Source organism: Mesorhizobium sp. P160927, from assembly GCF_057766385.1.
The window spans coordinates 7,501-63,591 of the sequence record NZ_JBYMDW010000001.1; the positions used below are offsets into that span (position 1 = coordinate 7,501).

The window sequence follows — 56,091 nt, forward strand, 5'->3', positions numbered from 1 at the left end:
GATGTGAAGATCGTGCCGGAAAATGTCTCCGTATCGCCACGCGCCAACGCGGACGACCAGGCACCGGCTTTCGCCGAGGAAATCATCCCCTTTACCAAGGACACCGACCTCACGGAGGCTTTCGCCGATTCGGGCTACACGGGCGATGATGCCACCGGCATGGCCGAAGCGATCGCCAAGTTGCTCAACGCGCCGGCGCTCAAGGCCGGAACGGTGCTGCGTGTTGGCCTCGAGGTCCACGGCGACGCCGCCAAGGTCGTGCGGACAAGCGTCTATGACAAGACCACGCATATCGTCACCATCGCGCTCGACGATCGCGGCCAGTACGTGCCGGCCCAGGAGCCCGAGCCCAATCCCGAATTGCTGACCGCGTTCGACGATTCGTCGGCACCCGTGGTTGTGCGCGGCAACCTGCCCAACGTCTATGACGGCATCTACCGCGCCGCCTATTCCTACGGCATGTCCAAGGCGATGACCCAGCGGCTGATCAAGCTCCTGGCATCTGATGTCGATTTCCAGTCCCGCCTCAATCCCTCCGACCGCCTTGAAGTGCTGTTCTCACAGCCTGATGGCGACGACCAGACCTCGGACAATTCCGAGCTTCTCTATGTCTCGGCGACCTTCGGCGGCACGACGCGCAATTTCTACCGCTTCCAGATGCAGGACGGCAGCACGGACTATTTCGACGAAGACGGCTCGAGCGCCCAGCAGTTCCTGCTGCGCAATCCGCTGCCCGCCGGAAAATTCCGCTCCGGCTTCGGCGCCCGCAAGCATCCGATCCTCGGCTATGTCCGCATGCACACAGGCGTCGACTGGGCAGCCCCGATCGGCACGCCGATCATCGCCGCCGGCAATGGCGTCATCGAGAAGGTCGGCTGGGCCGGCGGCTATGGCAAGCAGATCATCATTCGCCATGCCAATGGCTACGAGACCTCGTACAATCACCAGAGCGCCTTTGCCAAAGGTATGGAGCCGGGCATGCACGTGCGCCAGGGCCAGACCATTGGCTATCTCGGCCAGACCGGCCTCGCCACGGGCCCGCACCTGCACTACGAGTTGATCGTCAATGGCACCAAAGTCGATCCGATGCGCGTCCGTCTACCGGTCGGCAAGGTGCTGAAGGGCGACGATCTCGTCGCCTTCAAGCGCGAACGCGAGCGCATCGACGATCTGCTGAAACAGGAAGATGGCAATTCGCTGAAGGTCGCCAGCGCCAAGATCGAAGGCTGAGACTCAGCCTTCGTCCTGCCGAGGTTCGGCGCGCCGCGACCACGGTAGCGCTTCGCCCGAAATCGTCGTCCAAGCAATGACAGCGGAAAGCAGGCATAGCAGCGCCGTCACCAACGAGACGGCGGAAAAGGCTACGTCGCTGGCGGCGATCCTCGCCGTATCGAGTGCCGGCGAAAGTCCTGCTGGTGGCGGTTCGCCGAAGCCAGGCAGGCCAGGGGTGGCATTTACCTCCAGGGCATTGGCGTAGATCCAGGCAGCCAGGGACCCCATCGCCGCCACCGCGATCAAGCCGCCGATGCGTGAGACAGCGTTGTTGATGCCGGAAGCGGCGCCGGTGTCCTTGTCTTCCACCGCCGTCATGATCGCGGTGGACAATGGCGATACGACCAACGCCATGCCGAGCCCCATCAGCGCCATCAAGGGGAAGATGCCGGTCCAGAAATGGTGAAAGCCGGCATAGGCGAGGAAGGCCAGCCCGGCGAAGGCAACCGCCACGATCAGGCTGCCGCAGGCAATGGGAAAACGCGGCCCGATCCGGTCCGACAGCTTGCCGACGGGTCCCGACAGAAGCGCGATCGCCGCCGACAACGGCAGGAAGATGAAGCCTACCTCGGCGGTGCTCAGTCCCCAGCCTGCGATCAGCAGCATCGGCAGATAAAAAAGATTGGCTGACAGTGCGAAATAGAGAAAGAACGTCGCGACGTTGGCGCCGGCGAAAGCACCGATGCGAAACAGGCTGAGATCTATCATCGGCTCGCGCTGCCGCCGCTCAAACAGGATGAACACGACAAGCAGCACGGCGCCCGCGGCAATGCTTGGACCGGCCATGTGGCTCTCGCCGCTGGCGCTCATTGAAGTCAGCCCATAGGCGAGCCCCCCGAAGGCCACCGTCGCAAGCGCCCCGCCGGCAAGGTCAAGGCTGCGTTTCTCCGTCGGCGCATCGGCCGGAATCTTGGCGAGCAGCAGATAGATCGAGATCAGGCCGAGCGGCAGATTGACGGCAAAGATCGCCCGCCAGATGCCGCCGCCGAAAGCCGAGAGCACCAGGCCACCGAGCACGGGGCCGAGAGCGGTGGTCAGCGCCGACGCCGCCGCCCAGATGCCGATCGCCCTGCCGCGTTCCTTCTTGGGATAGGCCTTGGCGATAATGGCGAGACTGCCCGGCACCATGATCGCGGCGCCGATGCCCTGGAGCGCGCGAAATGCGATCAGCACGACAGCGTTCGGCGCCAGCGCACAGGCAAGCGAGGTCACGACGAACAGCGCAATGCCGGCCACGAAAGCATGGCGCAGCCCGAACCGATCGCCTGCGGCACCGCCGGCAAGGATCAGCGCCGAGAGTGTCAGCGCATAGGCATTGGAAATCCACTGCGCCTCGGCAAGGCTGGCGCCGAGGTCGACGCGGATCGCCGGCATGGCGATCGCCAGGATCGATCCGTCGATGAAGCCGAGCGCCGAGGCCAGGATCGCCGCGATCAAGACATAACGCCGCTGCGATTGCGGGCAGAACGTGCCATTCGCGACCGGAGCGGTCAGCGGAACGGCGGCGGCTCGATTGGGCGCATGCATGTCAGCCTCATTAGACCGTCGGCGCGGCGGCAACAACCGGCCAGCGGCTTGTTGTCCTTGAAACCAGCCATATTGCCAGGGATCGCATCTGCCCCGATGCAAACCGCGGCAGTCATGCTAATTCATGTCGCGCGGAAGTGACCTCGGTTTTGCGACAACGACATGCATCAGGCAAGATTTAAAAGCGCGTCGCACGGATCCGTTTCGACGAGACGCGCTTTAGGTTTTTCAGGACCCGCGGGCAGGAGAAATCGATGAAGCGTCCGCTCGAAGCATCGGTTGAGGGGCGCGGCCGTATTGTCGGTATCACCGATGGCATGTTCGCCATCGCGCTCACCCTGATCGTGCTCGAGATCAGGGTGCCGGCGCATGAGGTGGTCCACTCCGAACATGATCTGCTCGCCGCCATCGCGGCGCTCGCGCCACGCTTCCTCACCTATGCCTTGAGCTTTCTGACCCTGACCATCTTCTGGTTCGGCCAGCAGGCCCAGCATGGTCTGGTCGCCAAATCCGACAGACGGCTGGCCACGCTGAACCTCTGCTTTCTCGCCTTCATTGCGCTCTTGCCGTTCTCGACCGACCTTCTCGCCGATTTTCTGGAATTCAGGACCGCGGTGCTGGTTTACTGGCTCAACCTCTTGATGCTTGGCATCACGCTGTTCGTCAGCTGGTGGTATGCGGAGAGGAGCGGCCTTGTCGCGGAGGACGTCGACCCGGAAACGAAACGCACGGTCTACCTGCGCATCGTCAAGGCGCAGATCCTGTGGGCCGTCGGCGCCGCACTTTGCCTGATCACCCCGTTGGCGAGCGTCGGCTTCATTCTTGTGGTGCAGTTGATCTACGCGGCAACGCCGAATGTGAAGTGGGTGCGCAGGATCATTGGTTGAGAATCACGTCAGGCCGGCATCGCCCAAATATCGACATACCCTATTCGACGAACTCCACCGGGACACCCGGCGAGACCAGCTTGGCCAGTTCACGCGCGTCCCAATTGGTCAAGCGCACGCAGCCATGGCTCTCGGTCTTGCCTATCTTCGAGGGCTCCGGCGTCCCGTGAATGCCGTAAGTCGGCTTGTCCAGCGCGATCCACACCGATCCGACCGGGCCATTCGGCCCAGGCGGAATGGTCAGGATCTTGTTGTTCTCGCCCTGCTTGAAGTTGATGTTGGGATTATAGGTGTAGTTCGGATCGAGCGCGACACGCGACACGGCATGAATGCCGGTCGGGGATGGCGTGTCCGACGAGCCGATTGTGGCGGGGTAGGCCGCGACCAGCTTGCCCGACCCGTCATAGGCAAAGACTTCCTTCTTGCCTTTGTCGGCGACGATGCGGGTCACGGGGGTAGAAACCAGTTTGCCGAAATTCGCGACCTTGATGATCGTGCCGGGACGATTGAAATTGGCGTCCGGATTGAGCGCCTTGAGATAGTTCTCGTCCATGTGGAAGCGCTCGGCCAGCGCCTCGGTCACGGAGGTGAAGCCCATGCGGTCGAGTTGCGCCTTCTGGCTATAATCTTCCGGGATCGACGCGACATAGGGGCCGGCCGCATCCTCCGCGGTGATGGTGTAGTTGGCGAACGGGTCGCCACCGGATTGCGACAGTGCGGCCTGGATGCCGACCGAATCGGTCGATTTGAGGCTGCTGCCGTTGATCTGATTGTAGGCCGCCAGCGCCTTGTCGACATTCGAACCGAAGCGCCCGTCGATGACGCCAGGCGAAGCCCCGCCCCGGTCGAGCAGCACCTGCAGGGCCGCGACATCCTGGCGTGCCCCCAGCGAAAGCGCCGGATCGACTGACGTCTTGTCGCCGGCCTTCGGCGGCAATGCCGCCTGGTCGGAGGGCGCTGCTTGGTCCGTCGGGTCTGCCGGCCGGACGGGGTCTATCGACGCCTCGTTCAGCGGTTGGCGCTTTATTGTACCCGGCTTTGCCGGCTGCGGCGCATCGGGATAATTGTTGTCGTAACTGCCGTCGTCCTGCGGTGCCGGCGGATAGGCGTCGACTGAACCACTTCCGTCGGGATCGTATTCGTCGGCGGGCGGTGGAATGACCCGGCCTTCCTCTTCCAACTGTCTGCGGCGGAAGCGGGCCATGTCCTGGGGATCGTCGAGATAGTAACGATCATCGTCGGCGGGTGCGCGGCCAAGTTCACGCATCCGGCTCTCGCGGCGCAGCGCCCGCCGGTCGAGCCGTGTCTGTGGCGGCTGGATGGCGATCACCTTGCCGGTGTCCGAATCGACGATGACGCGATTGCCCCTGGCATCATAATAAATGTCGAGATTGCCGTCCTGGGCGAGCAGAATGCCGCCGCTCCCGGACGCACGGACAGGCTGGGCGGCACCGTCATGCGTCGGCGCGGCGAACGCATTGGAAAACACCAGTCCCGCGGCAAGCGCCGAAAGGGTGAAGATAGTGCGCAGCATCGTGCGAAACTCTCCGGTCCGTATGTGCCGCCGCTCGGCATTGTTCAGGTCGGCGAACCCTTCGCCAGCAAACCAGTTACCCACCATATGGTTCCAACATGAACCGGGCATGAAGATGGCGGTTTTCCGGCGCCTCGGGGAATATTGGCTAGCTTGCGCCAAGCCCCAATTCCTTGCGCGCCTGCTTCGTCAGCTTAAGGGCAACAAGGCGGTGGCTCTCGCGCAGATAGTCCTTCAGCGCACCATCATCCATGCTCTGGCTTGTCTGACGCTGGATCCACTTCATGCCGCGGGAGGCAAGATAGGGAGCGGGGCGCAGGCCGGGCTGCTCCTTGAGCACGTCATAGGCGATGTCGGAGCATTTGAAGGTGACGAAGAGCTGCTGACCCTGATCCCAGCCACCGATCGCAAACACCTTGGTCCCGACCTTCCAGACATGGGCGCCGCCCCATTGCACAACGTGGTTCGTTGCGGGCAGCGAGGCGCAGAAGCCGTTGTAATCGTCCAGCGTCATCAATCCCCGCCAATTGCATGAAAAAGCCGCGCGTCCGGTGGACGCGCGGCTTCTGAATCAGGCCGCAACCTCGGCCGCGACGATCGCCGGCTTGGAGCGGAAATTCAGCCGGTCGGACCCGGCCGTGACCTTGACCGTCGAGCCGTCCAGGATCTCGCCGAGCAGGATCTTTTCCGCCAGCGGATCCTGCAGCTCCTTCTGCATCACCCGCTTCAGCGGCCGGGCACCATAAGCGGGGTCGTAGCCCTTGGCCGCCAGCCACTCGATCGCCTCAGGATCCAGCGACAGCGTGATCTTGCGATCGGTCAGCAGGCTCTCGAGCCGCTTGAGCTGGATCTCGACGATACGGTCCATGTCCTTGCGGCGCAGCCGGTGGAACAGGATCACCTCGTCGACGCGATTGAGGAACTCCGGCCGGAACGATGCCCTGACCACGCCCATCACTTCGTCTCGTACGGCATCGACATCCTGGTCCTCGCCGAGAGCGACGAGATATTCGGCGCCCAGATTAGACGTCATGATGATCAGTGTGTTGCGGAAGTCGACGGTGCGGCCCTGCCCGTCGGTGAGCCGCCCGTCATCGAGCACCTGCAACAGCACGTTGAAGACATCCGGATGCGCCTTCTCGATCTCATCGAACAGCACGACCTGATAGGGCCGGCGCCGCACCGCTTCGGTCAGCGCACCGCCTTCCTCATAGCCGACATAGCCGGGAGGCGCGCCGATCAGCCGGGCGACGGAGTGCTTCTCCATGTATTCGGACATGTCGATGCGCGCCAGCGCCGTCTCATCGTCGAACAGGAAATTGGCCAAAGCCTTGGTCAGCTCCGTCTTGCCGACGCCGGTAGGCCCAAGGAACATGAACGAGCCGATCGGCCGGTTCGGATCCTGCAAGCCCGCACGGGCACGCCGCACTGCCTTGGAAACGGCCTGCACCGCTTCGCCCTGGCCGACGACACGCTTGCCGATCTCGTCTTCCATGCGCAACAGCTTATCACGCTCGCCCTGCAGCATCTTGTCGACCGGAATGCCGGTCCACCGCGACACGATATGGGCGACGTGGTCGGGCGTGACCACTTCCTCGACCATGCCGGCCTTGCCGTCCTGGGCTTCGGCCTCCTTCAGCTTCTTTTCCAGGTCCGGGATCTTGCCATAGGCAAGCTCGCCGGCGCGCTGGAACTCACCCTTGCGCTGGGCAATGGCAAGGTCGTTGCGCGCCTCGTCGAGCTGCTTCTTCAAGTCGGCCGCTAGCCCGAGCTTCTGCTTCTCGGCCTGCCACTTCGCGGTGATCTCTGTCGATTCCTCTTCCAGGCCGACGAGTTCCTTTTCCAGGCGGGCAAGCCGGTCCTTCGAGGCATCGTCCGTCTCTACCTTCAACGCTTCGCGTTCAATCTTGAGCTGCATGATGCGGCGGTCGATCTCGTCCAGCGCTTCGGGCTTGGAATCGACCTGCATCCTGAGCCGCGAGGCGGCTTCGTCGACGAGATCGATCGCCTTGTCCGGCAGGAAGCGGTCGGCGATGTAGCGGTTGGACAATGTCGCCGCCGCCACCAGTGCCGAATCGGAGATACGCACCTTGTGGTGCTGCTCGTACTTCTCCTTCAGGCCGCGCAGGATCGAGACCGTGTCCTCCACTGTCGGCTCGTCGACGAAGACGGGCTGGAAACGGCGGGCAAGGGCCGGATCCTTCTCGACATGCTTCCTGTATTCATCGAGCGTGGTGGCGCCGACGCAGTGCAGTTCGCCGCGCGCCAGCGCCGGCTTCAGAAGGTTCGAGGCATCCATGGCGCCATCGGCCTTGCCGGCGCCGACCAGCGTGTGCATCTCATCGATGAACAGGATGATGTTGCCACTGGCCGAAGTGACTTCCGAAAGCACGGCCTTCAGCCGCTCCTCGAATTCGCCGCGATATTTGGCACCCGCAATCAGCGCGCCCATGTCGAGCGCCATCAACTGCTTCTCCTTCAGCGATTCCGGCACGTCGCCATTGACGATGCGCAGCGCCAGGCCTTCGGCGATCGCCGTCTTGCCGACGCCCGGCTCGCCGATCAGCACCGGGTTGTTCTTGGTGCGGCGCGACAGCACCTGGATGGTGCGTCGAATCTCGTCGTCGCGGCCAATCACGGGATCGAGCTTGCCCGCGCGGGCGTCTGCGGTGAGGTCGCGGGCGTATTTCTTCAGTGCGTCATAGCCCTGTTCGGCACTCGCCGAATCGGCGGTGCGGCCCTTGCGGACGTCGTTGATGACCTGGTTCAGCGCCTGCGCGGTGACGCCGGCCTTGGCCAGGATTTCGGCGGTCTTGGCCGATTTCTCCATGGCAAGCGCCTGCAGCAGCCGCTCGACGGTGACAAAGCTGTCGCCGGCCTTCTTGGCCAGTTCTTCGGCGGTCGAGAACACCTTGGCCAGCGGCTGCGCCAGATAGAGCTGGCCATTGCCGCCCTCCACCTTGGGCATCGCCTCGAGCGCCGTCTCGACGCCGAGCTTGACATCGCGGACATTGCCGCCGGCGCGCTCGATCAACGACGCGGCCAAGCCTTCGTCATCGTCGACGAGGACTTTCAGAATGTGTTCGGGGGTGAATTGCTGGTGGTTGCGCGAGAGGGCCATGGTCTGCGCGGACTGGATAAAGCCGCGCACGCGTTCTGAGTATTTCTCAAGGTTCATATTTGTCTCCTTCCATCACCGGCCCGCTTTGCGGCACCGGATCAGATTGCGGTGACGGACCCGCTCATTCGAGCCGGATCCTGTTCAAGCCAGATATGGTGCATGGGCCCTTGCCCCTCAAGATGTCGCAATATGGCAGGTGCATAATATTCCACGTCAGCCCAAACAAAAACGGCGGAGATTTCTCTCCGCCGCTCAAGGCCTTGAATGCCGTTCGCTCAGTTGTCGATGTCGGAAACCACGGGTTCGGCACCGCCGCTGTCGGCCGGAGCCGCCGCTGTCTCGGCCGCATCCTCATTTTCGCTGCCGCTCTCGACCTGATCGGCATTGGTGCGCGGACGGCGCGGACGCCGTGGACGCCGGGCAGCACCGCTTTCGGCGGCCGCCTCATTGAGTTCGGCCTGGGCGGCCAGACCTGCCGGTGAAAAATTCTCGAACCGCGGAGCCGGCTCGACCGCCGTGACGGTCTCGGGCGGTGAAGCGGCCTCTGCCTGGACTTCCGTCTGCCCCGGGGCCTCGTTGCGCTGTTGCTGGCCGCCCTGTTCGGGTGAAGCGTAGTCGCGCTGGCCGTAGCCGCCATTGGGGCGGCGATCTCGGTGGCGTCCGCCACTGTTGTCGCGGCCGCCATTGTTGCGCCCGCTATTGTCGCGCCCGCTATTGTCGCGCCCGCTATTTTCGCGATTGTCGCGACCGTTTTCCCGGTTGAGCGCAACCTCCGCCGGCATGCCCTCGATCACCGGCTGCGGACCTGCGCCATGGTTGATTACGGGAAGTTGTGGATCGGAACCGGCATTGCCGCTGCTATTGCCCGCCCCACTGTTGCCCGCCCCACTGTTGCCGGCCCCACTGTTGCCGGCCCCACTGTTGCCGGCCCCACTGTTGGCGGCCCCACTGTTGGCGGCATTGTCGAACTCGTCGCGATCGTCATCGCCGTCCTCGTCGAACTCGTCGCGTGCCTGCTGGACGTTCTGGATCGGCATCTGCGCCTGCGCGGCGGCAATGATGCGATTGTAGTGTTCAGCGTGCTGGAGGTAGTTCTCCGCCATAACCCGGTCGCCGGAGCTGTGCGAGTCACGGGCGAGCGTGGCATATTTTTCGGCAATCTGCTGAGCCGATCCACGGATTTTCACGTCCGGGCCGTTGCTCTCGTAATTGCGCGTAAGCGGATTCGGCCCCTTGCGGTTGTTGTTATTGTTGTTGTTATTGTTATTGCCACCGCCGCCGCCATTGTTGTTGCGACCGCGCATGCGCCTGTTCTGCTGTTGTGGCCTCATTCGACTCTCTTCATCTCTGAAATTTTGAAAAACTCTTCACGAACGGAGGCGCTCATGCAGCCAGCCGTTTCTTCACCGGCGTTCGCCCGCATCGATTGCGTTGGCGCCACGTGTCATCCTGTTTCCGGTTACATCACTTGCCGGACGATTCCCGCACGAAGCTTGGGCGTCGTTTGCGCAAGAAGGCAGCTATTTCCAAGGAAAAACCGAATCGCTAAGAGCACTGCCTGCTTCGTCTCATCCGGTTAGGCGACCCTAGCCGCATTCCCCGGTATTGCCAAGCGCTTTTTTTGCACTGCGTCAAGACGTTGCCCGTTGAAAAACAAGAACCCTGTCGTTTCCGCCGAGATCGCCAAACAGCTCGCCAGCCGCGTAACCGGCTGCGCGAAATATATCGTTGACGTCGTTGCTTTGTGTGTGGCCGATCTCGACCGCAATCCTGCCTTCGGCTTCCAGAAATCTTGCCGCCTCGGCGGCGATGATTCTGTAGGGGTTCAGCCCATCCACACCGCCATCAAGGGCAAGGCGCGGGTCGAAATCGCGGACTTCGTCCTGCAGATTCCCAATCTCGTGAGTCGGTATATAGGGAGGGTTTGCGGCAATTACATGGTACCGGCCGGAAACTTTTTCGAACCAATCCGACTGAACCGCGGTGAACCGGCCGCCGAGCCCGAATTGCCCGGCATTGCGGGCCGCCGTAGCCAGAGCGCCGGCGGAGATATCGACACCGGTGGCGGTCGCGGCCGGCACGGCGCTCAGCAACGCCAGGGCGATCGCGCCCGTGCCGGTGCCGAGATCGAGGATGCGGCATGTGCCCTCCCGCGCGGCTATTGCCTTGACGAAGGGCAGCACCGCCTCGACCAGCGTTTCGGTGTCAGGTCGCGGCTCCAGCGTGTCAGGCGACAGCCGCAAGCGCAAACCGTAAAATTCGCGATACCCGAGGATGCGATGCACCGGCTCGCCGCTGGCTCGCCGTCTCAGGGCGCCATCGATCGCGGCCATGACGTCCCCGTCGATCCTGCACTCGGGGTCGGCTATCGCATGGGTGCGCGTCGTGCCGGAATAGTGCTCGACGATCAGCCGCGCATCGAGCGCGGGATCATCGATACCGGCTGCGGCAAGCCGGGTCCGCGCTTCCCGCAGCAGCGGCCCCAGCGTCGCGGGCGGATGGTCAGCCATCGATACCGATATCGGCCAGCAGCTTCGACTGATGATCGGCGATCAGCGCGTCGACGATTTCGTCGAGTTCACCCATCATCACCCGGTCGAGTTTGTAGAGCGTCAGGTTGATGCGATGGTCGGTGACCCGGCCCTGCGGAAAATTGTAGGTGCGGATGCGCTCGGAGCGGTCGCCGGAACCGACCTGCGACTTGCGCGACTCGGAACGCTCCTCATCCGCCTTGCTGCGCTCCATGTCATAGAGCCGGGCGCGCAGGATCTGCATGGCCTTGGCCCGGTTCTGGTGCTGCGACTTCTCCGCCTGCACCACCATGATGCCGGTCGGCAGATGGGTGATGCGGACTGCGGAATCGGTGGTGTTGACGTGCTGGCCGCCGGAGCCGGAGGCACGCATCGTGTCGATGCGGATGTCCTCGGCCCTGATATCGATGTCGACCTCTTCGGCTTCCGGCAGCACCGCGACGGTGGCGGCTGACGTGTGGATGCGGCCGCTGGCCTCGGTGGCCGGCACGCGCTGGACGCGATGCACCCCGGATTCGAATTTCAGATGGGCGAACACACCTTTACCGGAGATCGTGGCGATGATTTCCTTGAAGCCGCCGGCATCGCCGTCGCTGGCCGATACCGTTTCGAACCGCCAGCCGCGTTCGGCGGCGTAGCGCTCGTACATGCGAAACAGGTCGCCGGCGAAGAGTGCCGCCTCATCGCCACCGGTGCCGGCGCGGATTTCAAGAATGGCGTTCTTGTCGTCGGCGGCATCCCTAGGCAGGAGCAGGATCTGGATGTCCTTCTGCAGCACCTCGATGCGCTCCTCGACGCCGGGCAGATCGGCCTCGGCAAGCGCCCGCATCTCGGCGTCGGTGCCCTTGTCGGCGAGCATTGCTTCGAGGTCGGCCTGCTCGTGCTCGGCCGAGCGCAATTCCCTGACCTTGGCCACCATCTCCTGCAACTCGGCATATTCCGATGCCATCCTCACATAGGCATCCGGCGCCGGCCCGGCCGACATCTGCGCTTCGAGCATCTCGAAACGCTTGACGACTTGATCCATACGATCGCGGGGCAAATTGACCATGATGAGGCTGCTACAACGGGATCGAGCGGTCGTCGGCGAAGGCCTGCAGCAACGCCCGCATCGGCAGCCCTTGCGCCGGCGCCATGAGATTGTCGTCGAAGAAAGCCTTCAGCTCCTCCAGCGGCAGCTCCGTCAGCATTGCCTTGACCGGACCGATCGAGGCCGGCGACATCGAGATCGAGCGGAACCCGAGGCCGATCAGCGCCATCGCCGAGATCGGCTTGCCGGCGAGTTCACCGCACAGGGTGACCGGCGTATGATTGCGGGCGCCGGCGTCGGCGATCTGCTTGAGCACGCGCAGGAACGGCGCCGACAACGTATCGAAGCGGTTCGCCAACTGCGTGTTGCCGCGGTCGACCGCCATGACGAACTGGAACAGGTCGTTCGATCCGACCGAGACGAAGTCGACCGCCTTCATCAGTTCGTCGAGTTGGAACAGCAGCGATGGCACTTCCAGCATGGCGCCCAGCTTGAGACTGGTCGGCAGATGATGGGCGAAGCGTGAGAGATGCCGCACCTCGCGGTCGATGATTTCGCGCGCCTGGGCGATTTCGCCGAGCTCGGTCACCATCGGCAGCATCAGCTTGAGCTCGCGCCCGCCGCTGGCCTTGAGCAAGGCGCGGATCTGGGTGCGCAGCAAGCCCGGCCGATCTAGCGTCAGGCGGATTGCCCGCCAGCCGAGCGCCGGATTCTCTTCCTGGATCGCACCCTTGAAATAGGGCAGCACCTTGTCGCCACCAATGTCGATGGTGCGGAAGGTGACCGGCTTGCCGCGCGCGGCCTCGAGCACGTCGCGGTAGAGTTTTTCCTGGGCTTCGGCGCGTGGAAAGGTCGAGGCGACCATGAACTGCAGTTCCGTGCGGAAAAGGCCGATGCCGGCAGCGCCCGCCTCCGCCAACTGCGGCAGGTCGACGGCAAGCCCGGCATTCATCAGCAGGTCGACCTGGACCCCGTCCCGGGTTGTCGACGGCTTCTTGCGCAGTTCGCGGTAGACCTCCTGCCGGCGCGCCCGGAACCGCACCTTCTCGGCATAGGCGGCTTCGAGATCGGATTGCGGCCGCAGATGGATCGCGCCTTCCTCGCCGTCGACGATGATGGCATCGCCGTTTTCCGCCATGGAAACGGCGCCCTTCATCTGGCCGGCGACGGGAATGCCCATGGCGCGCGCGACGATGACGACATGGCTGGTCGCCGCGCCATCCTCCAGCACCAGCCCGCGCAGCTTGTCGCGAGGATAGTCGAGCAGTTCGGCAGCGCCCATCGAGCGGGCGACGATGATGGCGTCCTTGGGCAGCGAGGCCGCGACATCCTCGGGCCCACGTCCCATCAGCTGGCGCAACAGCCGGTTGGCGAGATCGTCGAAATCGCTCATCCGCTCGCGCAGATAAGGATCGGTCATATGCAGCATGCGGGCGCGCATGTCGCTCTGAACTTTTTCGACCGCTGCCTCGGCCGTTAGGCCGTTACGGATCGCCTCTTCCAGGCGCCGTACCCAGCCCCGGTCGTTGGCGAACATGCGGTAGGCTTCCAGCACCTGGCGATGCTCGCCCTCGAAGGCGACATCGCGGCGCTCCAGCATGTCGTCGATGGAAAGCCGCAGAGAACCAAGCGAGGCCTCGAGCCGCCGTACCTCTTCCTCGCTGTCCTCGTTGAACAAATTGGTGACGACGATACGCGGCTCGTGCAGCACGACGTGACCGAGCCCGACGCCGTCGTTGAAGGACAGGCCGGTGAAGCTGACAGGCCGGCGCAGGTCGAGTTCGAGGCCTGGCCGGGTCAGCCGCGCCAGATCGCCGGTGGCGATCATCTCGGCGATGACCATGGCCGTGGTTTCCAGCGCCTCGACCTCGTCGTCGCGGTAGTGGCGCATTGTCTTGTTCTGGACGACCAGGACGCCCAGCGTGCGCCCTGCCCTGAGCACCGGCACGCCGAGGAAGGAATTGTAGATCTCCTCCCCGGTCTCCGGGAGGTAGGCGAAGGCCGGGTGTTCTTGCGCGTTGGACAGGTTGAGCGGCCTGGCACTCGCGGCAATGGTGCCGACCAGGCCTTGCCCAAGCCGCAGCTGCGCCAGGTGGACGGCGTTCGGGTTCAGACCCTCGGTGGCGTAGAGCTCCAGCACCGAATCGGCGCGCAGCACGTAGAGCGAGCAGACTTCTGCCACCATGTTGGAGGCGATGTCGCGCACAATCCGGTCGAGCCGCTCCTGCGGCTCCAGCGGCTCCTGCATGAGCTCGCGGAGCCGTTTCAGCAAAACGCGCGGGCCAACGGCCGTGTCACGCATCGCGGCTTCTTCTCCAATAGACTTCTTGCCGAGGCAGTTTCCGCCGCGCCCGGCAAGTGCGCAACAGCTGATTCAGTCCTGCTACTGCTTATCCAGACCGTAGACGGAATGCAAAGTGCGAACCGCAAGTTCCGTATAAGGACCGTCGATCAGTATCGAAATCTTGATCTCGGATGTGGTGATGGCACGGATGTTGATCGCCTTGTCGGCCAGCGCCTTGAAGGCGGTGGCGGCGACACCCGCATGGCTCCTCATGCCGATTCCGATGACGGAAACCTTCGACATGCCGGCTTCCGACTGCACGACATCGTAGCCGATCTCGGCTTTCAGCCGGTCGAGCACGGCCAGCGCCTTGTCGACATCGCCCGACGGCACGGTGAAGGTCATGTCGGTCAGCTTGCCGTCCTCGGAAATGTTCTGGACGATCATGTCGACATTGATATTGGCCTCGGCCAACGGCCCAAAAATGCCGGCGGCGACGCCCGGCCGGTCGCCGACGCGGCGCAGCGAAATCTGGGCCTCGTCCTTGGCGTAGGCAATTCCGGTGACGACCTGCTGTTCCACGATCTCTTCCTCGTCGCAAATGAGCGTTCCCGGAGGATTGAGCAAATCCCCCATTCCGGGCGCATCGGGATCGTCGAAGGACGACCGCACGAAGGTACGCACCCTGTGCACCATGGCAAGTTCGACCGAACGCACCTGCAGAACCTTGGCGCCGAGCGAGGCCATTTCAAGCATTTCCTCGAACGATATCTTGGCCAGCCGCCGCGCTTTGGGCTCGATGCGCGGGTCGGTGGTGTAGACCCCGTCGACGTCGGTGTAGATGTCGCAGCGGTCGGCCTTGATCGCGGCGGCGATCGCCACGGCGCTTGTATCGGAGCCGCCACGTCCGAGCGTGGCGATGCGGTTGTCCGGCCCGATGCCTTGGAAACCGGCGATGACAGCCACCTGGCCTTCGCCGAAGCGCTTGACCAGGAAGGCGCCGTCGATGTCGAGGATGCGCGCCGCGCCATGCGCGTTGTCGGTCTTGATCGGAATCTGCCATCCCTGCCAGGAGCGCGCATGCACGCCCATGTTCTGCAAGGTGATGGCGAGAAGGCCAGCGGTGACCTGTTCGCCGGAAGCGACGACCGCGTCATATTCGCGCGCATCGTGCATCGGTGAGGCCTCGCGGGTCCAGCCGACCAGCTCGTTGGTCTTGCCGGCCATCGCCGAAACCACCACAGCCACCTCGTGACCGGCGTCGACCTCGCGTTTGACGTGACGTGCCACGTTGCGGATGCGAGCGATGTCGGCGACGGAGGTCCCGCCGAATTTCATCACGATACGCGCCATGGAAGCGAAATGCCTTTGACTGGAGCCGGCCCGCGGCCGAAAATGGAAGAAAGCGCCCGGCTGCCGCCGGCCACTGAATGCGCGGCCTCCATAGCCAAATGAGGAAGGTTTCGCAAGGCTGACGGCGGATTGCGTAGCAGCACGACATATTGCCTTCCGGCCCGGCGCCGCTTACCAAATGCTGCCTGCGGGAAATTGCTTTTGGTTCGGCATAACAGATGATTGCTCGGCTTCGGCGCGCCATGCGATTGCAATCGCTCCCGCTTGTCGCGGGCTTTGCGGTGCTGGCACTGATCGTTGGCACCCGTGCGGTGCTCGTTGAGAGCCAAAGGGCCAATCGTGCCGCCGCACGCGAGACAATCGAATACCAGGAACAGCTTTCCGGGCTGCTTTCATTGGCGCAGGAGGCCCAGAGTGGTCAGCGCGGCTACTTGCTGACCGGGGAAAAATCCTATCTGGAGCCTTACCGGAAGGCCGTCGAGGCAATTCCGGGACAATTGGCGCGGGTCGACAGCGCGACCGCTCCCGACGACCAGATCGCCCAGCAGATCGGCCACATCAAGGACGCGCTTTCGCAACAGCAGGCCGACCTGGCGGAAACCATAGCTCTCTACGAGCGAGGCGATGCGGCACAGGCCCTGCAACTGGTTCGCAGCGGCCATGGCAAGGCCGCCATGGACGAGATGCGGGGCAGCATGGACACAATCAGGCGTATCGGCGCAGCCGCGGTGGCCGCGCGCGACGAGCATACCGACCGGGTCGAGGCCTGGTTGCGCATCGGCTCACTGGCGGCGTTGCTGGCGATTTTCCTGCTTGCCGCCTACACCATCCGTCAATCCCGTCGCCGCTTCCACGAGGTGGTCGTCGCCCAGCAAGAGCTGATGCGCAAGAACATCGAACTCGGCAACGAGATCCAGACGCGCGAAAAGGCCGAATCCCAGATGCGCCAGATGCAGAAGATGGAGGCTGTCGGACAGCTGACAGGCGGCATCGCCCACGACTTCAACAACATGCTGGCGGTGATCCTCAGCGCCATGAACCTTGCCCAGCGCAAGCTGAAGCGGGGCGAGCATGACATCGAAAAGCTCGTCGAGGCCGCGACCGACGCGGCCAGCCGTGCCGCCGACCTGACCTCCCGCCTGCTTGCCTTCTCCCGCCTGCAGCCTCTGGCGCCGCAGGTTGTCGACATCAACGGGCTGTTGACCGGCATGTCCGATCTTCTGCGCCGCACCTTGGGTGAAGGCATCCGCATCGAGACAGTGTTAGCGGGCGGCCTATGGAAAACCCGGGCCGATCCCAGCCAGATCGAGAACGCGATCCTCAATCTGGCCGTCAATTCCCGTGACGCCATGGACAATGAGGGCAAGCTGACCATCGAGACTGTCAACAGCCACCTCGACGACGGCTATGCATCGACGCACGCCGAAGTCACGCCTGGCCAATATGTGATGATCGCGGTAACCGACACCGGCGCGGGCATGTCGCCTGAGACCATCGCCAGGGCTTTCGAACCCTTCTTCACGACCAAGCCGGTCAACAAGGGCACGGGACTTGGGCTGAGCCAGGTGTTCGGCTTCGTCAAACAATCGGGCGGCCACGTCAAGATCTACTCCGAGCCCGGCGAAGGCACGACGATCAAGGTCTACCTGCCCCGGTTTTTCGGAGCCGAGGAGCCGGCAACGCCCGTCGGGCGGGACAAGAGCACGGCCAAGGTCACCGAGACGATCCTGGTCGTCGAGGATGACGCCCGCGTGCGGGCTTCCACGACGGATATCATGCGCGAACTCGGCTACATCGTCATCCATGCGGGGAGCGGACCGGAGGCCCTTCAGAAGCTCGCCGCGACACCAGGCATCGCTTTGCTTTTCACCGACATCGTCATGCCGGTGATGAACGGCCGCAAGCTCGCCGAGGAAGCGCTCGCGCGCCAGCCCGGGCTGAAAGTGGTCTTTACCACCGGCTTCACCAGGAACGCCGTGGTCCACAACGGCGTGCTCGATCATGACGTCCACTTCCTGGCCAAGCCGTTCACCATCGAGCAGCTGGCGGCCAAGCTGCGCGACGTGCTGGACACGAAATAAGCCGGCCTTTGATCGCCCAGCCACTTTGTCAGCAGAGGAAAATGTCGCCTTGACATTCGATGCCTCACGCCCGACTTCCTAGCGCATGACCCCGAAATCGACTTCGATTTCGGAAAGGGATCATGCGCAGAATCAAAGTGCTACAGCGTCCTTTGCGCGTCCGAAGGACGCGCGGCGCAGTGTCGAGGAGACCAACCGATGCCTGAGCCCCGACGATCGACGATCGATGCCGGAGAGGTGGAACGCTTTTCCGCCCTCGCCGCCGAATGGTGGAACCCAAACGGCAAGTTTCGTCCGCTGCACAAATTCAATCCGGTCCGGCTTTCGTATATCCGCGACCAGATCGCGACGCGCTTCGGCCGCGACCCGCGGGCGGCGCGGCCGTTCGAGGGCCTGCGCATCCTCGACATCGGCTGTGGCGGTGGCCTTTTGTGCGAGCCGATGGCGCGGCTCGGTGCCGAGGTGGTCGGAGCGGACGCCTCCGAAACCAACATCGAAGTGGCGAAACTGCATGCCGCCGAGGGCAATGTCAGCGTCGACTATCGTGCCACGACGGCGGAAGATCTCGCCGAGGCCGGCGAAAAATTCGATGTCGTCCTGAATATGGAAGTGGTCGAACATGTCGCCGATATCGACCTGTTCGTCGCCAAATGCGGCGAGGTGGTCAAACCGGGCGGCATCATGTTCGTGGCCACCATCAACCGCACGCTCAAGGCGCTCGGCCTCGCCATCATCGGCGCCGAATATGTGTTGCGCTGGCTACCGCGCGGCACCCACCAATTCGGCAAGCTGGTGCGCCCGGAAGAGCTGGAAAAGGCGCTACGCGGCGCCGGTCTGACCGTCATCGACCGCACCGGCGTCACCTACAATCCGCTTGCCGACCGCTGGGCGCGGTCGAAGGACATGGACGTCAATTACATGGTGCTGGCGGAAAAGGAATCGGTCTGACAGCCAATCCTCAGCCAGCCGAGGCCGGAGCCCGGCGGTGACGCTGACGGCAGTGCGACGTGAGCCTCGAAGCCGTCAGGCTTTCTGGCTCTGCGCCTTGGTGGTGATGAACACGCCCGCGGTGATGATGACGGCGCCGACCCAGGTCAGCAGTTGATAGTGTTCACCAAGGAAGATCGTGCCGGCAAACAGCCCGACCGCTGCCGCGACATAGCCGATCTGGCTGAGATAGACCGGACCGCCAACCGCCTGCAGCCGGAAGAAGAAAGCAAACATCGCCGATGCCGAGGCCATCTGCGCCACGACGATGAGCGGCACGGCGCCAAGCTGGACGAAGGCCTTGCCTCCGAGCAAGATCAGGATGCCGACGAGCAGCATCGCCGCGGACGCCAGATGGCTGCCGACCGCGAGTTCGATCGGACCAGTTCCTTCCGGCCAGTCGATGGTGCGGTAGATGTTGCCGGCGGCAAGGCTGACCGGGATCAGCAGCCCCATCACCACCCAGAACAGATCGGCCGGCTGGCCAGCCTCGCCGCGCGTCACCGCCACCATGACGGCGCCGACGAAACCAACTGCAATGCCTGATATGCCCAGCATGTTGGGGCGCCGGACGCCGAGCAGGATCGAAAACACCAGTGTGATCACCGGCGACAGCGTGAACATGATGCCGGTGTAGCCGGCGCCCAGATGCGGAATGGCCGAAAACATCAGGAGATTGGGGACGGCATAGGACACTGCCGCGGTGACGAAGAAATAGCGCAGTTTGTGCGGGGTGAGCCGGATGCGCTGACCACGCGCCAAGAGCACGCCCAAAAGCACTCCGCCGGCGCCGAGCGAGATGACAAAGGCCCAGACCGTGGCTGGCACGCCGGCCGCAGTGGCGAGCTTGCCGAAAGGCAGCGTCAGGCCCAGCAGGCCGCCGGTGACAACCAGCAAGCCGAGCGCCGAATCCCAGAGATATTTCATGATGAACCCTATGGGTGCACAGCCTCTTGGCCGGCGTTGAATATTGAGATAAGATAATGGAAAGATTCTTAACGTCAAGATACTATGGTGAGATAGATGGACCGCGCTGGGAAAGCCATCGAGCAATGGCAGCGGGAACGGCCGGACCTGGATGTGTCGCCGATGGCCGTGATTGGGCGCTTGAATGAGGTCTCCTCGCTGATAGCACGTGATCGCCTCGCCCCGCTGTTTGCCCGTTTTGGACTGCAGGCGGGAGAGTTCGATGTGCTGGCGACGCTGCGCCGCTCCGGCTCACCGTACGCACTGACCCCGACAGCGCTCTACGAGGCCACCATGGTGACCTCCGGCGCCATGACCAACCGGCTCGACCGGTTGGAAAAGGCCGGATTGATCCTGCGTGCACCGCACCCCAACGATCGGCGCGGCATCGTCGTGCGGCTGACCGAACAGGGGCTCGCTTTGATCGACGAGGCCGTTGCGGCACATGTGGCGAACGAGCATCAGATCCTGTCCGGCCTTACACTGGCCGAACGGGAAACGCTTTCGCAACTGCTGGAAAAGTTGATCGGCAGCGTCAGCTGATCGCTCAGTTCCGGTCGTCCGGAAACACCGGGATCGGCATGAACTCGACGCCGTCCTCGGCCAGGCCCTTGGCCTCTTCAAGCGTCGCCTCGCCATAGATGCCGCGCGCATCGGTTTCGCCGAAATGGATCTTGCGCGCTTCCTCGGCGAACTTGTCGCCGACATAGTCGGCGTTTTCGCGCACCTTCTCGGCCATCGCCTTCAGCTGCGCCAGCGCCTGCTTCTGCGCCTCGCCCATGGCAAGCGCTATGGTTTCCTGCTTGCGGGCCGTGGAAACGGCCGGGGCCATCAGCGCCTTCTCGACCTTGTGCGAGCCGCAGCTGGGGCAATCGACAAAACCGCGCTTCTTCTGCGTGTCGAAATCGTCATTGCTGCGAAACCAACCCTCGAACTCATGCTCGTTTTCGCAGATCAGGGAAAAGCGGATCAAGATGCGGCGCCCCTGAGACGCGACGCCTCGCCGGCATTGATGGTGAAATCCCGCGCATTCCTGAGATTGGGGATTTTCTTGCGCGCGGCAATCGACTGCGCCGGGTCGATCTCGGCGACAATCACCGCTGGCTCGTCATGCGCGGCCTCGGCGATGATGCGACCCCACGGATCGACGATCAGCGAATGCCCATAGGTCTCGCGGCCGTCCTCGTGCAGGCCGCCTTGAGCGGCGGCGACGACATAGGCGCCGTTCTCAATGGCGCGTGCCCTGAGCAGCACATGCCAATGCGCTTCGCCGGTCTGGCGGGTGAAGGCCGCGGGCACGGTCAGCACCTCGGCGCCGGACATCGCTTCGGCACGGAACAATTGCGGAAAACGCAGGTCGTAGCAGACGGCAAAGCCTAGTTTCGCATCGTTGATCGGAATAACGACGGCTTCGGTCCCCGGCTCATAGGCGGCGGATTCGCGCCAGCTTTCGCCGTTATCGAGGTCGACGTCGAACATGTGGATCTTGTCGTAGGTGGCGAGCGTCGCGCCATCGGGTCCGAACAGGAGCGCGCGGTTGGCGAGTTTGCCGTCGGCGCGCAGTATGGCGGTCGAGCCAACGTGCAGGAAGATGCCAAGCTCACTGGCGAGCTTCCGCGCGGTTGCGACAACGATGTCCTTGTCCTGCGAGGTGAAGGAGGCGGCACGCGCTTCCTTGTCGCGGATCAGCGCGCCGGTCATCTCCGGCGTCTGGATGTAGATGGCGCCCTGGTCCGCGGCCTCGCGCACCAGCCGCTCCATATCGGCCGCATTGCGCTCGGGACTCTCGCCTGAACGCATCTGCACTGCCGCCGCCCTGAAAACACTCATTGTCATCCCCTCAGTTCGACGAGCCGTTGGCGAGCAGTTTGTCCAGTCGGCCTTCTGCCTCCAGATCATGGAGGTCGTCGCAGCCGCCGACATGCGTGTCGCCTATGAAAATCTGCGGAAAGGTCGTGCGCCCGTGAGCCCGCGACATCATCTCCTGGCGCAGTTCCGGAGAGAAGGAAGCGTCGTGCTCGGTATAGGGGACGCCTTTGCGCTCCAGCAACCGCTTGGCCGCCGTGCAGTAGCCGCACATCATGCGCGTATAGATCGTGACATCGACCATGACGAATTCCGCTCCTGTTGACGACTTATATAGTCACGGACTCGTCCGCCCGGAAGTCCCCCGGCAACACACGGGCAAAGGTCAGCACGTCGACGGCGGCCGCACCTCCCCTTTTCAGCGCCTTGGTGGCGGCACGCACGGTGGCGCCGGTGGTGTAGACATCGTCGATCAGAAGCACCCTTCGGCCGGCAATCTCGATCTCGGCCTCTGCCGGCACGCGAAAGGCGGCGCGCACGTTCTCCTCGCGCTCCTGCCGCTCCAGTCCGACCTGCTGGCGGGTGAGTTTTACACGCCGCATGGCGGAGGGCGCGAAAGGCAGCCCGCTAAGTTCGCAAACCGCGCGCGCCAGTTCCGCCGACTGGTTGAACCGCCGCCTGAAAAAACGGCGCCAATGCAGCGGCACCGGCACCACCACATGCGCGTCGGCGATCAGGTCGGCGCCCACACGGACCATCCAGCGCGCCATCCAGGGTGCGAGATCCGTACGGTCCTGGTATTTCAGCCCTTGCACCATCTGGCGGGCAACGCCGGAGTAGACGACCGCGGCCCGTGCCCGTTCGAAGGGCGGCGGATCCGCGATCGCTTCCGCCGACAGAAAACCATCGCCCATGTGATGGGTGAACGGCGTGCCCATCACCGGACACCAGGGCCGCTCCAGCAGCCGCAGCTTCGGCCAGCAGGCGCCGCACAACACACCAGGCTGCGAGACCTGCCGGCGGCAACCGGCGCAGACCGGCGGAAACAGGATGCGCGCCGGCCAGCCCAGAGCCGACCGGGCAGCAGACCCGGCCAGCTTGCTGATCTCGACGGACTTGATCTTGGGCATCGGATCGGCCACGTGATTGGTTCCTCGGCGCCACCATACCAATCACATCAAGGGGCCGACATACAAGGATCAATCCCTTGCAGCCGATAATGGACACCTCTCTGTGGCTGGCGCACAAGCGGCGCGCGCTCATCCATCCGGTTGACGGCGCCGACTTCCTCATGCGCCGTGCCGCCGACGATCTCGCCGACCGGCTGGGCGCCGTCGAGCGAAAGTTCGCCAAGGCGGCGGTGCTGTTTTGCCAGACATCGGCCGCGGCCGGCGTCCTTGCGCGGAGCGGCAAGGTGGAGGATATCGCCCGTGTCGAGACGGCCGCGGCTTTCCTGAATGGTGCCGCCGGCCTGATTGCACCGCCGGAGACCGTCCCGTTCGAGCCGCAAAGTCTTGATCTGGTGGTATCGCTTTTGTCGCTGCAGGCGATGAACGACATCCCGGGCATGTTGATCCAGATCCGCCGCGCGCTGCGGCCGGACGGACTTTTCCTCGGCGCGTTCGCAGGAGCCGGCACGCTTGCGGAACTGCGCGAAAGCCTGCTTGCCGCGGAGACAGAGCTCTACGGCGGCGTCAGCCCTCGCGTCATCCCCTTCACCGACGTACGTGATGCCGGTGCGTTGCTGCAGCGCGCCGGTTTCGCGCTGCCGGTCGCCGACGTCGAGACGGTGACGGTGCGCTATGCCAACCTGTTTGCCCTGATGGCGGATCTGCGTGCCATGGGCGAAACCAGCGCGCTGGCCGACCGCAGCCGGCGGCCGGGCACGCGCCAGCTGTTTGCCCGCGCCGCGGAAATCTACGCCGAACGTTTTTCCGACCCCGACGGTCGTATCAGGGCAAGCTTCTCGACGGTCTGGATGTCCGGCTGGGCGCCCGATGCATCGCAGCAAAAGCCGCTGAAACCCGGTTCAGCCAAGGTTTCGCTGAAGACTATACTGGAGGGGCCTGATGGGCATTGACCTTTTCGCAGGCAACCAGCCTCATTGCGCAAAGGCGTTGGCAAGCCTGCTGGAGTTGTCGCTGAACAACCAGGTCAGCGTGTTGAAGACCTGGCTGATACCCCCGATGATCGTCAGCGACAGTACGCAGATGATCAGGGCGTATTCGACGACCGTGGTGCCGTTTTCGTCCTCCAGAAAACGCAGCAGCACTGTTTTCATGGCCTCGATCCCCGTTGCGGAAACTTTACCGCGGACGTGTTAAGAAAGGTTAACGGCAAAGGCTTAACAGGCGGTGAAGCCGCCGACCGTCGGAAAGGTCCTGGCCTTGTCAGCAGTCGCCACTGCTTTTGCCATCGGAACGGATAATGCAGACGCCACCCGGATCGGCCTGCAGCACGCTGCGGCGTACCGTATAGGTGCTGCGATGGCTGATCGAACCGGTAGCCGTCATGTCCAGGCCAGGGAAACCGTCGCGGGCCGTTTGCGAACGCGTCTGGCCGTCCAGGAAAGGCGTCGCGATCAACGCCAGCGCCACGGCGGCCGATCCGAACAGCAGCGTGAGGCGCAGGACGCCCATGCCCGCTTCGGCGGCACGAAAGCCGCGCTCGGGCCGGATCGAATCCCAATCCCTGTCCAGGCTCATTCTATCGCTCCCCAGCGAAATGACGGCTGCCGCACGAAAACGGCCATGCGTCAACTTTTTCATGATGAGATAAATCTTCCATTAACGCTGGCTGATATGGACGGTGGTCCAATCGGATCCTCAAAGGAGATCGATCAGGAAGGGGATCAATGGCGTATCGGCCGGCGGCATCGGATAATCGCGCATCTGTTTGGGCCGCACCCATTTCAGCGCCTGCCCTTCCCTCGGCTGGGCGATGCCGCGGAAGCGGCGGCAGACAAAAAGCGGCATCAGCAAGTGGAAGTCGTCATAGGAATGGCTGGCGAAGGTCAGCGGCGCCAGGCATGGGATATCGGTCTCGATACCGATCTCCTCCTGCAGTTCACGGACAAGGCATTGTTCCGGCGTCTCGCCGGCCTCGACCTTGCCGCCGGGAAACTCCCACAGGCCGGCGAGTTGCTTGCCTTGCGGCCGCTGCGCCAGCAGCACGCGGCCATCGGCATCGACCAGCGCGCAAGCGGCGACCAGAAGCAGGCGCTTGCCGGCGATCGTCACATCATTCATGCCCGATTTCACCCATGACCAGGCGGCCGGCGGTAGTGATAGCGATAGACTTCCTCGAAGCCGAGCGCGCGGTAGAGCGCCAGCGCCGGCGCGTTGCCGGCCTCGACCTGCAGCCAGGCTTCCCGTGCGCCGCGCAGCCTCGCCCATTTCAGTGCTGACAGGATCAGGTTGCGGCCGTGGCCCTTGTTGCGCGCCGCCTTGTCGGTAGCGACCTCGAACAGGCCGGCGAGATCGCCGTCATGCACACAGATCAGCGTCGCCAGCGGCTCCGTCCCATCCTCGAGCGCGAACAGCCCGGCTTCAGGCTGGATGGCTCCGATGATCTCCGACAGGCCCGGCCGCAGCGACACGTCCGAGCCGCTGACCTTGAGCAATGCGCCGATGAAGCGGCTGATGTCCTTGAGCGGGATCTGGTCCATGGCGGCGTCGAGTTGCGCATCGGCCAGCGGCAGCCGCATGACCAGCGATTCGTCGAACCGGCTCCAGCCCTCCTTGTCGAGATGGCTGGCAAGATCGGGACCCGACAATGGCGACATGCGGAACGTCAGCGGCCGGCCGTACGCGTCGAAACGGCGGCTCGCGCGGCCGATGCGGTCGGCGATGTGCTGGATGTCGCCGGGATCGAGCGGATTGACCGAGTTCAGCCGCTTGGCCGGATGACCGGCGGTCAGGCGCACCACCCAGGTGCCGTCATAGTGGACGGCGGCCGCGGGCCAGGCCCGAAAGCCGGCCGCCTCGTAGCGACGCACGGTCGCGAGCATGCTTGCGGGATGACGCGAAACCAAGGCGATCAGCTCCGGTAGTCGCCATTGATGGCGACATATTCCTTGGTGAGATCGCAGGTCCACACCGTCGCCTTGCCGCGGCCGATGCCGATATCGGCGCGGATGCGGATGTCGTCGCGCTTCATATAGGCCGAGGTCTTTTCTTCCGAATAGCTGGGGTCGCGCTCACCCTCATGCGCCAGCCTGTTGTCGCCGAACCAGATCGACAGCCGATCGCGATCCGCGGGCTCGCCGGCCTTGCCGACGGCCATGACGACGCGGCCCCAATTGGCGTCCTCGCCGGCGACCGCCGTCTTGACCAGCGGCGAATTGGCGATCGACAGCGCGATGCGTTTGGCCGAGCGGGCCGACTTGGCCCCGGTGACGGTGACCTCGACCTGCTTGCGGGCGCCCTCGCCGTCGCGAACCACCTGCAACGCCAGCGACTTCAGCACCTTGCCGAGCGCCCGGCGGAACTGACCAAGGCGGGCATCCCTGGGATCGGTGATCTCGGGCGCGCCGCGCTTTGCCGCCTTGCCGGTGGCAAACAACAGCAGCGTGTCGCTGGTCGAGGTATCGCTGTCGACGGTTACAGCATTGAACGTCTTGGCCGTGCCGCGCGATAACAGGTCCTGCAGGACAGGAGCCGCGATCGGCGCGTCGGTGGCGATGAAGGACAGCATCGTCGCCATGTCGGGCGCGATCATGCCGGCGCCCTTGGAAATGCCATTGATGGTCACATCGGCGTCGCCGAGCTTGACCGTCGCCGTCGCCACTTTCGGATATGTATCCGTGGTCATGATGGCCTTCGCCGCCTCTGTCCACAGGTCCGGTTTGCCGTCGCTGACCAGCCCGGCGAGCAGATGGCTGAACTTGGTCGTGTCGAGCGGTTCGCCGATGACGCCAGTCGATGCCAGGAAAACCTCGCCTGCCGTGCAGCCCGCGGCCTTCGCCGCCGCTTCGCCCGTCAGCGCGGTGGACTCGCGGCCCTTCTGCCCGGTGAAGGCGTTGGCGTTGCCGGAATTGACGACCAGCACCCGCGCCTTGCCGGAGCCAAGGTTCTGGCGGCAGAAATCAACCGGCGCCGAGGGACATTTCGACTTGGTGAACACGCCGGCGACCGCGGTGCCGGCATCGAACACCATGGCCAGCAGGTCGGTGCGGCCCTTGTACTTTATCCCCGCTTCGGCGGTGGCGATGCGGACCCCTTCGATGGCGGGCATTTTTGGATATTTCTTCGGCGCAAGCGGGGAAATCGTCGTGGACATGCAGACCTCGGGCGGGAAAATCGCAAGGGGAAGGCCGGTTTGCCCGATACGGCGCGCCGGTGCAAGCGCGTTTTCATCGCTCCCGCGGAGGGCAAACCCGTTGAGGATTAAGCTTGCATTTCAAATCTGTTGGCGTCGCCGGGGTGCGTGGCGCTATGATCTTCCTCATGGGCAGGCTTGCAATCCTCGCTTGGGCGTTTCTGGGACTTTTGCTGCTGGGCGCCGATGCCGGGCCGGGGCGGCGCGTGGCGCTCGTCATCGGCAACGGTACTTATGCCGAGGCCGGCACGCTGGCCAATCCGGTCAACGACGCCCTCGACATCGCCGACAATCTGCGTACCATCGGCTTCGAAGTCATTGAAGGCAACGATCTTGGCAAGCGCGAGGTTGAACGCAGCATCGGCGAGTTCTCCGATGCGCTCGAAGGCGCCGGCGTCGGGCTTTTCTACTATGCCGGCCATGGCCTGCAGGTCGAAGGCCGCAACTATATCGTGCCGGTCGACGCCAGGCTGGACGTGCCGGTAAGCTGCAGCTCGAAGCGGTGCCGATCGACGAAGTCCTCGACATCATGGAACAGCAGGCCAAGGTCAGCCTGGTGTTCCTCGACGCCTGCCGCAACAACCCGTTTGCCCGCAGCTTGAGCCGCACCGCCACCACCCGCTCGGCAACGGCGCTGGCGGGACCGGCGCAGTTCGATTCGACACGCGGCTCCTTCATTGCCTTCGCGACGGCGCCGGGCGCGGTCGCCATGGACGGATCGGGGCGCAACTCACCCTTCGCCCAGGCCCCTGCTGCGCCACATCCCGAGCCCGGACAAAGCATGAACGACATGATGATAGCGGTGCGCCGCGACGTGGTCTCCCAAACCCGCGAGGCCCAGCGCCCATGGGAGCAGGGATCGCTGCTCGAACGCTTCGAGTTCGTACCGGGCGCGGGACCGGTAACGGCACCGGAACCGGCGGCCGCGCCGGCGCTTTCGACGCAGGTGGCGACGCTCGAGCGTTCGGTCGGCGACGACAAAAGCGCGATCGAGAAATTCCTGCGCGACGATTACCTGTCGCCGGACGTCAAGGACATGCGCGCCGCCGTCAAACGGCTTTATGGCCCATCGGCCACCGTCTTCGGCACGCCCTACGATGCCGAGACGCTTGTGAGAGTGAAGAGCGACTGGTTCGTGCAATGGGCCTCTTGGTCGCTTGGCCTGGAACCCGGCAGCCTGGAGGTTACCCCGCACGGCGAGAGCAGCGCTCAAGCGGTCTTTGCCATGAGCTACGACTACACGCCAAAGGACAAGTCGGCGGCGCGCGTAGCCGGCAAGGCGCGGCTGACGCTGGAATTGGTCAAGACCGAGAAGGGATCACGCATCGTGTCGGAGATGTCGCGGGCGATGTGACGACCACCGTCGGATGACGGCGCCGGCACCTCGCCAAAAAACGGGTCGTTTCGTTTCATCGCGGGATCGCTTATCATTGCCGCGAATTGAAACGGGGACGACAGGCATGGCCGAGGAGGCGGATACGGCGCGCAGATCGATCGGTGCGCGGCGCAATCCCGACAGTGCGGACGCCATTCTGGAGGCTGCCGAGGCAGTGCTGGTCGAAGGCGGCTATGCCGGCTTCTCGATCGAGGCCGTGGCGCGCCGCGCGCGCGCCGGCAAGCCGACCATCTATCGCTGGTGGCCAAGCAAGGCGGCATTGCTGCTCGAAGTCTATCAGCGCCAGAAGCGCGTCGACATTCCAGACAGCGGAAGCTTGGAAGAAGACCTCGTCGGCTTCCTGAAAAACCTGTTCGCGCATTGGCGCGACACGCCTTCGGGCAGCGTGTACAGGTCGCTGATTGCCGAGGCGCAATCGGATGAGACCGCCGGCGCGGCGCTCGCCGGCTATGCCACCGGGCGCCGGACTCACAACAGCCAGATCGTGGACCGCGCCAAGGCAAGGGGTGAGATTGCCGACGATATCGATTCAGAGGTGGTGGCCGATCTGATCGGGTCCTTCGCCTGGAAACATCTTTTGACCAACCGCCTCGATGTGGACGAAACCACGATACGAACCGCTGTTGGCTATGTCACGCGAGGCATCGTCACGCCCAAGCCCTAAAGAACGGCAAAAAAATAGGCGCGGCGAGCAATCACTCGCCGCGCCTTCGCGATTGCGTGTCCTACTTGGCGCTTTCCAGCGTGTCGACGGCCTTCTTCAGATTGGCGTCGGGGATCTCGACCTTGGCGCCGCCGCGCAGCGACTTGACCAGCGCGAAATACTTGTCGCGGATGACGGCCTGCTTGGCCTGATCCTTGACGTCGTCGAAGGCCGGCGGCTGCTTGGCGCGCTTGTCCTCGAGCTTGATGACATGCCAGCCGAACTGCGTCTGCACCGGCTCCTTGGTGTATTTGCCGACCTCGAGCGCGGAGGCCGCCTTGTCGAACTCCGGCACCATCTGGCCAGGTCCGAACCAGCCGAGATCGCCGCCATTGGACTTGCCCGAGGGATCGCTGGTGTGCTCGTTGGCGAGCTTCTGGAAATCGCCGCCGCTGTCGAGCTGCTTGATGATCGCCTCGGCCTCTTCCTTCGTCTTCACGAGGATGTGACGGGCATGCACCTCGTTGACCGGCGGCGTATTGGCGATTTCCTGGTCGTAGCGGGCGCGAACCTCGGCGTCGGTGACCTTGTCGACCACACCCTTCTCGACCATCTCGCCATGCAGCGCGCGCTGCTGCAGGAAAGCCATGCGGCGCTGGAAGTCAGGATCCTTATCGAGACCGTCGGTGACCGCCTTGGCTGCCATGACGCGGATTTCGATGGCCGCCGAAAGTGCCGCGGCGCGGCGCTGCTCGGGCGGCAACTGCGCGAACTGCTGCGATAGCTCGCCTTCGGCAAGCACCAGATCGGCCTCGGTCAAAGGCTGGCCGTTGACGGTGGCGATCACGGTATTCGGGTCGACGGGCGCCGCGGCCGGGGCGGCCGCGTCCGCCGGGGCGGCCGGAGCGGGAGCGGTCTCCTGCGCGGTGACAGGCGACAGGCAAAGAGCCGACAGGCCGAGGGCCAGGCCAAGGCTGGCAAACGACGCACGGCTGAACAACAAGGACATAAGGATGACTCCGGTGAGGGATTGTAGGGAGGGTGGCTTCCAGATCAGCCAGATTGTGGCGGAATTTGGCGCGACCGGCAGGGCCAGCGCGGCGTTGACATCAGTTGAGCCCCCTCTTATCTGTCCATCGACTTGGCGTCCAGAACCGTTTTCCGGGCGCTTTTTGTGTTTGCCCGTATTCAGGCGGTGCGTTCACGTGGATGTGATGGGGCCGGCCGGCGCCTGTCTCAAGTTTGAGAATTCTATCGAAAGGACCATTGGATGGTCAGTCTCGGCGGTCTCGCCCGTAAGGTTTTCGGTTCCTCCAACGACCGTCGGGTCAAATCGACCCGCCCCCGTGTCGAGGCGATCAACGCCATGGAAAACGAGATGCGGGCGCTCTCCGATGCCGAGCTTGCCGGCCGCACGGAAAAATTTCGCCAGGATATCGCCAACGGCGCCAGCCTCGACGATCTGCTGGTCCCGGCCTTCGCAACCGCCCGCGAGGCCGCGCGCCGCGTGCTTGGCATGCGCCCCTTCGACGTCCAGCTGATCGGCGGCATGGTGCTGCACAATGGCGGCATCGCCGAGATGCGCACCGGCGAGGGCAAGACCCTGGTCGCGACGCTGCCGGTCTATCTCAACGCGCTCGCCGGCAACGGCGTCCATGTCGTGACCGTCAACGACTATCTCGCCACCCGCGACTCCGAATGGATGGGCCGCGTCTATAAATTCCTCGGCCTCTCGGTCGGCGTTATCGTCCACGGCCTATCGGACGAGGAGCGTCGCGTCGCCTACGCCTCCGACGTCACCTACGCCACCAACAACGAACTCGGCTTCGATTATCTGCGTGACAACATGAAGTACGAGCGCGTCCAGATGGTGCAGCGCGGTCACAATTACGCGATCGTCGACGAGGTCGATTCCATTCTGGTCGACGAAGCGCGCACGCCGCTGATCATTTCCGGTCCGCTCGAGGACCGTTCGGAAATGTACAACACCATCGACACCTTCATCATCCAGCTGCAGCCGCAGGATTATGAGATCGACGAGAAGCAGAAGACCTCGATCTTTACCGAGGAAGGCACCGAGAAGCTGGAGAACATGCTGCGCGATGCCGACCTGCTCAAGGGCGAGTCGCTCTACGACGTCGAGAACGTCGCCATCGTCCACCACGTCAACAACGCGCTGAAGGCGCACCGGCTGTTCCAGCGCGACAAGGACTACATCGTGCGCAACGGCGAGATCGTCATCATCGACGAGTTCACCGGCCGCATGATGCCCGGCCGCCGCTATTCGGAAGGCCTGCACCAGGCGCTGGAAGCCAAGGAGCACGTGGCGATCCAGCCGGAGAACCAGACGCTCGCTTCCGTCACCTTCCAGAACTACTTCCGCCTCTACAAGAAGCTTTCCGGCATGACCGGCACGGCGCTGACCGAAGCCGAGGAATTCGGCAACATCTACGGTCTCGAAGTCACCGAGATCCCGACCAACCTGCCGGTCATCCGCAAGGACGAGGACGACGAGGTCTACCGGACGGTCGAGGAGAAGTACAAGGCGATCGTCAGGGAGATCCGCGAAGCCAGCGCCAAGGGTCAACCGACACTGGTCGGCACGACCTCGATCGAAAAGTCCGAGCAGTTGGCCGAGCGCCTGCGCAAGGAAGGCTTCACGGATTTCGAGGTTCTGAACGCCCGCCATCACGAGCGGGAAGCGGCAATCGTGGCCCAGGCAGGCAAGCCCGGCGCCATCACCATCGCCACCAACATGGCCGGCCGCGGTACCGACATCAAGCTCGGCGGCAATGCCGAGATGCGCATCGCCGACGAACTGGGCGACATGCCCGAAGGCCCCGAACGCGAGGCGCGCGAAAAGGAAATCAATGCCGACATCGAGCGCCTGAAGGAAAAGGCGCTGGCCGCCGGCGGCCTATACGTGCTTGCCACCGAGCGCCATGAATCGCGCCGCATCGACAATCAGCTCAGAGGCCGCTCTGGCCGCCAGGGCGACCCCGGCCGCTCGAAATTCTTCCTGTCGCTGCAGGACGATCTGATGCGCATCTTCGGCTCCGAGCGCATGGACGGCATGCTGCAGAAGCTCGGCCTCAAGGAAGACGAGGCCATCATCCATCCATGGATCAACAAGGCGCTGGAAAAGGCGCAGAAGAAGGTCGAGGCGCGCAACTTCGACATCCGCAAGAACCTGTTGAAATATGACGACGTCTCCAACGACCAGCGCAAGGTGGTGTTCGAGCAGCGCATCGAGCTGATGGACGGCGAGGGCCTTTCGGAGACCATCGGCGAGATGCGCGCGGGCGTCATCGACGAGATCGTCGCCAAGGCCATTCCCGAAAACGCCTACGCCGAACAGTGGGATGTCGCCGGCCTGAAGGCCGAGGTCGCCGAATTCCTCAATCTCGACCTGCCGATCGAGGACTGGGTGAAGGAAGAAGGCATCGCCGAGGACGACATCCGCGAGCGCATCTCTCAAGCCGCCGACGCCGCCGCACAAGAACGCGCCGACCGTTTCGGTCCCGAGGTGATGAACTATGTCGAGCGCTCCGTGGTGCTGCAGACGCTCGACCATCTGTGGCGCGAGCATATCGTCAATCTCGACCATCTGCGTTCGGTCGTCGGCTTCCGCGGCTACGCCCAGCGCGATCCGCTGCAGGAATACAAGAGCGAGGCGTTCGAGCTGTTCCAGGCGATGCTCGGCAATCTGCGCCAGGCCGTCACCGCGCAGCTGATGCGCGTCGAACTGGTCCGCCAGGCCGCCGAAGCGCCGCCGCCGGAAGCGCCCGACATGTTCGGCACGCATATTGACGGCACCACCGGCGAGAATGATTTCGAAGGTGGCGAAACGGCCCTTCTGGTACGCCAGGAAAGCACCGCCATCGTCGCTCCCGAGGATCGCGACCCAAACAACCCCGAGACCTGGGGCAAGGTCGGCCGCAACGAAGCCTGCCCCTGCGGCTCCGGCAAGAAATACAAGCACTGCCACGGGACCTTCGCGTAAAGACCGCGAGATCGGTGTTCCCGGACTTCTGATCCGGGGAGGCTTCCATATTGTCAGATCAGCCCGGAATCTCGCGCGGCGGCGGTCGCCTCGCCGCGCGAAACGGCGTCCAGCTTGCCCAGCACCGCTGAGACATGATGATCGACGGTCTTCGGTGAGATGGTTAGGTGCTCGGCGATTCTCTTGTTGGAGAAACCGCGCTCGATCAGGTGCAGAACCTCCATTTGGCGGAGCGTCAGGCCAGCGTGATTGGCGCGTGTGCTCTGCCGCGGTCCCCTGGCGATGTTATGGACGCCATTCTGCCGCATGACGGCGCGGACGTGCTGCGCCACCGGCCGGGCACCGAGCCCCTCGAATATGTCCAGGGCCAGGCGCAGCGCCGGCTCGTCGCCGTACAACAGGGCGAGCGCCCGTTCGAACGGAGCGCCCAGCCGGGCCCACAGCATCGCGGCACCACGCCAGTCGCCGGTGAGCAGCAGGCGGTAGGGCTCCGCCATGCCGGTCGTATCGCCAGGATTGCTGTCAGGTGACAAGAGCAGCCGCCAGACGGCCAACTCGGCGAACATCGCCCTCGTCGGCGACAGGCTTTCGGCCAGATCGATCAGGCGAAGTGCCTCTTCGGAGTCGCCTTGCCCTAGCCATGCCAGTTCGGCCATCGATGCCGTGTAGGGCACCAGCCGCTGCAGCTCCATTCCCTTGTCTAGGAACCGCTTCATTTCGTCCAGCACGGGCGCGGCCGGATCGCCTCGTCTTATGCGCAATTTCGCCAGCGCGACCAAGGATGGGTAACGCACCAGGGCCGTGGTCGCACTATCGTCGATGATGTCGTGAGCCATCGCGGCCGCATCGTCCCAAAGGCCGCGTCGCAAAAGCAATTGCGCCTGCACGCCCCGCATATAGTCCCGCCAGGTCGCGAGGTCATTCTCGACGCAATAGGCAATGCCCCGGTCGAGAAAGGATTGCGCCCGGACAAGGTCGAGCTGGTTCATTTCGGCGCAGGCACAATTGGTGAAGCCGCGTGCGGCGTGCTCCTGGAAGTTCTGCCCGAGCGCGATGTCAAGACTGCGGGCGAGGTGCAGCCGGCCCTTGGCCAGGTCTAGCCACTGTTCGGCGGAGCCAAGATTGTTCAGCGCATGACAGACTATCTCCGGCTTGTTCAACCGTTCGGCCAAACCGACTGCCTTGCAGCCGAGCAGCAGGGTCTCGTCGAGCTTCTCGGCCAGCATCGCCAGCTGCGAGAGATTGGAATAGGCCATGGCAAGCTCCGGACTGGCCGGCGCCTGTTCCAGCAATTCCACCGCCTGTGCCCCGAACAGGTCCGCCTGTTCTCGGTCACCCACCAGATAGGCGAAGCGCGACAGGCATCTGAGGCTGTCGCCCTCCCTGAGCGTGTCCCCCAACGCCTGCTGCAACCGCCGCGCCTGGCCCTGCGCCTCGATGGCCGTATCGATGCGGCCGATCAGATGGCATTCAAAGGCATAGCCCTCATAAAGCCTCGCCCTGTCGCCCATGGGCAGGCTGTCGGCGTGCCGTAGGGCGACTTCGTAATAGCCGGCCGCATCGCGATGCGCGCCGACCCGGGAAGCCTCGCCCGCCGCGAGCGGGGCAAGCTCGCGTACGGCTTCCAAATTCTGGGCCTCCACCGCATGGTGCACAAGTCTTGCGGTAGCCACCTCGACGTTTTCCTGCAGTGCGGAAAGCGCGCGCTGGTTGAATTCGCGCCGATGGCTCGGCGTCAGCGCCATCTCGACGGCGCGACGGGCGATCTCGTGGCGGAAGGCATAGCCATCGCCGAGATCGTCGAGCAGGCCGTTCGATACACATTCCGCCAGCTGGCCCGCGCTGGCGACACCACAGAGGCCGCGCAGCGCCCAGACATCGGCGCGGCGCGGAAACACCGACACCGCGTCGAGCATCGAGCGCCCGCCCCGCGACAGGCGCTCGGCACGCGCCAGCACAGCGTCGCGGACGCTGGCCGGCGGGATCATCTCGCTTTCGGCAGCCAGCAACTCGGTGACGAAGAAGGCGTTGCCCGCGGTGGCGCGGTAGATTGCGCTGCCGTCGCGGTTGGCTGCTTCGGCAAGCGACAACACCGCCGCTTCGGTGAGCAGCGGCACTTCGATACGCTGGACGTTGGCGGCCGGAATTTCACCGAGCACCCGACGCGCGCGCATCTGCCCTTCGCTACGGTCGGTGCGTGCCGTGAACAGCACCAGCATATGGGTGTTGGCGATGCGTCGGCCCAGGAAACGGACGAAATCCAGGGTCGCGTCGTCGGCCCAGTGCATATCCTCGATGACCAGCAGGCCCGGACGAGACTTCGCCTCGAAAACCTCGAGAGCGTCAGAAAACAAGGGCAGCCGCTGGCCTTGCCGGTCATCGATCGCCCGGGGCAGTGCCCACTGCGCGTCCCGGGCCAGATCATAGAGGGGTCCCAGCGGATCGGGAATCGACAGATCCTCGCAGGCGCTGCGGAATATGGAAACGTGCTGCCCAACACCGCTTACGAACGCCTCCACGAGTGCCGTCTTGCCGGCGCCGGCCTCACCCAGCAATGCCGCCACGCGGCCGCGACCGAGCGCCGCCGCCGCGAGCAGTTCCTCCAAATGTTCAAGTTGCGCCTGCCGCTCCAGAAGCATCGTTACTGGCCCATGAGTATCGTCGTCAAACCCATCCCCCAAGATACCCACGCTTCGGTATCCGCAGTGTGGCTCCAAGATCAAACGTCGAAAACATAGGGAATCGTCCCGCGAAATATGGGGAAAGGCTCCGATGCGCGCTTTCGAAGGCCATGGTTCTTCTCCGACCGCGCTCACTTCGAGCGTGAATCAATCGTAAAAGGAAGCCATTCCATGCCTCGCTATCTGATCGAACGGACATTCCCCGACGGACTCAACCTTCCGATGAACGACATCGGCGCAACGGCGCTTGGCGGTATCATCATGCGCAATGCCGAGAAGGGGGTCACCTGGGTGCAGTCCTTCGTCTCGCCCGACAAGAGCAAGAGTTTCTGCATCTACGACGCCCCCTCGCCTGAAGCCATCCGCAGCACGGCGCAGAAGAATTCTCTGCCGGTGGACAAGATCACCGAGGTGAGGGTCCTGGACCCCTACTTTTATCGCTGATCCGATGGACCAAGGTTGGAGCCATGAGCGTGAAATTGTCCTGGGCAATGATAGCAGTCGGTTTTCCCTGTCGTTCCTTCCCGAAACGGCGGCCGCCGTCGTGGCGTTCGACCCCGCACCCCACCGGCGCGGTCTCGCATCGCGGATTGTCTCCGCGCTGCTATCGCCATTGCGAGGCCGGCGCAGGTGCCTGCCTCCGCAAGACGATTATTTGAGACGGGACATCGGTCAGCCGGAGCACGAGATGCGGCGGGACTACTGGGAATACTGGTGGTGGCACCAATGAGACCGCGGTCCGGTTAAACGGGATGGACGAGATCGAACCCCTCCCGCACTGCCAGTCCCATGCCGCGGGCTTCTGCAACCAGGCCTGGCCTTGATGGCCGGCCTGGGCGCCTGCCGGATCATCAACAATCAATGGAGAACAAAATGAACGTCAATTTCTGGCGCCTTGCCGCACTGTTCATCACGTCGATCGCCTCCACCGCCGCATCGGCGGGGAAGAGCAATCCGCTTGCCGACGAGGTGCGGGCGGCCAACAGCCGCTTCGCCAACGTCGCGGCGGCCACCGCCGAGGGCTATGCGCCGATACCTTGCGCCAGTGGCATCACTGGCGGCGCCATGGGCATTCATTACGTCAATGGCGCCTATCTGAAGGACGATGCGATCGACGTCGCCAAGCCGGAGGCCGTGATGTACGAGCCGATGTCCGATGGCACGCTGAAGCTGGTGGCTGTCGAATACATCACCGCGAAGGGTCCGGCCTCGCTTGAAGGCCAGTTGTTCAACTTCAACAGCGCTCCCAACCGCTATGGCCTCGGCCCTTTCTACGAACTTCATGTCTGGGCCTGGAAGCAAAACCCGACCGGCGCCTTCGCCGACATGAACCCGAACGTCTCGTGTGACGCCATGAAAAAGGCCGACTGACGGCACCCGGCCTGCCGGTCCAGGTCCCGGCAGGCCTTTCGCGCGCACCGCGAGGAGAGATCATGCCCGAAATCGATGTCGTCCTGGCGAGGCCGCGCACCCAAACTTCGCGCCTGATGGCCGTTGCCGCTTGGCTTGTGCACGGGCGGCACCTACGGCATGGCCGGCGTCGCCTTGAGACCATGCCCGATTTCATGCTGAAGGACATCGGTATCAGCCGTTGCGCGATCGACCATGTCGCAACGCGCGGAGAGACGGGCCGCCGGTAGACTCGACTGATTAAAAAACGGCGCCGCGCCTGTCTCGCGGCACCTTCACCCGTTCGTCATCGCTCGACTTTCGGCCATTACGCACGCCTCCCCACCCACGCTTTCTTAAGGTGTTTTCGCTACACCAAAGCCTGAAAAGAGGCGGAAAACGGAGAGAAATCGGGGTGCGCTTTTCCGCGGCCACGACTGCCGGGCGGTTCTTGCCGCAGCGTTTGGCGCTGCGCATGGAGCCTTTGCTTGGCCGCCTCGACGCCGTGCTGTTCACCGCCGACGAGCGCGGCGAAGCCGGCCGTATGTCGGTCATCGCCTTCTCCATCCGCATCGTCAGTGCCGTCATCGCCTTTATCAGCCAGGTGCTGATGGCGCGCTGGATGGGTTCGTTCGAATACGGCATCTTCGTGCTGGTCTGGGTGACAATGGTCATTGTCGGCAACCTCGCCTGCCTCGGCTTCCACACATCGGTCATCCGCTTCATCCCCGAATACCGCGAGCGCGGCCTGATGGACGAATTGCGCGGCATCGTCGTTGCGAGCCGCCTGTTCGTGCTGATCGCCTCGACGGTCATCGCCGGGCTCGGCGCCCTCGGCGTCTGGCTGGCCGCGCCCTGGATCGAAAACTACTACGTGATACCGTTCATCCTCGGTGTCATCTGCCTGCCGATGATCGCGCTGTCGGATTTGCTGCAAGGGCTGGCGCGCGCCAATTCATGGGCGTTGTTCGCGCTGTCTCCGACCTACCTGATCCGGCCGGTGCTGATCCTGCTGTTCATGGCGCTGATGCTTTGGGCGGGCTACGCCCCCGACGCGCGGACGGCGATCTTCGCCTCGATCGCCGCTACCTACGCCACCACGCTGACCCAGCTCATCGGGGTCACCCAGCGCATGGAAAGGCAAATTCCGGCCGGCCCGATGAAAGTGCATTTCGCGCAATGGTTCGTCGTCTCGCTGCCGATCTTCCTGGTTGAGAGCTTCTTCTTCCTGCTCACCAACGCCGATGTGCTGATGGTCGGCGCCTATATGTATCCCAATGATGTCGCCGTCTATTTCGCCACGGTCAAGACGCTGGCGCTGGTGCATTTCGTCTATTTCGCGGTCAAGGCCGGCGTTGCCCAACGTTACGCGCAGTTCACCCATGGCGAGCCGCAAAAGCTTGCCGCCTTCGCCCGCGAGACGGTATCGTGGACCTTCTGGCCCTCGCTGCTGATGGCGTTCCTGGTGCTGGCGCTGGGCGAACCGATGCTGGTGCTGTTCGGCCCCGAATTCACGTCGGGCTATCCGCTTCTGTTCCTGCTCGTGTTCGGGGTTGTGGCGCGCGCCGCCGTCGGCCCCTGCGAAAGCCTGCTCACCATGAGCGGCAACCAGAATGTCTGCGCCGCCGTCTATGCCATGACATTGGCCTTCAATATCGGACTCAACGTGGTGCTGATCCCGCATTTCGGCCTGTGGGGCGCGGCCATGGCCACCGCCTTTGCCATGATCTTCGAGGCCGGCGCGCTGTCCTTCACGGTCTGGCGCAAGCTCGGCATCGTCATGGCGATCTTCGTGTCAGCCAAAGGAGCCGCCTGATGGCCGCCATCCCTCTGCTCGAGGAAACCAGCGGCGGTCCCGCCGGCGCCATGGTGTCCGGCCTTGCCGGGCTGGCGCGCGACGCCGATCCCGCCCATATCGAGATCCTCGCCAACAACCGGCCCGAGCGCAAACTCGCCATCTACCCGGCGTCGGCCGGCTTCGACCTTGTCGAGGAACTGGACTATCTCTGCGCCCGCACGATCGAGCCGAACGTCTTCTTCAACCCGCGTTTCCTGGCGCCGGCCATGCCCCGGCTGGAAGACCGCGAAGTGCGCCTTGCCGTGATCCGGGACGGCGATGAATACCGCAACCGACTGCGGCTGCTGGTGCCGATCTCGGTGGAACGGCCGGTGGTGCCGCTCGGCGTACCGGTCATGCGCACCTGGTCGAGCCCGTTCGGCCCGCTCGGCACGCCGCTGATCGACCGCGACGACCCGGTCGGCGTGGTCGAGGATTTCCTCTCGATGCTGTCGCGCCCGCATTTGAAAATGCCGAAAGTCCTGATCCTGCCCGACATCAGGCTCGACGGTCCGGTGGCGAGCCTGATCGCCACCGTGGCCGAAACCCGTGGCCTGACACTGGTCACCACGGGCCAGACTTCACGCCCCGTGCTAGAGAGCGAACTCGACGGCGACGACTATCTCAAGGCTTCGCTGCGCGCGCACCATTATCGCGAATTCCGCCGCCTGAAGCGGCGCCTTGGCGATCTCGGCAAGCTCGAACACGCCGTGGCACGCGGCCCCGAGGAAATCCGCCACGCCATCGAGCACTTCCTGACGCTGGAGGCGTCCGGCTGGAAAGGCCGCGAGCGCACCGCCATGGCGATCGACCGCTTCCGCGCCGCCTTCGCCCGCGAGGCGGTGCACCGGCTCGCCGAACAGGACATGTGCCGCATCCATTCGCTGACGCTCGACGGCCGTACCGTCGCTTGCCTGATCGTCTTCGTCGAGGCCGGCGTCGCCTACACTTGGAAAACGGCCTATGACGAGACGCTGGCTGCCTATTCGCCCGGCACGCTGCTGATGATCGAGGTCACAAGACACCATCTCGACGATCCCAACATCATGATGACCGACTCCTGCGCCGTGCCCGACCACCCGGTGATGAGCCGGCTGTGGAGCGAGCGCAAACCGGTCGGCACGCTGGTCATCGGGTTGACCAGGGATGCCGACCGCCTCGCCCGCCAGGCCGCCTCTCAGTTGCATCTCTATCGCGAGACCCGAAATATGGCGCGCCTGCTGCGCAACCGGATGAAGAGTTTGCTCAAGAGGCGGTAAGAAGGCCCCGCTCCTTTTGAAGGGCTCCTTCCGTGCCCGGGTGCCAGCCGGCGCCCGCCGGCATGAACGCCTCTCCGGGAGCCCCGGATAGGCCGCCTCACCGGGCGATACCCTCCTCACCCGAAACACCGGCGGCGAGCCCCTGGGATCCATGCCGGTTCCATGGAAGCCGTTGTCAGCGTGCACTTGATTGGTCAATCCTTGTTAGAGGATTTTTGTCACGAGATTGTCCAGCCGGGAGTTCTCACGATAGATCAGTCGCGCCACAACGGCGCCCAGGGCGCCAGTGATCGCGCCGCCGATGACATCGGTCAGGTAATGGGTCCCAATGTAGATCCTCGACCAGCAAATCAGGAATGCCACCACCAAGAGCCCAATCGTCCGGCGCGGCAGCCTCCGCATCGCAAAAGCGGCAACGATGGCAATGGTGGCTGCTGCATGGTCGGAAGGGAAGGACCAGTCGGCGCTTGGCGCAATCAGGAGATGCGTCACGCCGGCATCGTAGGGCCGCATCCGATGCACGAACAGAAGGATGAACTGGTTGATTGCGAGGCCGAGCAGGAACGACAGACCTGCAGCAAGGGCCGCGTGACGAACATGGTAGCGGTCAGTTTTGGCCCACCACTGCAGCACTATGGCCAGCACCATCAGCGGAACGCCGAATTGTGAGACGCCGATCATTGCTCTATCAAGGATAGGGCTGAGGCCGGCCTCGGCATTTACCCAATGGGTGAGGGCTGCATCCATTTGTCGTCCGTTTCGTCAGTTGGATGAGGTGGGACTTTGAAGGCCGTCGATGAGAGTCGCATTCACCAGGTCTTCGAGATCGGCGTCTGGCTCAAGGGAGCGCATGCCTTCATTGAGTGCGTTGGTGGGGTGTTGCTCTATCTCGTCACCACCGCCACCATTGCGTCTTGGGTCAATGCCCTTACCCAGGACGAGTTGACCGAAGATCCGAAGGATTTCATAGCTGGCTATCTGTCGCAGGTGGCAAGCCATTTCTCGGTCGCCAGCAAGGAGTTCTATGCCTTCTATCTCCTCAGTCACGGCCTGATAAAGCTCTTCCTGGTTATCGGACTTCTCAGGGGCAAACTATGGTCGTACCCGGCGTCTCTCCTGGCCTTGGGAGCATTCATGATCTACCAGGTCTACCGTTACTCCTACACCCATTCGGCCGGGCTGCTCGTGCTGACCGTCTTCGATGCGGTCGTCATGGTGCTGATCTGGCACGAATGGAAGATCATACGGCAGCACGGACCCGTGTGAGGCGATCATCGCCCACGCCGCTGTTTCAATCCAGTGGAGCGCCAGCGACTGAATTGTTCAACCCAGTGGAGTCAGCGATTTGTCGACTTCCCACCTGTGTTGTGGTGCCCCTAGCCGGGATCGAACCAGCACTCCTTGCGGAACTCGATTTTGAGTCGAGCGCGTCTACCAATTCCGCCATAGGGGCTCAGGCCGGGCGGCCTGGATGGGCGCGGACTATACGGTCGGAGGCCTGTTCGTCAACAGGCCAATTTGCAAACCAGCCTCTGCCGCGACCAGACGGCACCTTTCCAATTTGTAAGACCGCGGCCATTGTGCAGCGCGAAAAACCTTTCTAGACAGACGGGCCGTTCCATAGGAGAGCCGATGCTTCGCGGACTGTATGACTGGACCCTGTCGCTGGCGGCTCGCAAATCCGCCGAATGGTGGCTGGCCTTCATCGCTTTCGTCGAGAGCTCGGTCTTTCTGGTGCCGGCCGACGTGCTCTATCTGCCGATGGCGTTGTCACGGCCGGATCGCGCCTATCGCTATGCCTTGATCGCCACCGTCGCCTCGGTGCTGGGCGGCATTGCCGGCTGGTTCATCGGCCACTATGCGTATGACGCGGTGGCGCGGCCCATCCTCGAATTCTACGGCAAATATGACGACTTCGAGCAGTTGCGGTCCTCGGCGGGCGTCAGCATCGAGTTCATCGCCCTGATGCTGGTCACCTCGGGTGCCGCGCATCTGCCGCCTATCAAGGTGGTGACGATCCTGTCCGGTGCCCTGGGCGTCAACCTGGCGCTGTTCATCGTGCTGGCCATTATCGCGCGCGGCGGCCGCTTTCTGCTGTTGGCGTGGCTTTTGCGCCGCTATGGCGAGCCAATCCGCGAATTCATCGAAAAGCGCCTGGGCCTGATCGTCGGCGCTGCCGCGGTCGCCCTGATTTTGCTCTATATCCTGATCAAATACGCTCTCTAAGGTTTGATGCTTAAAACCGGGCAACGGTTTCGGCAGCGCGGCGAGCAGACTTCGCAGACGGCGAACGCAACGGACGAAAGACGCCATGACAGCGACCATGAATTCCGATACCGGCCGCCAGCGGACGCGCGCGGCACTGTTTCTCGCCGTCGCGATGGCCGCGACCGTTGGCTCGGCGCTCGGCTTCCAGCACATTGGCGGCTACATCCCCTGCCACCTCTGCCTGGAACAGCGCACACCCTACTACATTGGCGTGCCCTTGATGGTGCTGGCGGCGATCGCATCGATGCTGCGGGCACCGGCATGGCTGACGCGCGGCCTGTTGGCCGTTGGCGGCCTCTTGATGCTATACGGGCTCTATCTCGGCGTCTATCACTCCGGCGTCGAGTGGCAGTGGTGGGCTGGCCCGACCGACTGCACGGCGGGCGCCGGCCCTGTCGACACCGGTGGCAAGGGCGTGCTCGACGCGCTCGACAAATTCGTGCCGCCCTCCTGCGACAAGGCCGCCTTGCGCATTCTCGGCCTGTCGCTGGCCGGTTGGAACGCCATCGCCAGCCTTATCCTGGCCGCCGTCGCCTTCCGTGGCGCGCTGGCTCGCGATTAATGTAGCGAACGCGCCGACTCGAGATCCTTCAAAGAATTCGGCAGGCTGAGTCAAATGAAGTGATTTTCGAGAACCGGAGGGGAGCGCCCATGAAGTCCGTGAGCCCCGGAGGCGCAGAAAATCGCTTCGGGCGGCCAGCCTCCTGAATTCTCGAACGAACTCAGGGCTCCAGTTCGACATCCCAGTAGAGATAATCCATCCAGCTTTCATGCAGATGGTTGGGCGGGAACAGGCGGCCGTTATTGTGCAGATCATGCACCGTCGGCTGAAACGGCTTCTGCAGCGGCCACATCTTGGCGTGAGCCGGCATCATGCCGCCCTTCCTCAGATTGCAGGGCGAACAGGCGGCGACGACATTCTCCCATGTCGTGGCGCCGCCACGGTGACGCGGGATGACATGGTCGAAGGTCAGGTCCTCGGGGGTACCGCAATACTGGCACTGGAAACGGTCGCGCAGGAAGACGTTGAAGCGGGTGAAGGCTGGATGCCTGGATGGCTTCACATAGGCCTTCAGGCTGACCACGCTCGGCAGCTTCATCGAGAAGGTCGGCGAGGATACGGCGTGCTCGTATTCGGCCACGATGTTCACCCTGTCGAGGAACACCGCCTTGATCGCGTCCTGCCAGGACCAGAGCGACAAGGGGTAATAGCTGAGCGGACGGTAATCCGCATTCAGCACCAGCGCTGGAAGCCCATCCGGAGATACGGCAACCGTCACCTTGTTGACCTCCTAGTTCTAGAACCGTTCGGCGTGGATACTGTAAGCCTGACATGACAGGGATGTGAAGCGGATTGTCGCTGGCGCGAAGCGCCAAAAACGCATGATTTTTATGCTTTCTTGCGGATTCAGGCCGGCGGTGCGGCGTCCCGGCCCTTGGTTTCGCGATAATAGGACCAAAAAAGCCGCGATGCGACACCTCGCCACGGGCTCCATGATTCGGCCAGAGCGATCAGTGTTTTCTCCGCTGGACGCGGGTCGATGCCGAGCGCATGGCCAACGGCGCTCTGCAGGGCGACGTCGCGCGCCGGGAAAATGTCGGGGTGTCCGGCGGCAAACAACAGATACACTTCCGCCGTCCAGGGACCGATACCAGGCACCGCCGTCATCCTGGCGATCGCCTCCACGGCATCGAGCGAACAGAGGTGATGCAGGTCGAGCCCATCGGCCACGGCCTGGGCAACCGCGATCAGGCCGCGCTGCTTGGGCCGCGACAGGCCGGCCTCGCGAAACATGTCCTCGCCCGCGGCAAGGATCGCCTGGGGCGTCAGCGGATCGACGAGTTTCGTCAGCCGGCCGAAGATCGCATCGGCGCTCGCCCGCGAAACCTGCTGCGAGACGATGATCGAGGCCAGGCTCCTGAAGCCCGGCTCCGAAAGCCTGAGCGGCACCTCGCCGGCCGTGCCGCGCACTTTGTCCAGGCGCGGGTCGATGAGGCAAAGCGCGTCCAGCCCCCGCTCAACGTCGTCCATTGTCGCAATGCGCTGCATGGTATCCTTGTCCGAAGATGTGCAGCAAGGTAGCAACCGCCAAAACCACAGCACAACCCGATTGCCGCCTGAGACATGACGCTCCTGACATTCCGCTTCGCGCCCAGCCCCAACGGCGAACTGCATCTGGGCCACGCCTATTCGGCGCTGCTCAACCAGAAGCTCGCAAGTACCAGTGGCGGCCGCCTGCTGCTGCGCATCGAGGATATCGACACGACGCGCTGCACGCCGGAATTCGAGGCGGGCATGATCGCCGATCTGAAATGGCTGGGCCTCGACTGGAAGGAGCCGGTGCGCCGGCAATCGGAGCATTTCGCCGAATACGAGACGGTGCTCAAGCGCCTGATCCGCCAAGAACTCGTCTATCCCGCCTTCATGAGCCGCGGCGAGATACGCGCCTTCATCGCCGACAGCGAAAAGCGCGGGCGCGACTGGCCGCGCGATCCCGACGGGGTGCCGCTCTATCCCCCGGCCGACAAGGCGCTTTCGATGAAGGAACGCAACCGGCGGATTGCCGAGAATGCGCCCTTCGCCTGGCGGCTCGACGTCGGCGCCGCCATGGCGCGTGCCGGCAAGAACCTGGCATGGGCCGAATTCAGCGATGAGACGCTATCCACGACGCGCTTCGTCGAGGCACGTCCGCAGGATTGGGGCGACGTTATCGTGGCACGCCGCGACATCCCGACCAGCTACCACCTCGCCGTCGTCATCGACGATGCCCTGCAAGGCGTCAGCCACGTCGTGCGCGGACAGGACCTGTTTTCCGCGACCGGGGTGCAGCGCCTGCTGCAGGAGATTCTGGGATTGCAGCCACCCGCCTATTTCCATCATAGACTGATCCTCGGGCCGGATGGGCGAAAACTGTCGAAGAGCCTCAGGGATACGGGCCTTACCGCCTTGCGCGACGCAGGCGCTTCGCCGGAAGAAATCCGAAGGACGGTAGGGCTTTGACCAGCATTATGTCAGGAGAACGCTCTCCGGGCGCGCCACCCGTTCATCCCCCTTGACGCATGGATCAATCGTTTCGTTTTGCGCGCGGGGTTGAACAGGACTAGAGCATCGTCACGGTTAATTCTCACCAGCGCGGCGATCCCCGGAAAATGTCCAGCATCAAGCGGTTCATCCCCGCCACCTTCGTTGTCCTGTGGGCGACCGGCTTCATCGGCGCGCGTTACGCCATGCCATGGGCGGAGCCGTTCACCTTCCTCGCCGCGCGTTTCGTGCTCGCCGCCATCCTGCTGGCCGTGCTGATGCTGGTGCTGGGCTCGAAACGAGCCACCCGCGAGGAGGCGCTGCATGCCACCGGCGCCGGCGTGCTGATGCATGGCATTTATCTCGGCGCCGTCTTCTGGGCCATCCATCGAGGCATGCCGGCCGGGTTTTCGGCCCTGATCGTCGGCCTGCAGCCGCTGATCACCGCGGTGCTTGCCGGCAAGTTTCTGGGCGAGGCCATCCTGCCGCGCCACTGGCTTGGCCTCGCTATCGGGCTGGTCGGCATCGTCATCGTGCTGTGGCCGAAACTCGGGGCGCTCGGTGGCGGCGTGACGGCGGCGACGCTGGCTGCCTCGCTGGTCTCGGTGCTCGGCATGAGCGCCGGCACGATCTGGCAAAAGCGTTTTGCGTCCGGCGGCGACCTCGTCGCGGCCACCATGTGGCAATATGTCGGCGGCGCTTCGCTGATGATCCTGGCTTCGCTTGCCTTCGAAACGCAAGCCGTCATCATCAATGGCGAATTGGTCTTCGCCATGGCCTGGCTGCTGCTGGTGCTGTCGCTCGGCGCCATCTTTCTTCTGATGGTGATGATCCGTGACGGCGAGATGTCGAAAGTGGCCTCGTTGTTCTATCTGGTGCCGGCGGTCACGGCTGTCATCGCCTGGGCCTTGTTCAACGAGCAGCTCAATGCGCTGCAGATCGTCGGCATGGCCATCACCACTTTCGGCGTCGGCCTGGCAACCGCCCGAACAGGCAAACTTCAGCCGACCCGGGCACGCGCCTCTAGATAACGGCTGATCGCGGCGTTGAGCTCGCCGCCGAGGATGAAGATCGCCGAGACGATGTAGAGGAAGACCACCGCGATCATGATCGAGGCGAGTCCGGCATAGGTCGTCACATAGGACGAGAAATGGTCGAGATAGGTGGCGAACATGGTCGAGCCGATAAGCCATGCGGCTAGTGTGAAGATGATGCCGGGTATCAGCGAGACGAACCGGCGCTTGCCGGCCGGCAGCCAGTAATGGACGGCAAACAGTCCGCCGATGATGACGGTTGAGGCGATGACGTACCGCCATAGCGTGATCGTGCCCGTATAGGGTTTGATCCATTCGAAATGGGCTTCCGCCAGCCGCGCCAGCAACGGCGCGAACACCAGCAGCACGCTTATCGCCAGGAACCCGGCGGTAGCGATCAGCACGAAGAAGATGCTTTGCACCCGGCGATAGATGATGCCGCGCGTTTCCGTGACCCGATAGGCGCGGTTGAGCGAGGTGCGCAGCGCCTCGATGCCGTTGGAGGCAAAGTAAGCGGCAAGCAGCACGCCATAAGTCAACAGATCGCTGCGCCTGACGGTCAGCACGTTCAGCACCTCGTGCGCGATCGGCTTGGCGATCTGGTCCGGCCAGGTGTCGAAAACCAGGTGCACGGCTGTGTCGGCAAAGGCCTGGGCGCCAAGGAAGCTGCCCAGCGTCGTGGCGAAGATCAGGAATGGAAACAGCGCCATCAGCGAGGTGATCGCCAGATGGCTGGCCATCGCCCAACCGTCATCGGTGTTGAAGTGGCCGAGCGCGTCGTAGAGCACGCGGCGCAGGGCGACAATATTCCGCAGCAAGGACGCGCGCTCCCCTCGATTGTCTCGACGCCGCGAATATGGGAAATGAATGCGGCAAATGGCAACCCTTCGTCAAACCCCGAATTCTCCTGCGGCAGAGTTGCGCACCATCATCGTCACCGGCGCGTCTTCCGGCATAGGCGCCTATTGCACCCGTGCATTGAAGGCTGAGGGCTGGCGGGTGTTCGCGACGGCGCGCAAGCCGGAGGACATCGCTGCCCTCGAAGCCGACGGCATCGAGGCTTTTTACCTCGACTATAGCGAACCGGACTCCATAGCCGCCGTGGTGACGGCGGTGCTCGATCGCACCGGCGGCAGGCTCGACGCGCTGTTCAACAACGGCGCCTATGCGCAGGCAGGCGCCGTCGAGGATTTGCCCGTTGCGGCGCTCAGGGAGCAGTTCGAGGCCAATTTCTTCGGCTGGCACGACCTGACCCGCCGCCTGGTTCCGGTGATGCGACGCCAGGGCCACGGTCGCCTCGTCCACTGCTCGTCGATCCTGGGTCTCGTGCCTGTGCGCTTCCGCGGCGCCTATTCGGCCTCCAAGCATGCCTTGGAGGCCTTGATGCTCTGCCAGCGCCAGGAACTGGCCGGCAGCGGCATCCATGTCTCGCTGATCGAGCCGGGACCGGTGAAATCGAAGATCGCCAGCAATGGCCTGCCGTGGTTCCTCAGGAACATCGACCATGAGAATTCCACGCATCGCGCCGATTATGCCGCGCAGTTGGAGCGCATGCGCGCCGGCGGCAGCCAAGCGGCGCGGAAGCCCGGGCCTGAAGTGGTCCACAAGGCGCTTCGCCATGCACTTCTGTCGCGGCGCCCACGCCCGCACTATGTGGTAACAATGTCGGCCAGGATCGGTGCCGTGCTCAAACGCATCCTGCCGGCCTCGATGCTCCACCGCCTGCTCGCCAAGCGCGCCTGAACAAGCAAAGAACTGGAAACGCAAAAATGGCCACTGCCTTCAATATCCTTGCCATTCTGGTCATGGCCGCCGTCGTGGTCGTGCTGATCAGGGGCCTCATCAACATGATGCGCGGCGGCTCCGGTGTGACCTCCAACAAGCTGATGCAGGCCCGTGTTCTGCTGCAGGCCGTGGCGCTGGCACTGATCCTGCTGGCCGTGTATTTCACCCGCAAGTGAGGCTTTTCGGGAGGCGATGTGGTCAAGCTCAACAAGATCTACACCCGCACCGGCGATGATGGCACCACGGGCCTTGGCACTGGTGAGCGGCGGCTGAAATCCGATCTCAGGGTGGACGCCTACGGCACGGTCGACGAAGCCAATGCCGGCATCGGCATGGCTCGAGTGCATACCGCCCAGAGCTACCAGGCGATCGACGCCATGCTCTCGCGCATCCAGAACGATCTCTTCGACCTCGGCGCCGATCTCGCGGTGCCTGATGACGGCAAGCCGCTTGGCTACGAGCCGTTGCGCATCGTTGCCACGCAGACCGACCGTGTCGAGCACGACATCGACGTCCTCAACAAGAAGCTCCAGCCGCTGAAATCCTTCGTGCTGAACGGCGGCACGCCGGCAGCGGCGGCGCTTCATCTCGCCCGCACGGTGGCGCGGCGCGCCGAGCGGCTGATGGTCGCCCTGGCTCAGGATCCGGCCGAACACGTCAACCGCGAAGGGCTGAAATATATCAACCGCGTCTCGGATTTCCTGTTTGTCGCCGCCCGGGCGGTCAATGACAACGGAAATGCCGACGTGCTATGGGTTCCCGGCAAGAACCGCTGAACGGACCAGAGGCGGGAGGGGGCCGGCGACCGATGTTCATCCCGCTTTACGACACCAACAGGCTGCGCCACATCAGGCTGCAATATGTGACGATCGGGCTGATTGTCGCAAACGCCGTGGTCTATTGCGCCACGGCGCTCGGCGGCGAGAACTTCACCAATGCCGCCGTGCTTGGCCTCGGCTTCATCCCCTCCGTCGTTCACGACACGGCCGAACTTGACCCCCGCTTTGTCATCATCCCCGAGAGCCTGAGCTATCTCACCTATTCCTTCCTGCATGCCGATATTTTCCATCTCGGCGGCAACATGCTGTTCCTTTGGGTGTTCGGCGACAATGTCGAGGACGCGCTCGGTCACATCCGCTACCTGATCTTCTATCTGCTGTGCGCCATCGCCGGTGCCGCCTTCCAGGGGCTGGTCGCCTGGGATTCGCAGGCGCCGCTGATCGGCGCGTCGGGCGCTATCGCCGGCGTGGTCGTCGCCTACCTGATCCTCTATCCCAGGGTGAAGGTGTGGGTGCTTGCCTTCGCCCGCATTCCTTTGCGCATTCCAGCCTTTATCCCGCTCATCCTGTGGGTGCTGTTCCAGATCGTCATGTTCGCGGCCGGCGGCGAGGATCAGATATCCTGGGCCTGCCACATCGGCGGCATCATTGCCGGCGCGGTTCTGGTGCTGGTCCTGCGCAGCCGCGGCGTGCCGCTGTTTGCCCCTGCCGACGAGGATGCCGTGCTACCGACGGCTGAACAGCCGCCGGCGGTCGGCGAACCAGCGGCGCCCCAAACGGCCGCCACCACGGCGCGCTGGGGACCTGGAAACCCATCTGGCCCAAACTGAACCGATTTGAGCGGCTTTCAGCGTATTGACGGCAGGGGTTGCCACAATTACGGAAACGTCTCCACTGCGGCCCAAGGCGTTCAGGAGCAGCCCAGGGCGGGCAAAGACCAGAATTTCCATCCGGCCAGAATTCCGTCTGGCCGGAATTCAGTCAGGAATGTCGGCTTTCGACAACTCAGAAGGGGCGCAGGCTGCTATAGCGCGCCCAACTAGCGTGAAGAGGTGACAGGCAAATGAAGATCCTTGTGCCCGTGAAGCGGGTTGTGGACGCGAACGTCAAGGTGCGCGTGAAGGCTGATGGCTCGGCGGTGGAACTGGCCAACGTCAAGATGGCGATGAACCCGTTCGACGAGATCGCGGTCGAGGAAGCGATCCGGATCAAGGAAGCCGGCAAGGCCGAAGAGATCATCGTCGTTTCGATCGGCCCGCAGCAGGCGCAGGAAACCTTGCGCACCGCGCTCGCCATGGGCGCCGACCGTGCCATCCTGGTCAAGACCGACGAGCAGACCGAGCCGCTCGGCGTCGCCAAGGTGCTGAAGGGCGTGGTCGAGGCGGAACAGCCCGGCCTTGTCATTCTCGGCAAGCAGGCGATCGACGACGATTCCAACCAGACCGGCCAGATGCTGGCTGCCCTGCTTGGCTGGGCGCAGGGCACTTTCGCCTCCAAGCTCGTGCTCGAGGGCGATCATGCCAGGGTGACGCGCGAAGTCGACGGCGGCCTGCAGACGGTGGAGTTGAAGATGCCGGTGATCGTCACCGCCGACCTTCGCCTCAACCAGCCGCGTTATGCCTCATTGCCCAACATCATGAAGGCCAAGAAGAAGCAGCTCGACGAGAAGAGCCCGGCCGATTACGGCGCCGACGTCAAGCCACGCCTCAAGGTCATCAAGACCGAGGAGCCGAGCGGCCGCAAGGCGGGTGTCAAGGTCAAGAGCGTCGCCGAACTCGTCGACAAGCTCAAGAACGAAGCCGGCGTGCTCTGAGATCGGAAGGAACAGACAAAATGGCAATTCTCCTCATCGCTGAACACGACAACGCCACCCTTTCCGACCAGACCGCCAAGGCGCTTTCGGCCGCCCTGCAGATCGGCTCGGACGTTCATGTTCTGGTGGCCGGCAAAGGCGCCAAGGCTGCCGCCGACGCAGCCGCGAAACTGAAGGGTGTGAGCAAGGTGCTGCTCGCCGAAGCCGACGAACTCGCCGAGCGTCTGGCTGAGCCGACGGCGGCGCTTGTCGTCTCGCTGGCTGGCGCCTACGACACGGTCATCGCGCCCGCGACGTCGGCCGGCAAGAACATCGCGCCGCGCGTGGCGGCCCTGCTCGATGTCGCGCAGGTCTCCGAGATCATCGAAGTGGTCTCGCCCGATACCTTCAAGCGGCCGATCTATGCCGGCAACGCCATCCAGACGGTGCAGTCGAGCGACGCCAAGAAGGTGATCACCGTTCGCACCGCGTCCTTCCAGGCCGCGCCCGAGGGCGGCGCGGCTTCGGTCGAGACGGTCAATGCGGCGGCCAATCCCGGCCTGTCCACCTTCGTCGAGAACAAGCTGTCGGAGACTGACCGTCCGGAGTTGACCTCGGCCAAGATCATCATCTCGGGCGGCCGCGCGCTCGGTTCCTCGGAGAAATTCCAGGAAGTCATCCTGCCGGTCGCCGACAAGCTCGGTGCCGCCGTCGGCGCCTCCCGCGCCGCCGTCGATGCCGGCTACGCGCCGAACGACTGGCAGGTCGGGCAGACCGGCAAAGTCGTCGCCCCCGATCTCTACATCGCGGTCGGCATATCGGGCGCCATCCAACACCTTGCCGGCATGAAGGATTCCAAGGTCATCGTCGCCATCAACAAAGACGAGGAAGCGCCGATCTTCCAGGTTGCCGACTACGGCCTCGTCGGCGACCTCTTCGTCATCCTGCCGGAGTTGCAGAAGGCGCTTTGACGCTTCCGCGCAACCGTACTAAATTGCGAGGGGTGGGGTAGACGAAGTCGCCCCACCCTTTTAGTTTGCACCGCACAATAAGCACGCCACAAAGGCTGAGAGCAATTCCAGCAGCAGTGCGCAGGGTTTTGCGCCGGGAATTGCGGGAACAAAGAGATGGGGCGGTTCGCTATTCCAGCGAAAAACGCTCCGGACGGGATCGGGTAATGAGCAAGATCGAGACGATCGGCATCATTGGTGCGGGCCAGATGGGCGGCGGCATCGCCCACGTCTCCGCGCTTTCGGGCTATAAGGTGCTGATCTACGATATATCGCCCGACCGCATCGAGAAGGGCATTGCCACCATCAGCGGCAACATGGCCCGTCAGGTGGGGTCCGGCAAGCTCGACGAGAAGCTGCGCAATCAGGCCATGGCACGCATCGCGTCGGCACCGACGATGGCCGATCTCGCCGGCGCCGATCTGGTGATCGAAGCGGCGACCGAGGACGAGACCGTCAAGCGCAAGATTTATGCGCAGCTCTGTCCGCAGCTCAATCCCGAAGCGATCCTGGCGACCAACACCTCGTCGATTTCGATCACACGGCTGGCTGCGCAGACCGACCGGCCGGAGCGGTTCATCGGCATACATTTCATGAACCCGGTACCGCTGATGAAGCTGGTCGAACTGGTGCGCGGCATCGCCACCGAGGACCAGACCTTCGAGGCGGCCAAGACCTATGTGAAGCAGCTCGACAAGACGATCACCGTCTCGGAGGATTTTCCGGCCTTCATCGTCAACCGCATCCTTTTGCCGATGATCAACGAGGCGATCTACACGCTCTATGAGGGCGTCGGCTCGGTCGATGCTATCGACACCGCCATGCGGCTCGGCGCCAACCATCCCATGGGACCGCTGCAGCTTGCCGATTTCATCGGCCTGGATACCTGCCTGTCGATCATGCAGGTGCTGCATGACGGCCTCTCGGACTCGAAGTACCGGCCTTGTCCGCTGCTGGTCAAATATGTCGAGGCCGGCTGGCTCGGTCGCAAGACCGGGCGCGGCTTCTACGATTATCGCGGCGAGCATCCCGTTCCGACGCGCTGACGTGATTGCCACTCACGAGGCCGCGGCGAGTGGCGTGGGCGGTTCTGACCTGTCGTCGTCGCTGACCTTGCCGTCCGGCGCCACCGAAACGCATCCGCGGCCGGCGGCCTTGGCCGCATAGCAAGCGGTGTCGGCCCTTGCGATGATCTCGTCGACTTCGCCGCAATTGGCGCGGATCGCGGTCAACCCGATGCTGGCGCCGATCCCGTGCGGCCGGCCATCCCATGTGAAGTTCAGGCCGGTTATCGCATCGATGATGGAACGCGCCGCGATCCTCGCGCCGGTTGTGGAAGCCGATTTCAGGATCACGGCGAATTCGTCGCCACCCAGGCGCGCGACGATGTCTTCAGGACCAAGCACGCCGCGCACGGCGTCAGCGACACGCTTCAACAGGGCGTCTCCGGCAGCGTGACCTCCCGTGTCGTTGACCAGCTTGAAATGGTCGAGGTCGATGAACATGAACTGATGGCGGCCCCCAGCCGCGGTGCCGTCCTTGCGCGCCTGATCGACCATCCCCTCCATGGCACGGATGAAACTCGAGCGGTTGGCAAGGCCGGTCAGCGCATCATGCGCGGCGGCATGGGCAAGCTGTCGCTGCAGGGCACGCGCATCGGTGAAGTCCTGGAAGACGATCACCAGACCGCAGAATTCGGTGCGTTCGTTGAGGATCGGCGACACGACCTGACGGATGCTGCAGCGTGTGTCGTCGCGGCGGATGAGGACCGCGCGGCTGTTCTGGTCGGAGCGCGTCTCTTCGCCTGTGACCGGCCGCGTCATGCCGATCCTGTGGCCCGTCTCCTCGTCAACCGCCCAGTAGACATGGCTCAGCGTCTTGCCCAGCGCGTCGTCACTGGAAACGCCGGTCAATTTTTCGGCCACCGGGTTCATGAAGGTGACACGGTTCGCGGCGTCGGTGCAGATGACGGCATCGCCGATGGATTGCAGCGTCACCCTCAGCCGCTCCTTCTCGTCGGCCAGCATCGCCGCCGAGACGATGAGCCGTTCTTCGGCCTGCTTTCGCCGGGTGATGTCCATCAAGCTGCCGATCGCTCTGACCAGTTGTCCGTCCGCATCGCGCTCGATGGCCTTGCCACGGTCGAGGATCCAGATCCAGTGGCCGTCCTTGTGGCGCATGCGGAACTCGGCTTCGAAAAACTCCGTCTCGCCGGCGAGATGGGCGCGATCGGCCTCCGCGACCGTGGCGCGATCGTCCGGATGGATCATCGTCAGCCAGCGATCGGGGTCGCCATCGAGCTCGCCATCCCCGTAGCCCAGCATCTTGACCCAGGCGGAAGAATAGGTGGTGCCCCCCTTGCGCATGTCGAAATCCCAGACACCTTGACCGGCGCCGGCCAGCGCGAAGTTCCAGCGCGTTTCCGCCTCTGTGATGCGCGCCTCGGCCTGTTTGCGCGCGTCGATGTCCTCGATCTGCGAGACGAGATAGAGCGGCCGGCCGCTTTTCTCGTCGCGAATGACCGAGCCGGCAAGATGAGCCCAGACGGGTGTGCCGTCCTTCTTGAGATAACGCTTCTCGAAGTGGAAGGCATCGACGGTACCCGCCTTCAGGCCGGCCATCGTTTCGCTTCCGATCTGCACATCGTCGGGATGCGTGAGCTGGAAGAAGGTCAGCGCCTCGATCTCCTCGCGGCTGTAGCCAAGCATGGCGGCAAAGGCCGGATTGGTCTGGAGAATACGCCCGTCGAGACCGACGATAGCGATGCCGATCGCCGAGTCCTCCATGGCCCGGCGGAACCGCTGCTCGCTGTCCGTGATCTGTCGTCGATCCTCCGAGATTCGACCGATGAACAGATAGGCCGCGAAAAGCGCGCAGACCGTCACCGCGACCGATATTTGGAGGCAAAGTCTGAGTGCTTGCGCGCCAAGGTCCAGCCCGGACAGCACAAGCGCGGCGGCCACTACGGCCAGACCGGCCACAAGCAGCGCCAGAGCTGCATGCTTGTGCGGTCCCGGCCCGATGATACCTCGCAATGTCACGATCCGTGCCACCCCCGTGGGCAATCGCTTTTTCCCGTTAAAACCCTGAAGGATCGATTTTAAGGAAAGGTTGCGCCTGGGGCGTTGGCGACATGGAAACCCGGCAAACAATTGCCGGCATGATTAAGGATCGGTATTCACGGTGCAGGCGTGGGTATCGTGCTACCAGCGCACGAAAAACCGCCCGCCGAGCGCGCCAAGCAAAGCGAGAGCCGCGATGGCGATCGTGTACCAGGTGGCAACGAAAAGCGGCGAATCGTCGAAGCAGTGAGCCGCGTAGAAAGTCGCCGCCAGGCCGCCGGCAAGCAGCCCCGCGACCGCGCCGGCAAGCACCGGCCGTGTCGGCGCGCCATAGCGCAGCATCCACAGGAAGATGGCCAGCGGGCCGATGCCGATCAGTGGGATGAAGCCCATGCAGATCATCATGTTCGAGCCGATCAAGCGCGTGCTCCACAGGGCCTGCGGCACCATGAAGAGCTCCAGCACCACGGCCACCGCGACCAGCAGCGGCGCGGCGATCATCGCCGCCATTGCCCGGCCTGTCGCCGCACCCGGCGTCGACAGGGCACGGATCAGGGCAAAGGCGCTGATGGCGAGCACGATGGTGAAAACGAATTTGGACAGGAAACGCATCGTGTGCGCGGCCACCATGAAGTCGGGGCGCGGCCCGATCGTCATCATGAAAACAGCGGCCGCGAGGACGGCGGCCGCAACAGCCGCCAGCCACCAGGCCGATCGCAGCGGCATCGCCTTGCTGCGGGCATCGGCGTCGAGCGCCTTGATGAGATCGTCGGTCTTCATGTCATTCCCGCCCGAACCGCCCCTGCCCGAATCGCCTGGCTATGGCGGTAAGTCCCCGGTGCAGCGACACCCGCACCGCAGTCTCGCTGATGCCGAACTTCGCCGCCGTCTCGCCGATCGAGCGGCCCTCCACGGATACGGCTGAAACCACGGAACGCTGTGCCGGCGGCAGCCCGTCGAGCGCCCGGTTGATGTCGCGCTCGCTGACGGTTTCCGTTTCGGGCTCCGCGAACGTCTCGGCGATGTCGTCGACATCGATCTCTATGCGCCGTCCGCGCCGCCGGAACGCATCGATCAGCTTGAAACGGGCAATCGCATAGACCCAGGGCAGCACCGGCGCGTCCTGGCGCCAGGTGTGCCGTTTCACATGAATGGCCAGCAAGGTTTCCTGCACGACATCCTCGGGATCGACCCCGCCCTGCACGATCTTGCGCCTGACGAAACCGCGAACCAGCGCGGCAATCCGGTGCAGAAAGTCGGCATAGGCCTTTTCATCCCCCGCGATCGCGGCCCGCATCAGCCGGGAAAGCTCGGCCTCGTCCTTGCCGCTCACAAGAGTTCACTCCCCGATCTTCGCGCCTCGGCACTGATTTGTTACGTGGCCGGTGAAATAATGTCCAAGCCAAACTACGGGCAAATCACGAAACTTTGCG

Annotated in this window: 55 protein-coding genes and 1 tRNA gene (1 of these 56 only partly in view); 27 read left to right on the forward strand and 29 right to left on the reverse strand. The window is 63.7% G+C overall.

Features of this window, described 5'->3' with window-relative positions; genetic code table 11:
• Nucleotides 1–1,230, forward strand: the 3' portion of a protein-coding gene (locus tag AC3CB8_RS00040; protein WP_023783531.1) for a M23 family metallopeptidase. It extends 741 nt beyond the left edge of the window; 1,230 of the gene's 1,971 nt are visible here — the last part of the coding sequence; its start codon lies off the left edge, out of view; it ends in the stop codon at nt 1,228–1,230.
• A 3-nt stretch (nt 1,231–1,233) separates the two neighbouring features.
• Here AC3CB8_RS00040 and AC3CB8_RS00045 read toward each other — a convergent pair whose 3' ends face one another.
• The gene (locus tag AC3CB8_RS00045) at nt 1,234–2,799 is read right to left on the reverse strand and encodes an MFS transporter (protein WP_352566050.1); all 1,566 of its coding nucleotides are present in this window, start codon (nt 2,797–2,799) and stop codon (nt 1,234–1,236) included.
• A gap of 254 nt (nt 2,800–3,053) precedes the next feature.
• On the opposite strand from AC3CB8_RS00045, the gene AC3CB8_RS00050 reads away from it, so the two are divergent.
• Nucleotides 3,054–3,686: a TMEM175 family protein gene (locus AC3CB8_RS00050; protein ID WP_352566052.1), complete on the forward strand. Its 633-nt coding sequence runs from the start codon at nt 3,054–3,056 to the stop codon at nt 3,684–3,686.
• A gap of 40 nt (nt 3,687–3,726) precedes the next feature.
• Here AC3CB8_RS00050 and AC3CB8_RS00055 read toward each other — a convergent pair whose 3' ends face one another.
• The 8 genes from AC3CB8_RS00055 to AC3CB8_RS00090 all read right to left on the reverse strand — a co-directional run bounded on the left by AC3CB8_RS00055 (nt 3,727) and on the right by AC3CB8_RS00090 (nt 15,539).
• Complete coding sequence (locus tag AC3CB8_RS00055) at nt 3,727–5,220, reverse strand: L,D-transpeptidase family protein (RefSeq protein ID WP_352566122.1); 1,494 nt, start codon at nt 5,218–5,220, stop codon at nt 3,727–3,729.
• Nucleotides 5,221–5,368: 148 nt separating this feature from the next.
• Complete coding sequence (locus AC3CB8_RS00060) at nt 5,369–5,734, reverse strand: MmcQ/YjbR family DNA-binding protein (protein WP_352566055.1); 366 nt, start codon at nt 5,732–5,734, stop codon at nt 5,369–5,371.
• A gap of 57 nt (nt 5,735–5,791) precedes the next feature.
• On the reverse strand, nt 5,792–8,398 hold the full coding sequence (gene clpB, locus AC3CB8_RS00065; protein WP_023770726.1) for an ATP-dependent chaperone ClpB: 2,607 nt from the start codon (nt 8,396–8,398) through the stop codon (nt 5,792–5,794).
• 218 nt (nt 8,399–8,616) lie between these two features.
• Entirely contained in the window at nt 8,617–9,672 is a 1,056-nt protein-coding gene (locus AC3CB8_RS00070; protein ID WP_352566057.1) for a DUF4167 domain-containing protein, read from the reverse strand.
• 300 nt (nt 9,673–9,972) lie between these two features.
• Nucleotides 9,973–10,851, reverse strand: coding sequence for a peptide chain release factor N(5)-glutamine methyltransferase (gene prmC, locus AC3CB8_RS00075; protein WP_352566059.1), 879 nt, complete (start codon nt 10,849–10,851; stop codon nt 9,973–9,975).
• On the reverse strand, nt 10,844–11,923 hold the full coding sequence (prfA, locus tag AC3CB8_RS00080; RefSeq protein WP_352548768.1) for a peptide chain release factor 1: 1,080 nt from the start codon (nt 11,921–11,923) through the stop codon (nt 10,844–10,846). The genes prmC and prfA overlap by 8 nt, the downstream gene beginning before the upstream one ends.
• Before the next feature lie 10 nt (nt 11,924–11,933).
• Entirely contained in the window at nt 11,934–14,204 is a 2,271-nt protein-coding gene (gene ptsP, locus AC3CB8_RS00085) for a phosphoenolpyruvate--protein phosphotransferase (protein WP_015315601.1), read from the reverse strand.
• Nucleotides 14,205–14,285: 81 nt separating this feature from the next.
• A complete protein-coding gene (locus AC3CB8_RS00090; RefSeq protein WP_023783539.1) occupies nt 14,286–15,539 on the reverse strand; it encodes an aspartate kinase in 1,254 nt (417 codons plus the stop codon).
• Between the two features lie 242 nt (nt 15,540–15,781).
• Here AC3CB8_RS00090 and AC3CB8_RS00095 point away from each other — a divergent pair, with 242 nt between their 5' ends.
• Complete coding sequence (locus AC3CB8_RS00095) at nt 15,782–17,620, forward strand: CHASE3 domain-containing protein (RefSeq protein WP_352566062.1); 1,839 nt, start codon at nt 15,782–15,784, stop codon at nt 17,618–17,620.
• 198 nt (nt 17,621–17,818) lie between these two features.
• Complete coding sequence (ubiG, locus tag AC3CB8_RS00100) at nt 17,819–18,568, forward strand: bifunctional 2-polyprenyl-6-hydroxyphenol methylase/3-demethylubiquinol 3-O-methyltransferase UbiG (RefSeq protein WP_352566064.1); 750 nt, start codon at nt 17,819–17,821, stop codon at nt 18,566–18,568.
• Between the two features lie 75 nt (nt 18,569–18,643).
• Here the strand turns inward: ubiG and AC3CB8_RS00105 are convergent, their stop codons facing one another.
• On the reverse strand, nt 18,644–19,534 hold the full coding sequence (locus AC3CB8_RS00105) for a DMT family transporter (protein WP_023770733.1): 891 nt from the start codon (nt 19,532–19,534) through the stop codon (nt 18,644–18,646).
• A gap of 96 nt (nt 19,535–19,630) precedes the next feature.
• On the opposite strand from AC3CB8_RS00105, the gene AC3CB8_RS00110 reads away from it, so the two are divergent.
• Nucleotides 19,631–20,116 carry a MarR family winged helix-turn-helix transcriptional regulator gene (locus AC3CB8_RS00110; RefSeq protein WP_352548762.1) on the forward strand — a complete coding sequence of 162 codons (486 nt, stop codon included), beginning with the start codon at nt 19,631–19,633 and terminating at the stop codon, nt 20,114–20,116.
• Between the two features lie 4 nt (nt 20,117–20,120).
• Here the strand turns inward: AC3CB8_RS00110 and AC3CB8_RS00115 are convergent, their stop codons facing one another.
• Genes AC3CB8_RS00115 through AC3CB8_RS00130 form a run of 4 tightly spaced genes read right to left on the reverse strand, consistent with a single transcriptional unit; the run spans nt 20,121 to nt 22,521 of the window.
• Complete coding sequence (locus AC3CB8_RS00115) at nt 20,121–20,546, reverse strand: DUF1178 family protein (protein WP_023770735.1); 426 nt, start codon at nt 20,544–20,546, stop codon at nt 20,121–20,123.
• Nucleotides 20,543–21,403 carry a carbon-nitrogen hydrolase family protein gene (locus AC3CB8_RS00120; RefSeq protein ID WP_352566067.1) on the reverse strand — a complete coding sequence of 287 codons (861 nt, stop codon included), beginning with the start codon at nt 21,401–21,403 and terminating at the stop codon, nt 20,543–20,545. Before AC3CB8_RS00120 ends, AC3CB8_RS00115 begins: the two co-directional genes overlap by 4 nt.
• Before the next feature lie 10 nt (nt 21,404–21,413).
• Entirely contained in the window at nt 21,414–21,683 is a 270-nt protein-coding gene (grxC, locus tag AC3CB8_RS00125; protein ID WP_023770737.1) for a glutaredoxin 3, read from the reverse strand.
• Between the two features lie 25 nt (nt 21,684–21,708).
• Nucleotides 21,709–22,521 (reverse strand): ComF family protein, encoded by an 813-nt coding sequence (locus AC3CB8_RS00130; protein WP_352566069.1) that lies wholly within the window; start codon nt 22,519–22,521, stop codon nt 21,709–21,711.
• 65 nt (nt 22,522–22,586) lie between these two features.
• Here AC3CB8_RS00130 and AC3CB8_RS00135 point away from each other — a divergent pair, with 65 nt between their 5' ends.
• Nucleotides 22,587–23,459, forward strand: coding sequence for a methyltransferase domain-containing protein (locus AC3CB8_RS00135; protein ID WP_023770739.1), 873 nt, complete (start codon nt 22,587–22,589; stop codon nt 23,457–23,459).
• Nucleotides 23,460–23,480: 21 nt separating this feature from the next.
• Here AC3CB8_RS00135 and AC3CB8_RS00140 read toward each other — a convergent pair whose 3' ends face one another.
• From AC3CB8_RS00140 to argJ, 5 genes are all read right to left on the reverse strand, one after another.
• Nucleotides 23,481–23,660: a Flp family type IVb pilin gene (locus tag AC3CB8_RS00140; protein WP_023770740.1), complete on the reverse strand. Its 180-nt coding sequence runs from the start codon at nt 23,658–23,660 to the stop codon at nt 23,481–23,483.
• 109 nt (nt 23,661–23,769) lie between these two features.
• Entirely contained in the window at nt 23,770–24,084 is a 315-nt protein-coding gene (locus tag AC3CB8_RS00145) for a hypothetical protein (protein WP_023770741.1), read from the reverse strand.
• Nucleotides 24,085–24,204: 120 nt separating this feature from the next.
• Nucleotides 24,205–24,627 carry an 8-oxo-dGTP diphosphatase MutT gene (mutT, locus tag AC3CB8_RS00150; protein ID WP_352566071.1) on the reverse strand — a complete coding sequence of 141 codons (423 nt, stop codon included), beginning with the start codon at nt 24,625–24,627 and terminating at the stop codon, nt 24,205–24,207.
• Between the two features lie 8 nt (nt 24,628–24,635).
• Nucleotides 24,636–25,388, reverse strand: a complete 753-nt coding sequence (locus tag AC3CB8_RS00155; protein ID WP_031241090.1) for a GNAT family N-acetyltransferase — start codon at nt 25,386–25,388, stop codon at nt 24,636–24,638.
• Nucleotides 25,389–25,417: 29 nt separating this feature from the next.
• The gene (gene argJ, locus AC3CB8_RS00160) at nt 25,418–26,659 is read right to left on the reverse strand and encodes a bifunctional glutamate N-acetyltransferase/amino-acid acetyltransferase ArgJ (protein WP_023770744.1); all 1,242 of its coding nucleotides are present in this window, start codon (nt 26,657–26,659) and stop codon (nt 25,418–25,420) included.
• A gap of 113 nt (nt 26,660–26,772) precedes the next feature.
• Here argJ and AC3CB8_RS00165 point away from each other — a divergent pair, with 113 nt between their 5' ends.
• The 3 genes from AC3CB8_RS00165 to AC3CB8_RS00175 all read left to right on the forward strand — a co-directional run bounded on the left by AC3CB8_RS00165 (nt 26,773) and on the right by AC3CB8_RS00175 (nt 28,758).
• The gene (locus AC3CB8_RS00165; RefSeq protein WP_352566073.1) at nt 26,773–27,300 is read left to right on the forward strand and encodes a caspase family protein; all 528 of its coding nucleotides are present in this window, start codon (nt 26,773–26,775) and stop codon (nt 27,298–27,300) included.
• The gene (locus AC3CB8_RS00170) at nt 27,201–28,052 is read left to right on the forward strand and encodes a caspase family protein (RefSeq protein WP_352566075.1); all 852 of its coding nucleotides are present in this window, start codon (nt 27,201–27,203) and stop codon (nt 28,050–28,052) included. The genes AC3CB8_RS00165 and AC3CB8_RS00170 overlap by 100 nt, the downstream gene beginning before the upstream one ends.
• Nucleotides 28,053–28,158: 106 nt before the next feature.
• The gene (locus AC3CB8_RS00175; protein WP_023770745.1) at nt 28,159–28,758 is read left to right on the forward strand and encodes a TetR/AcrR family transcriptional regulator; all 600 of its coding nucleotides are present in this window, start codon (nt 28,159–28,161) and stop codon (nt 28,756–28,758) included.
• A 61-nt stretch (nt 28,759–28,819) separates the two neighbouring features.
• Here the strand turns inward: AC3CB8_RS00175 and AC3CB8_RS00180 are convergent, their stop codons facing one another.
• Nucleotides 28,820–29,746, reverse strand: coding sequence for a peptidylprolyl isomerase (locus AC3CB8_RS00180; RefSeq protein WP_023770746.1), 927 nt, complete (start codon nt 29,744–29,746; stop codon nt 28,820–28,822).
• 261 nt (nt 29,747–30,007) lie between these two features.
• On the opposite strand from AC3CB8_RS00180, the gene secA reads away from it, so the two are divergent.
• Nucleotides 30,008–32,740 (forward strand): preprotein translocase subunit SecA, encoded by a 2,733-nt coding sequence (secA, locus tag AC3CB8_RS00185; protein WP_023783550.1) that lies wholly within the window; start codon nt 30,008–30,010, stop codon nt 32,738–32,740.
• A gap of 53 nt (nt 32,741–32,793) precedes the next feature.
• Here secA and AC3CB8_RS00190 read toward each other — a convergent pair whose 3' ends face one another.
• The gene (locus AC3CB8_RS00190) at nt 32,794–35,379 is read right to left on the reverse strand and encodes a helix-turn-helix transcriptional regulator (RefSeq protein ID WP_023795057.1); all 2,586 of its coding nucleotides are present in this window, start codon (nt 35,377–35,379) and stop codon (nt 32,794–32,796) included.
• A gap of 213 nt (nt 35,380–35,592) precedes the next feature.
• Between AC3CB8_RS00190 and AC3CB8_RS00195 the strand changes: the two genes are divergently transcribed.
• From AC3CB8_RS00195 to AC3CB8_RS00215, 5 genes are all read left to right on the forward strand, one after another.
• Nucleotides 35,593–35,865 carry a DUF4242 domain-containing protein gene (locus AC3CB8_RS00195; protein WP_023770749.1) on the forward strand — a complete coding sequence of 91 codons (273 nt, stop codon included), beginning with the start codon at nt 35,593–35,595 and terminating at the stop codon, nt 35,863–35,865.
• Between the two features lie 429 nt (nt 35,866–36,294).
• Complete coding sequence (locus AC3CB8_RS00200) at nt 36,295–36,792, forward strand: hypothetical protein (protein ID WP_023770751.1); 498 nt, start codon at nt 36,295–36,297, stop codon at nt 36,790–36,792.
• A gap of 62 nt (nt 36,793–36,854) precedes the next feature.
• Entirely contained in the window at nt 36,855–37,061 is a 207-nt protein-coding gene (locus AC3CB8_RS00205) for a YjiS-like domain-containing protein (RefSeq protein WP_023770752.1), read from the forward strand.
• Between the two features lie 164 nt (nt 37,062–37,225).
• Nucleotides 37,226–38,626, forward strand: a complete 1,401-nt coding sequence (locus tag AC3CB8_RS00210; RefSeq protein WP_352726749.1) for an oligosaccharide flippase family protein — start codon at nt 37,226–37,228, stop codon at nt 38,624–38,626.
• Nucleotides 38,626–39,906 carry a GNAT family N-acetyltransferase gene (locus AC3CB8_RS00215; protein ID WP_352566081.1) on the forward strand — a complete coding sequence of 427 codons (1,281 nt, stop codon included), beginning with the start codon at nt 38,626–38,628 and terminating at the stop codon, nt 39,904–39,906. The genes AC3CB8_RS00210 and AC3CB8_RS00215 overlap by 1 nt, the downstream gene beginning before the upstream one ends.
• A gap of 204 nt (nt 39,907–40,110) precedes the next feature.
• Here AC3CB8_RS00215 and AC3CB8_RS00220 read toward each other — a convergent pair whose 3' ends face one another.
• On the reverse strand, nt 40,111–40,653 hold the full coding sequence (locus tag AC3CB8_RS00220; RefSeq protein ID WP_352566083.1) for a phosphatase PAP2 family protein: 543 nt from the start codon (nt 40,651–40,653) through the stop codon (nt 40,111–40,113).
• A gap of 36 nt (nt 40,654–40,689) precedes the next feature.
• On the opposite strand from AC3CB8_RS00220, the gene AC3CB8_RS00225 reads away from it, so the two are divergent.
• The gene (locus AC3CB8_RS00225; RefSeq protein ID WP_031241093.1) at nt 40,690–41,172 is read left to right on the forward strand and encodes a DUF2127 domain-containing protein; all 483 of its coding nucleotides are present in this window, start codon (nt 40,690–40,692) and stop codon (nt 41,170–41,172) included.
• Nucleotides 41,173–41,274: 102 nt separating this feature from the next.
• On the opposite strand, the gene AC3CB8_RS00230 is transcribed toward AC3CB8_RS00225, so the two are convergent.
• Nucleotides 41,275–41,359 (reverse strand) — tRNA-Leu (locus AC3CB8_RS00230).
• A gap of 179 nt (nt 41,360–41,538) precedes the next feature.
• Between AC3CB8_RS00230 and AC3CB8_RS00235 the strand changes: the two genes are divergently transcribed.
• Nucleotides 41,539–42,132, forward strand: a complete 594-nt coding sequence (locus tag AC3CB8_RS00235; protein ID WP_023795052.1) for a YqaA family protein — start codon at nt 41,539–41,541, stop codon at nt 42,130–42,132.
• 85 nt (nt 42,133–42,217) lie between these two features.
• A complete protein-coding gene (locus tag AC3CB8_RS00240) occupies nt 42,218–42,736 on the forward strand; it encodes a disulfide bond formation protein B (RefSeq protein WP_023770758.1) in 519 nt (172 codons plus the stop codon).
• A gap of 160 nt (nt 42,737–42,896) precedes the next feature.
• On the opposite strand, the gene AC3CB8_RS00245 is transcribed toward AC3CB8_RS00240, so the two are convergent.
• Both AC3CB8_RS00245 and AC3CB8_RS00250 read right to left on the reverse strand, forming a co-directional pair.
• Nucleotides 42,897–43,454: an HNH endonuclease gene (locus tag AC3CB8_RS00245; RefSeq protein ID WP_006328497.1), complete on the reverse strand. Its 558-nt coding sequence runs from the start codon at nt 43,452–43,454 to the stop codon at nt 42,897–42,899.
• Between the two features lie 128 nt (nt 43,455–43,582).
• The gene (locus AC3CB8_RS00250) at nt 43,583–44,224 is read right to left on the reverse strand and encodes a DNA-3-methyladenine glycosylase family protein (protein WP_352566086.1); all 642 of its coding nucleotides are present in this window, start codon (nt 44,222–44,224) and stop codon (nt 43,583–43,585) included.
• Between the two features lie 75 nt (nt 44,225–44,299).
• Here AC3CB8_RS00250 and gluQRS point away from each other — a divergent pair, with 75 nt between their 5' ends.
• Nucleotides 44,300–45,175, forward strand: a complete 876-nt coding sequence (gene gluQRS, locus AC3CB8_RS00255) for a tRNA glutamyl-Q(34) synthetase GluQRS (RefSeq protein ID WP_352566088.1) — start codon at nt 44,300–44,302, stop codon at nt 45,173–45,175.
• Nucleotides 45,176–45,324: 149 nt separating this feature from the next.
• Nucleotides 45,325–46,227, forward strand: a complete 903-nt coding sequence (locus AC3CB8_RS00260; RefSeq protein WP_023770761.1) for a DMT family transporter — start codon at nt 45,325–45,327, stop codon at nt 46,225–46,227.
• Here AC3CB8_RS00260 and AC3CB8_RS00265 read toward each other — a convergent pair.
• The gene (locus AC3CB8_RS00265) at nt 46,197–47,048 is read right to left on the reverse strand and encodes a YihY/virulence factor BrkB family protein (RefSeq protein ID WP_015315569.1); all 852 of its coding nucleotides are present in this window, start codon (nt 47,046–47,048) and stop codon (nt 46,197–46,199) included. The two genes, AC3CB8_RS00260 and AC3CB8_RS00265, sit on opposite strands and share 31 nt — an antisense overlap.
• 58 nt (nt 47,049–47,106) lie before the next feature.
• Between AC3CB8_RS00265 and AC3CB8_RS00270 the strand changes: the two genes are divergently transcribed.
• The 7 genes from AC3CB8_RS00270 to AC3CB8_RS00300 all read left to right on the forward strand — a co-directional run bounded on the left by AC3CB8_RS00270 (nt 47,107) and on the right by AC3CB8_RS00300 (nt 52,642).
• Complete coding sequence (locus AC3CB8_RS00270; RefSeq protein WP_352566089.1) at nt 47,107–47,973, forward strand: SDR family oxidoreductase; 867 nt, start codon at nt 47,107–47,109, stop codon at nt 47,971–47,973.
• 26 nt (nt 47,974–47,999) lie between these two features.
• A complete protein-coding gene (locus AC3CB8_RS00275; RefSeq protein ID WP_015315567.1) occupies nt 48,000–48,191 on the forward strand; it encodes a twin transmembrane helix small protein in 192 nt (63 codons plus the stop codon).
• A gap of 18 nt (nt 48,192–48,209) precedes the next feature.
• Nucleotides 48,210–48,791 carry a cob(I)yrinic acid a,c-diamide adenosyltransferase gene (locus tag AC3CB8_RS00280; protein WP_352566091.1) on the forward strand — a complete coding sequence of 194 codons (582 nt, stop codon included), beginning with the start codon at nt 48,210–48,212 and terminating at the stop codon, nt 48,789–48,791.
• A 32-nt stretch (nt 48,792–48,823) separates the two neighbouring features.
• Entirely contained in the window at nt 48,824–49,624 is an 801-nt protein-coding gene (locus tag AC3CB8_RS00285; RefSeq protein WP_352566093.1) for a rhomboid family intramembrane serine protease, read from the forward strand.
• A 233-nt stretch (nt 49,625–49,857) separates the two neighbouring features.
• Complete coding sequence (locus AC3CB8_RS00290) at nt 49,858–50,607, forward strand: electron transfer flavoprotein subunit beta/FixA family protein (protein WP_023770766.1); 750 nt, start codon at nt 49,858–49,860, stop codon at nt 50,605–50,607.
• A 20-nt stretch (nt 50,608–50,627) separates the two neighbouring features.
• Nucleotides 50,628–51,557, forward strand: coding sequence for an electron transfer flavoprotein subunit alpha/FixB family protein (locus tag AC3CB8_RS00295; RefSeq protein ID WP_023770767.1), 930 nt, complete (start codon nt 50,628–50,630; stop codon nt 51,555–51,557).
• A gap of 206 nt (nt 51,558–51,763) precedes the next feature.
• Complete coding sequence (locus AC3CB8_RS00300; RefSeq protein ID WP_015315562.1) at nt 51,764–52,642, forward strand: 3-hydroxybutyryl-CoA dehydrogenase; 879 nt, start codon at nt 51,764–51,766, stop codon at nt 52,640–52,642.
• A gap of 12 nt (nt 52,643–52,654) precedes the next feature.
• Here the strand turns inward: AC3CB8_RS00300 and AC3CB8_RS00305 are convergent, their stop codons facing one another.
• The 3 genes from AC3CB8_RS00305 to AC3CB8_RS00315 all read right to left on the reverse strand — a co-directional run bounded on the left by AC3CB8_RS00305 (nt 52,655) and on the right by AC3CB8_RS00315 (nt 55,991).
• Nucleotides 52,655–54,661 carry a PAS domain S-box protein gene (locus AC3CB8_RS00305; protein WP_245273884.1) on the reverse strand — a complete coding sequence of 669 codons (2,007 nt, stop codon included), beginning with the start codon at nt 54,659–54,661 and terminating at the stop codon, nt 52,655–52,657.
• A gap of 138 nt (nt 54,662–54,799) precedes the next feature.
• The gene (locus tag AC3CB8_RS00310; RefSeq protein WP_023770769.1) at nt 54,800–55,438 is read right to left on the reverse strand and encodes an NrsF family protein; all 639 of its coding nucleotides are present in this window, start codon (nt 55,436–55,438) and stop codon (nt 54,800–54,802) included.
• Nucleotide 55,439: 1 nt separating this feature from the next.
• A complete protein-coding gene (locus AC3CB8_RS00315) occupies nt 55,440–55,991 on the reverse strand; it encodes a sigma-70 family RNA polymerase sigma factor (protein ID WP_015315559.1) in 552 nt (183 codons plus the stop codon).
• Nucleotides 55,992–56,091 lie beyond the last annotated feature (100 nt).

Coding starts and splice junctions, on each gene's coding strand:
- AC3CB8_RS00200 (WP_023770751.1), top strand. CDS start 36,295: ATGAACGTCAATTTCTGGCGCCTTGCCGCACTGTTCATCACGTCGATC.
- AC3CB8_RS00240 (WP_023770758.1), top strand. CDS start 42,218: ATGACAGCGACCATGAATTCCGATACCGGCCGCCAGCGGACGCGCGCG.
- AC3CB8_RS00300 (WP_015315562.1), top strand. CDS start 51,764: ATGAGCAAGATCGAGACGATCGGCATCATTGGTGCGGGCCAGATGGGC.
- prfA (WP_352548768.1), bottom strand. CDS start 11,923: ATGGTCAATTTGCCCCGCGATCGTATGGATCAAGTCGTCAAGCGTTTC.
- AC3CB8_RS00250 (WP_352566086.1), bottom strand. CDS start 44,224: ATGCAGCGCATTGCGACAATGGACGACGTTGAGCGGGGGCTGGACGCG.
- secA (WP_023783550.1), top strand. CDS start 30,008: ATGGTCAGTCTCGGCGGTCTCGCCCGTAAGGTTTTCGGTTCCTCCAAC.
- AC3CB8_RS00105 (WP_023770733.1), bottom strand. CDS start 19,534: ATGAAATATCTCTGGGATTCGGCGCTCGGCTTGCTGGTTGTCACCGGC.
- gluQRS (WP_352566088.1), top strand. CDS start 44,300: ATGACGCTCCTGACATTCCGCTTCGCGCCCAGCCCCAACGGCGAACTG.
- AC3CB8_RS00190 (WP_023795057.1), bottom strand. CDS start 35,379: ATGCTTCTGGAGCGGCAGGCGCAACTTGAACATTTGGAGGAACTGCTC.
- AC3CB8_RS00045 (WP_352566050.1), bottom strand. CDS start 2,799: ATGCATGCGCCCAATCGAGCCGCCGCCGTTCCGCTGACCGCTCCGGTC.
- AC3CB8_RS00110 (WP_352548762.1), top strand. CDS start 19,631: ATGGACCGCGCTGGGAAAGCCATCGAGCAATGGCAGCGGGAACGGCCG.
- ubiG (WP_352566064.1), top strand. CDS start 17,819: ATGCCTGAGCCCCGACGATCGACGATCGATGCCGGAGAGGTGGAACGC.
- AC3CB8_RS00050 (WP_352566052.1), top strand. CDS start 3,054: ATGAAGCGTCCGCTCGAAGCATCGGTTGAGGGGCGCGGCCGTATTGTC.
- AC3CB8_RS00145 (WP_023770741.1), bottom strand. CDS start 24,084: ATGAGCCTGGACAGGGATTGGGATTCGATCCGGCCCGAGCGCGGCTTT.
- AC3CB8_RS00140 (WP_023770740.1), bottom strand. CDS start 23,660: ATGAAAACAGTGCTGCTGCGTTTTCTGGAGGACGAAAACGGCACCACG.
- AC3CB8_RS00290 (WP_023770766.1), top strand. CDS start 49,858: ATGAAGATCCTTGTGCCCGTGAAGCGGGTTGTGGACGCGAACGTCAAG.
- AC3CB8_RS00220 (WP_352566083.1), bottom strand. CDS start 40,653: ATGGATGCAGCCCTCACCCATTGGGTAAATGCCGAGGCCGGCCTCAGC.
- AC3CB8_RS00275 (WP_015315567.1), top strand. CDS start 48,000: ATGGCCACTGCCTTCAATATCCTTGCCATTCTGGTCATGGCCGCCGTC.
- AC3CB8_RS00205 (WP_023770752.1), top strand. CDS start 36,855: ATGCCCGAAATCGATGTCGTCCTGGCGAGGCCGCGCACCCAAACTTCG.
- AC3CB8_RS00195 (WP_023770749.1), top strand. CDS start 35,593: ATGCCTCGCTATCTGATCGAACGGACATTCCCCGACGGACTCAACCTT.
- prmC (WP_352566059.1), bottom strand. CDS start 10,851: ATGGCTGACCATCCGCCCGCGACGCTGGGGCCGCTGCTGCGGGAAGCG.
- AC3CB8_RS00260 (WP_023770761.1), top strand. CDS start 45,325: ATGTCCAGCATCAAGCGGTTCATCCCCGCCACCTTCGTTGTCCTGTGG.
- AC3CB8_RS00055 (WP_352566122.1), bottom strand. CDS start 5,220: ATGCTGCGCACTATCTTCACCCTTTCGGCGCTTGCCGCGGGACTGGTG.
- argJ (WP_023770744.1), bottom strand. CDS start 26,659: ATGTCCACGACGATTTCCCCGCTTGCGCCGAAGAAATATCCAAAAATG.
- AC3CB8_RS00235 (WP_023795052.1), top strand. CDS start 41,539: ATGCTTCGCGGACTGTATGACTGGACCCTGTCGCTGGCGGCTCGCAAA.
- AC3CB8_RS00180 (WP_023770746.1), bottom strand. CDS start 29,746: ATGTCCTTGTTGTTCAGCCGTGCGTCGTTTGCCAGCCTTGGCCTGGCC.
- grxC (WP_023770737.1), bottom strand. CDS start 21,683: ATGGTCGATGTCACGATCTATACGCGCATGATGTGCGGCTACTGCACG.
- AC3CB8_RS00155 (WP_031241090.1), bottom strand. CDS start 25,388: ATGCTCGCGACCGTGCGTCGCTACGAGGCGGCCGGCTTTCGGGCCTGG.
- AC3CB8_RS00285 (WP_352566093.1), top strand. CDS start 48,824: ATGTTCATCCCGCTTTACGACACCAACAGGCTGCGCCACATCAGGCTG.
- AC3CB8_RS00070 (WP_352566057.1), bottom strand. CDS start 9,672: ATGAGGCCACAACAGCAGAACAGGCGCATGCGCGGTCGCAACAACAAT.
- AC3CB8_RS00090 (WP_023783539.1), bottom strand. CDS start 15,539: ATGGCGCGTATCGTGATGAAATTCGGCGGGACCTCCGTCGCCGACATC.
- AC3CB8_RS00120 (WP_352566067.1), bottom strand. CDS start 21,403: ATGAGTGTTTTCAGGGCGGCGGCAGTGCAGATGCGTTCAGGCGAGAGT.
- clpB (WP_023770726.1), bottom strand. CDS start 8,398: ATGAACCTTGAGAAATACTCAGAACGCGTGCGCGGCTTTATCCAGTCC.
- AC3CB8_RS00175 (WP_023770745.1), top strand. CDS start 28,159: ATGGCCGAGGAGGCGGATACGGCGCGCAGATCGATCGGTGCGCGGCGC.
- mutT (WP_352566071.1), bottom strand. CDS start 24,627: ATGAATGATGTGACGATCGCCGGCAAGCGCCTGCTTCTGGTCGCCGCT.
- AC3CB8_RS00270 (WP_352566089.1), top strand. CDS start 47,107: ATGGCAACCCTTCGTCAAACCCCGAATTCTCCTGCGGCAGAGTTGCGC.
- AC3CB8_RS00295 (WP_023770767.1), top strand. CDS start 50,628: ATGGCAATTCTCCTCATCGCTGAACACGACAACGCCACCCTTTCCGAC.
- AC3CB8_RS00310 (WP_023770769.1), bottom strand. CDS start 55,438: ATGAAGACCGACGATCTCATCAAGGCGCTCGACGCCGATGCCCGCAGC.
- AC3CB8_RS00095 (WP_352566062.1), top strand. CDS start 15,782: ATGCGATTGCAATCGCTCCCGCTTGTCGCGGGCTTTGCGGTGCTGGCA.
- ptsP (WP_015315601.1), bottom strand. CDS start 14,204: ATGCGTGACACGGCCGTTGGCCCGCGCGTTTTGCTGAAACGGCTCCGC.
- AC3CB8_RS00060 (WP_352566055.1), bottom strand. CDS start 5,734: ATGACGCTGGACGATTACAACGGCTTCTGCGCCTCGCTGCCCGCAACG.
- AC3CB8_RS00215 (WP_352566081.1), top strand. CDS start 38,626: ATGGCCGCCATCCCTCTGCTCGAGGAAACCAGCGGCGGTCCCGCCGGC.